The organism is Spiroplasma cantharicola (assembly GCF_001281045.1).
GTDB lineage: Bacteria > Bacillota_I > Bacilli_A > Mycoplasmatales > Mycoplasmataceae > Spiroplasma_A > Spiroplasma_A cantharicola.
Genome location: NZ_CP012622.1, coordinates 519,045 through 576,715, shown reverse-complemented (window position 1 = coordinate 576,715; position 57,671 = coordinate 519,045). Strand labels below are relative to the sequence as shown.

Sequence of the window (57,671 nt, the reverse complement as noted above, 5' to 3'; positions counted from 1 at the left end):
ATAAGCTTAATTCCACTGTTTTTTAATGAATCTAAATTTATCTTTTCATAACTTTCAAGATAAATTGAGGGTTTAAAATAATTAAGCAATAATAAATTTCTAGACTTTTTATTTGACATTCAAACACCCCACATTATTACTTTAATTATACCAATTTTATTGTTTTATCAAGATTAATATTTTTTAATATATGTATTTTTAGCATATGGAACGTTTGTAAATTCATATACAAAAGATAAAAACTCTAGTACTTTTAAAACGTCGTTATAACAATGATCAATTACTCTTTTTATGTTTTTATTCATTGTTTTGTATTCTTCATAGTCCATTTTCTTATTAGTTGATCTTGAAAAAAATGAATATGCACTACAACACATTGTATAAATATCATCTTTTTCATCTTTGAAAATATTTTGATTAATATCTTCAAATCAATCAAAAAACTTTTTAGTACCAGTTAAGGCAATCATTTCATCACTTTGTTTACCTGCAGGTAAATTTTCACGTTTTCAAAATTCTTCACCTAATTTATTAGTATTTGAAAATGAAAAAGTATTTTCTAAAATATCATATATATCAAAATAATTAGCATTCAACTCTTTACTTTCCTTATTATAAAAAGCCATTTTTAATGTCTTTCTTGCAAATAATCGTTTATTGTCATTAATTCATTTATTAATAATTTTGACATCATTGCTAGCTCCAGCACAAACAATTGTTCTAATTTCCTTATTTCGACACATGTTTAAAAATGAGATAATCATTTTTGAATATTGATCAAAAAAGTTATATGCGTTATCATTAAAGTTTCTTTTAATTGTAATTGATTTTATTGCCTTCTTGTTATCTCTATTTGAAATCTCTTTTAATGATTTTGCAAAAGAATACTGAATGACATATACTAAATCCTTATTATTGTCATCATATAATTTTTTATCATTTTCACCATTATCATGAGAATGATTAAAAAACTCAGTATCTAAAACCATTATTGGAAATTGGATATTTTCCAATATTTTTTTAGAACGTTCTCTGTCAAATCTAAAATTCTGATTTTCATTAAGTAAAAAGAAGCCCTCATCAATGATTTGGATTGAATTCCTTTTCATATTAATACCTACTTTAAAAAGATAATATCACATTTTTAGGTATATAATTTTGATAAATATAAGATATTATATCTATAAAGGTGAAAATAAATGCAAAATACAAATAGTTTTAAAACATATTTAGATGACATATCAGTCAAATGATTTAAGAATTTTATTGTTGAAAAAGTAGAAAATTTTAGAAATGGCTTCATAGAAGATAACGAACCAGGCTTTGGTGATTTTACTCCGGACTTAAACGTTACTTCTTACATCTTAAGCAAGGTAAAAACTGATATTGAAACTATTTCAAAGTATAGTGATATTAAAGATTTTATTGAAAAATATAGTTTAAATATTAAGAATAATGACGACCTTAAAAATATTGGTAGTGCTGCCCAATCAGAATTATTAGAAACAATAGAAAAAAACCCAAATAATATTCAAGAAAAAATAACTGAATTAATAATGAAAATGCAAATAAATAATATAACTAAAAATCTTAATAAGTCTTTAAAAATAATTGAAACTTTACTTAATAAATTAGGAGAAGATACTTTACTTAATGAAATTGAATATGAAGATTTAGAATATATTCTTCAAAAAAACTTAGAAAAGACATTAAAAAAACTAAAAGAATGAAGTGCTGAAAATCCAAAACAAAGTGAATTTTATAAAGAAGAAATGGATATAGTATCTAATGACCCTGATTTTCAAAAGAGAAAAGAAGCTAGTGAGATAATTGAACATTATTTTGGTAATATAATTGGTCAAGAAATTCAAGAAAATGAAATTGAAGAACTTTCAGTTGAAAATATTAATGAAAATTCTAAAATAATTGTTTTCAATAAGGGAATTATGATTAGTGAAGAATTAAGAGGAAAAATTGAACTAATCAATTGCATTTTTAAAAATAGTAAAGAGTTCAAAAAAAGCAATGTTTAGTTACATTGCTTTTTTAAATAAATTTATATTTAAAATTATCAATTATTAGAAATTCATCTGCACTATTTTCATCCATTTCAAAAGTAATTTTATTTGACAAATCTAATGATAATTTAGTTTTTGCCGAGAAAACTAGTTTATTAACAAATGCCTTTTTTTGATCATCATTTAATGAGCCTTCGATTTCATAATCTCAATTATCATCTTCATTTTGTTTTTCCAAAACTTTCAATCTAAAATTAATTCCTGAAATTATTTTATTTATAAAGTAAAATGTTTCTGTTTTATTTAAAGCATTTGAATTAGTTAAGGATGCTAAAATTTTCCCTTGATCTTTTCAACCCTTTTTAATTGTTAAAGCTAAATCAGATTCTACTTTTGTATTATAAAATCCATTTTCATTGTTAACAACTATTGAATTTAGAAAAATATTTTCTACAATAATTGTCATCCCTGTAAAATCATAAAAATTATCAATTACATTTGGATTATAGATTTCTGATAATGTTTGAATAAATTCTGCTTCTGTGGGATTGTTTATGTTTAATTCAACAATATTATTTTCAATTTTATTTGAAGATAAACTTGATTCAAATCCATTATGTTCTCATGAATCATTTATAAATTCTAAGTATTCTAAATTATATACTTTAATTGTTTCATTTTTTTTAAAGAAAATATTTAAATCATTGGTAAATCCAGTAAAACTTTTTGAAGCAATAGAAATTATTGGTTTACATGAAACACTCATAATTGAAGATGTTGGTATAATGAATAAACTAGATAATATATGAATTATTTTTTTCATTATTATCCTCCTTTATATTAATTTCTAAAATAATTTTACTGATTTTTTTATTGTCTATATTAAAACTTTCTAAATTTATTGTTTCATAGTTTTCATTATCATTTTCCAAATTATTTTTAATTGTATTATTAATTAATTTAAACTCAATATCTTGTTGATAAGAATAAAATAAACTTTTTACATTGTTTACTTTTTCTTTAGTTTTTAGTTTATCAATATTTTTAAAATAAATTTTTAAAATATTTTGTTTTTCCCCTTCTTTAGTTGAGCTTTCAGTAACTTCCTCTGTATTAATTTCTACTAAATCAGCTAAAACTAATTTTTTAATAATTTCTTGATCTAAAATAAAATTCTTATCAAAAAAATTAAACTCTGTATTAATTTTTTTATCTTTACTTTTATCTACTATTTCTAAACTATTTTGTTTTGACCAAAGTATTAGATCTTGCTCTTCTCTATATTTTTTAAAAAAATATATATTTTTTGAATAATCTAAAGTTAATTCTAAATTTGTATAATCATAAAAAAAATCTGGTTTTGTGTTTGGTTCTATATTAAACCATGAAGCTAAATCATCTAAAGCATACTGTGTTTTTATTCTTTCTTTTATATTTTTATCTTCTCCTAAATTTCCATATTCAATTGAAGTCAGTTTTTTGCCATAAAAAAAATTATCATTTTTACAAATAAACTCTTCACAATTTAATTTGAATTCATTCCCACTTAAAATAAGTTGTTCAATATATTTTTTTTCTTTAGATTCTGGTTCTGGAATTTTATTATTTTTTACTAATTCAGGAAACATTGAAAATTCCTTGATTTGAATATTTTTTTCATTTTTAAAAACAGTTTGAAAAGCTTTATTATAATTAGTTTCATAAAAACTATTATAATTTGGAGTCCCACCACAAGATATAACAGTTATAATTGTCGAATTTAATAATGTTGCAACACCAAAAAAGTTTATTATTTTTTTCAAATTTATCACCATATAAATTATAACAAATAAAAAAAGAATTAATATTCTCTTAATTTTATTCTTCTTCTTTATTTACTCTATCATCTCAAAAATTAATTGCTAATATATTTTTAATATATCTTATTGATAGTTCTAATTCATTTATTGGGATTTTTAAATGACCACTTGTATATTTAGTTGCAATGTGTACCAATATCAATTGAGAAATTTCAGGTTCTGAATTAAGAAATTCAATTGCTCCCATATTCTTTATTTCTTCTAAACCAGAATTTTCATATAATTCTTTTTTGAATGAAAGAATTCCATTTTCCATTCAGTTTTGTATTAGTCAATTTTTAATTTTATTATTAAATGTATCTATTTCTTTTATATTTAAAGAAATTATTTCAATTGATCATTTATGAAAATTTTTTATAAGCTCTTCAAGTGATTTAATAATTAAAATCTCTCTAAATTCTTCTCCATTATCATTTTTACCTGTAATCATGCAAAATGCTGTTCCATCTTCAAATGTTACTTTACCTAAACTTGATTTTTTTAAGTTGTAAACTTTTTTTTCCATATTAGCCCCTTTGAAATATAATCAAAAATATTATACACTAACTTTTTATTAAAATTATTTTATTCCTTAGATTTATTTTTATCCTCATAATTGTCTAAATAAGTTTTTGCAGATAATATACCAAATATTGAACCAGTTAACAAAAGTGAATTACTCAATCCCATTAATAAAAAGAATATTAATGATAAAAGAATCGATAATTCATCTCCATTTGCAAAGACTCCAAATGTCATTGCAGGTAAAATTGAAATAAATAATCCTGCTCCCCCTGCACATAAACCAAAAATATATCCAAATCTTTGAGAAATTGATTTTCTTGAATTAATTCAAATTAAAATTAAAATTAAAATAATAAATGATAGAAATGAAGCTAATAAAATAATAATCCCCAAACTTTTTATTAAACTTAAACTTGCATCCAAATTTGATTGCAACCATTTTCCCAAATCTAAAAAATATTTATAACTCCCATCCATAAGTGGCTTTATTGATATTAATAAAATTGAAAATATCATTATATTTATTAATAATGTAAGAATCAAATAAATTCCAACATTTGTTAAAGTTCTTGCTAGTCTTAACATAGTATCTCCTTTACAATCAAATTATATTTTAACATTTAAGTTTTTATAAATAAAAAATAAATTTAAACTTAAATTAAATTTTCTTTTTCCAATCATAAAATTGCTTTTTCAGTTATTTTTCTTCCTTTAACTGTTTTTTCAATTAAAAAATTTCTAATTAATATCGGTTCAATTGTCTTAATAATTATTTGTTGTTGCAAACCCATAACTTGTTGAATGGTTTCAATCCCTAATGTTGAATGTTTATATAAAAGTTTTAAATACAATAATTCTTGATTACTTAGACCAAATTTATAAATTTCTAATTCCAAAAAAATATTTTTAATAATTTCTATATTAACATTTTTTAATTCTAAAATTATAATGTAATCATAAATTCTTTTTAACAGATTAATTGCAACTCTTGGAGTGTTTTGGCAAAACTTTGAAATATATTTTATTACCTCAATGTCTAAATTCATATTTAATTTTTTGCAATTTAATTTAATTATTTCTGTTATTTCATTGTCACTATAATGTTGAAAATGAAATAAAATTGAAAATCTATTCTTAAATGGCTCTACTAATTTATTTATTTCAGTTGTTGCTCCAATTAAAGTAAAGTTTGCCAATTTTATATTTACAACTTTTGAATTATATTCTTTACCTACTATTATATTTAACTTATTATCTTCTAAGACTGGATATAATACTTCAAAAATTTCTTTGGAAACAGAATGTATCTCATCAATAAATAAAATTTCATTTTCTTTTAAAGATGTTAACGGTGAAATTATATCACTTGGTTTTTGTAAGCTCTGTCCATTTAAAATATGAATTTTTTTATTTATTATTTTTGAAACCAAATAACCTAAACTTGTTTTCCCTAACCCTGAAGGACCATGAATAAGAATATGATCTAAATTTTTATTTCTTTTCTGAGCTGACATTACAAATACATTTAAATTATTAATTATATTTTTTTGACCAATAAACTCTTCTAAACTATTCGGTCTAAAAATATTAGTTTCCATAATTATTTAAATTTAAAATTGCTTTAGATAAAAGAATTTCCTCACTTAAATTTAAATCAATATTTTGAATTGACTTATAAATATCAGATAATTTATAACCAAGTTTATTTAATGAATTTATTACATTCATTTGCTTTAAATTATATTTTTCATTAAATAATTTAAACCTTATTTCATTGATAACTTTCTTACAAATACTTTCAGATAAATTTGAAATTTTATTTAAGGTATTTATATCTTGCTCTTTGCAAATTTTAATAAAATTTTCTTCGCTAACATTTTTAAATATTTTTTTAATGGTGCTTATTCCAATATTTTTGATATTTAAAATTAATTCTGATAAATCTCTCACCTTCTTACTTTCAAAAAATAGCAGATCATTTGAATATTCATTTTTATAATTTATAACATATAAAAGTTTTAATTTATTTAAAGCGAAATTTTCTTTAAAAATTTTAAAGCCTTTGTATCCAATTTGATTTACTTTTAATAATAAGCACTCTTCATCTTGTTCTAATATATATCCTTCTAAACAATACATTTAAGTATCACCCCTATTATATAATCGCTATAAAAAAATAAAAACAAAACATTTTCTTGTTTTGCTTTTATTTTTTTATTCTTCATATACTATTTTAATTTTTCTCTTCTTATTTAATTTTAATTTTTCAATATTTTCTTTGAAAAACATAATTCTTTCTTCTTTAATTTGACTTGCTCTTTTTTTATCAATTGGTTTTTTTTCCATTGCTAATTTTATTTTTAAATCTTCAACTGTATAATGTCTTCCATTATTTAAAATCTCATGAAGTTTAGCTTTTTTTTCAATTGATTTTTTTATTTCTTCAGGTAAGTCTCCTAATTGAGAAACGGCTTTCTTTTCTTTAGAAGAACCCATACTATTAGACTTTCTTAACAATTCAATCTTTGAAATTTGGTTATTAGTTAAATTTTCAGGTTTTCCAACAGTTCTACCACTTTCAAGCTTTTCTGATGAACCCAATGAATATAAATTATTAATTGAATATGCGCTTTTATCGTTCTTTTTCATCTCAGATGTTTCTCCTTCAAAGTTTTATTTATATCTATTATTATATCTTATTTGACAGTTTAAAACTAATAAAAAAATAAAATAAAGTAAAAAAAAATAAAAAATTTGTTTAACCAAATTTTTTATTTTGCTTTTGTTTGTAAATACGTTTTTCTTTTTTACTTAAATGATATTCACGTTTTCTTGCTTCTGATTTATTTGAAGCAGCTACTTTTTGAAAACGTTTTAGTGCCTTTTCAATTGGTTCACCTTCGCGTACAACAACACTTGCCATTTTTTCAACTCCTAGTCAAAAATAATTATAGATTGTAAATTGCTTTGTGTCTATAATTTTTACTAAAAAAATGAAAAAAATGGCAAAAAAGTAGATAATATTTAAAGAAATGGGTGAAAATTATGAAAAAACAAATTAATCTAATAGTTACAGGTGGAATTGCTGCTAGTAAATCCTTAAAGCTATATAAATTATTGTCAAAAAAATATGAAGTTAAGTTAATTACAACAAAAAATGCTAAAAAGTTCGTAAATTTTGCCAATATTGACTATTTAGAGGACATATTTGATAGAGAATTCTATGACTCACATCATTATGGTGATCATATAAAAATTGCCTTTCAAAGCACTCTAAATGTGGTTTACCCTGCCTCTTACAACTACATTGGTAAAATTGCCAATGGATTAGCTGATGATTTGGCTAGTTTAATTTTTTCAGTTTCCAACTATAAAACAATTTTATTTCCAAGTATGAATTCAAACATGTATTTAAATCCTATTTTAGAGAAAAATAAGACAATTTTAGAGGCGACTGGTAATGTCAAATGAATTGAACCCAAATATGGCAAATTAGCAAGTGGTCATGAAGGTATTGGAAGAGCTTTAGAACCCGAAGAAGTGTTAAAAATTATTGAATTGGAAGAAAATAACTATAAAAACTTAAAAGATAAATCAATTTTGCTTAATTTTGGAAAAACTAGAAGCTATATTGATAAAGTTAGATATATTACAAATGCAAGTAGTGGTAAAATGGGAAATGAATTAAAAAAAGTGTTAAAAAATAATTGTAAATCACTAAAAACTGTTTTTGGTGACACTTTATTACCTAATTTTACAGATAATGATAATGTTTATGTAAAAACAAATGATGAAATGTTAGAAGAAATGCTAAAAAACTATGAAAATTCCGATATTGTAATTTGCTCAGCTGCTTTATATGACTTTGAAGTTGCAAATTATACTGATAAAAAAATAGAAAAAAGATCACTTTCAGAAAATGATCTAAATCTCTCTTTATACCCTGCTGTTGATGTTTTAAAAGAGCTAGGAAAAGTAAAAACACATCAATTTTTAGTTGGGTTCTCATTAGCAAATGATTTTAATTTAGAAAAAGCTTGAAGTAAATCCCAAGAAAAAAATCTTGATATGTTAGTAGTTAATCTTGCAAGTGCTATGGAATCAGATACTAACGAAATAAAAATATTGTTAACAAAAAGTAAGCAAGTTATTGAATTTAATAATTCTAAAAAAAATGAAGTTGCTGTCAATATTTTAAAAACAATTAACGACCATATTTAAAAAAGAACTTATTTAAGTTCTTTTTTAAATTTTGTTTTATTATTTCTATTAGCAATAATAAAACTTAGCACTTCTACCTTCTCTTTATTACTTTCATTAATTGTAAAAATTGTGGACTCATTAGTTCTTTCAATTTTTTGAAAATGCTCAAATAAATTTGAAACATTATTATTATTTTTAAATTTAATTATTAATTCTTTTTGAGTTAATTGATATAAAGCAATATTTTTTAAACCTCCAAAATCGTCAATTAAAATATAAATAGAATCTCTTAATAACTTTGCCTCAATATTAATAATATTTTCTTCTTTATTAAATTTTTTAAATCAAAAGAAAGCAATTGTGAATATAAAAATGCTAGCAATTATTCCTATTATTGGAATAATCCATATTCTTGTATTAACTCCATTTGCAGTTGGTACAACACCACTTAATATAAAATCAAAAAGACCAGTTGAAAATGAAGTTCCTAGTTTTACTTTAAATAACGAAGTTAACATAGCTAAAAGACCATTTAAAGGACAATAAATGACAAAATAAAATAAAGGCATTGTATAACAAAATAGATATTCTACAGGCTCTGTTACTCCTACAAGCATTGCTGTTAAAGCTGCAGTAATATAAATGCCCATTTTTGATCTTTTTTCACCTTTTGGTGTCATTAATAGCAAAGTAAGTGACAAAGTTGGTAAAATAAAAATCGAATTAATATATCCACCAGAAATAAATCTACTTACTCGCAAACCAACATTCCAGCAATCATCAACAGTTATATATTTATTATTTGAAACAATATTTCAAATAATTTGATCACCACTGGGATTAGTTGCAAAAATGCTTTCTGTTTCTTTAAATCAAAAATTAATATTTTCTTCAATTTTTGCAAAATCAGCATTATTTAAATTATTTTGAAAAATCTTAGTAATTTCATCTTGACCAAAACCCTTTTGATTAATATTTAAAAGCTCATTTATAATACTTAGATTTTCACTTTCAGTCACTCTTAATAAATATTGAATCAACAAATCTTGTTGATAAGAATTTAAATCTCCCCCAACTTGGGTATATCACATTGGAGATTGTCAAAGCAAATTTGAACCGAAAGGAATTAACATTCTTTGTATTGTTCTAAATATAAAAGCATCAAGCCCTATTGGTGACTTAGCAACTATAGAACCAATCATTGACAGTAGAAAACCAAATATTGGTCATATTATAATAAAAAGACAAGCAGCAATTATTGAAAATAAAACACTTAAAATTATTACAAATCTTTCTTTTGCAAAAAACTCTAAACCTTTCGGTAAATTTATATCTTTAAATTTTTTATAAATAAATGTAACATAACTTCCAACTAAAATTCCACCAATAATACCAGAATTAAATGTTTCTAAGCCTCCAAAAAAAAGTTTTGATAGATAAAGATTTCTTTGCAAATCATGTCAAAATCAAATATTAAATAAATTCTTATTATCATTATTCTTTATTGAAGCTCAAATAAAAACATTAAAGACTAAGTAGGATAATATTCCACAATAAACAGCAACACCCTTATTTGATGTAAATCCTATAATAATAGCTAAGGCAAATCAAATACCAATATTTGAAAATAAAATACTGCCAATATTAGTTAATAAACTAAGTTTGGTAGCATTTCCTATTGACAAAATAATTCCAAATATAGGCATTAAAATAATTACAAATCCAAAACTAGTGCCTAATTTTTTTAAGAAACTTTTTGTTTTATTTTTTGTATATCATGATATATCAAAATCTCTAAATTGAGTTTGGTAATTTTCCATGACTTTTTCCACCTTTTATATGGTTATTTTAGCATAAAAAAAAGATATGTTAATCAACCTATCTTTTCACTAATTTATATTTACTTAAAACTATCTTAGATGAAGTATGATGATTTTGTCTTTTTTTAAGTTCTAATTCTTTTGCTTCTTCTTTAGTTATTATATTTAATTTTCTTCTACTTTCTAAATATAAAATTCTCTTTTCATCACCTTCATATTGATTTTGATTTTTAAATTCAGTTGATAAATTATTTTTATTTGCAAAAGAAATTTTTTGATCAACAATTATTTTTTGTGAACTATTTTTTTTTGAATTAGTTCTTCCCTTTTGATTTACTGTTGAAACTTTTTTTGTTATAACTTTAAGTTCTTTATTATTAGTTGTTACATTATTAACTTCATTTTCAATATTTTTTTCTGAACTATTATCTGTATTCAAAACTCTATTATTAATTGAATTATTTTCTATAATAAATTCTGATTCCTTATTATTAGTAACCAAATTGTTACTAATATTTTCAACAGTAATTTTTGAATTATTATCAACATTTAAAGTTTCATTACTACTAGAAGTATTTGTAACTATATTTTGACTTAAATTATCTTTAATATTTTTTTGATTAACATTTACGTTTGAACTACTATTTGTATTTGAAGTTTTATTTGTAAAGTTTTTCTGATTTCTATCCTTCTCTTTTTTTCAATTACTTTGTTTAATAATTACTTTTGAGTCATCATTAATTACAACATTTCTATCAATTGAACTATTTTCATTTCCAGAATTGCTTTCGTTCAAACTTATAGTGTTATTAAATTTATTATTTTCAACTATAACTTTTATTTCATTATTATTAGCTTTTAATTTATTACTATTGTCTTCAACAATCATTTCCAAATTATTAGCATTGGAATTTTGTAAAAGTTTTGATTTTTCTTTAATAGAATTTACTACTCTAAAAGCTTTTTGTTTAGAATTTAAAGATTTATTAATTGCTTCTGCTCTTCATTTTCTTTCAAGAATTTGATATGTAGTTTCAATTTTTCTTCTTTCTCTTTTAAGAGTATCTTCAAAATTTTCATTTAATCTTCTTTTTTTATTTTCAAGTTCTCTTAATTCAGCTATTTTCTTTTCTTCTCTTAACTTAATAAGTTCTTTATGAAGAAACTCATTTTCTTTTATCAATTTTTCAATTTGACGATCTTTTGCTCTTGCTTTCTTTTTAATTTTTTTAATAATTTTTTCATTAGTATTTTCTAAAACTAAAAAATTATTTTCTTTTTCAAAATTTTCAATATTGTCACTGACCTTATTTTTTGTTATAAGTTCTCTGGTATTGTCATTTTCAAATAAAAAATTATTAATTTCTTTAATAATAACTTTAGGTTCAACAACTTTAGAAATATCTTTAGTTCTTTCATTTGAATCAATTTTAGATTTCTCTGTTTCTGATTTATTTATTTCAATTTCTTGTAAAGTTTGTTCAATTGCAATTTTATTGTCAAATAAAGGATCTTGTTGATAAGTAGATTTATTAATTATCTCATTGTCAATATCTTGTTTACTTTCTTTTTCTTCTTTTTCAATAATTTTAGTTTCTTGTAAAATAGTTTTTAAATTTTGTTTATTTTGAATTTCATTGTTTAAAGAGCTATTTTGTTCATAAATAGCATTATTAATTATTTTACTATTATTATTTTTGATTTCTTCTTGTAACTCCTTCTCTATTTTAGTTTTTTCAAAATTAATTTCTTCATTTTGTAAGTTTTTAAGTTCTCTTTTTTCTGATTTATTTCTTAAAGCTTGAGTATATCTAGATCTACTCATATTAATCATTTCCTCTTCATAATTATCAAATCCAGGAACATCAAAAAATGTTTCAAGATTAATTTCAATTGTTTTTAAAATATCTGAGTTAAATTCTGTTTCATCTAAATTGCAAAGCTCATGAATAACTTCTTTGTAATCAAATTCATTTTCATCATTAGAAAAACTTTCATCAATAATTTTATCAGGAATTTGATCAATAGTTTTATAAGTAGTCATAGCATCTGATATTTTTTTTAATCTATTATTTGCAAATTTTGCAATATTTAACTTTAATTCTTGCGTAATTTGATCTTCTTCAAGTTTAGCTTTTTCATATTCAATTTGAGCTAATTTAATTTTTTGTTGCTCACCTTTAATAGCCATTTCAATTTTTGCTTTTTTATTTGCAATTTCTTGCATTTTATTTTGGTCGCTAAAATCACTATTATTGTCTGCTTTAATTTCTCTTAAAGAATGTAACTTTCTAGAAACGTTATTTATTGGTTGATATCTTTTATTTAACTGTTGTTGTACATTTAAAGCATTTTTTCTAATAAAAATTTGTTGAATTTTTTTAAGATTTGCCAATCTTTTTTTTGAATTTAATTCTTGTTTTATGTTTGCATTATTACCTTTTTTACTATTTTGATAAATGATAAATTCTTCTATTTCTAAAAGTTTTTGTATATAATTTCCTATATTTTCCTTAGTTTCTTCACTTGAAGAAGAAAATTCAGTTGTAATAAGATTTATAGTTGAGGGATTTATATTTAATTCCACTAAATCATCAATTCTCTTTCTGATTGAACTTGGTAAATTATAATCATCCATTTCAAATCCATACTTTTTCATTGATAAATCCTCCTAAAAATACAAATATTATTAATATTATATCAAAAAAAATTGCTTTTTTATAGCAACCTTTTGCTTGTTAAATTAATACTGCTGATTAGTCTAAAGCTTATTTTTTAATTTATACTTTTTATCAATTAATTTTAATTCTATTTCACAATTATTATAGTATTGCGAATCATTTTTTACTTTGATTATTGCTTTACCGCTGCATTTTGTAATAAAATCTTCTTTATCTTGTTCAAATAATTCCTCAGGATACTTTAGTACTGTGATTTCAAGTTCTTGAACTTTAACTCTACTATTTCCCTTTTGATATTTAATATCACAAAAATAATTTTGATCATCAAAAGTTTTAAAAATATTTGTTCTAACTGTTTTATTTGTTAAATGTTCATTTAAATCAAACTTGATTTTACTTACTTTTCTTTTTTTATTAATTATCCTGCTTACATCTCTATTTCATCTTCATCTATTTGGTCAAAAAAATACATAATAAACAGTTAAAAGAATTATTAGTATTAAGTCCGATATTATTCATATAATATTCATTGTTTTAACCTTTCAATATAATTATTTATTAATTTAATTAGGAGTAATTGTTATTTCTAATTTAGCTTGATTATAATATTTAGAATCTTCTTTAACATTTATTAATAATTTACCCTTAGTTATTACATCTTTCTCTAAATTATTTCTCGCTATAATTTTTTCTGGCAATTTTATTATTTCAGCATTCAATTCTTGAATTTGCAATTTCCTATTATATTTACTCATTTTTAGATTAAATAAATATTGATCTGCAGTTGTTTTTAAATAAGTTATTCTAATATTTGAATTTCATAAATGTTTTTCAAGATTTATTTTATTTTTTCTTTTTTTTCTTCTTTTATTAAGAAAGTATTCCGCATTGCGCTTTCCATAAATATTTAAAATAATATCTGATATAAAATTTAGTGATACTCACATTTTTTCCCCTTTTTTAAATTTATAAATATATCTAGTTTATTCTATAATGATAATTTTGAATATTCAAAATTATTAACATTAACATACTATATTAGAATATCAAAAAATACTATATTTTAAATAATTAATCTTCTACTTTAATCAATCTATTAAAAATACATGTTTTTAATATATATTTCAAATTTCTTTAAAATTCAAATCTAATAACCATTTTTATGTTCTTCACCTTTAACAATAGCAACTCCACCGCTTGTTCCTAAGCGATCAGCACCATTTTCAATCATTTTTATAGCATCTTGATAAGTTCTAACTCCTCCAGCTGCTTTAACTTTTGCTTGATCTTTGACAATTGATTTCATTAATGCTACATCTTCAAAAGTTGCTCCCCCAGTTGAAAAACCAGTTGAAGTTTTAACAAACTCTAAATTAGCTTTTAAAGCTAATTGACAACATTTAGTAATTTCTTCTTTTGTTAATAAACAATTCTCTAAAATTACTTTAACACAATTATTTAAAGCTGCTTTTTTTACAGCAATCATATCATTTAAAACAAGATCTCAATTAGCATCTTTAACTGCTCCAACATTTATTACCATATCAATTTCAGTTGCTCCATTTTCAATTGCTTGTTTTGTTTCGAACGCTTTTACTTCACTTGTTGTTGCTCCAAGTGGAAATCCTATAACTGTAGTTATTCCTACATTTGTTCCTTTTAACAATTCTTTTGCATAAATTATATGAGTTGGATTAATACAAACTGTTGCAAAATCATAATCCTTAGCTTCTAGACATAATTTTTCTATTTCAACTTTTTTAGCATCAGCTTTTAATAAAGTATGATCAATATATTTATTTAATTTCATTTTAAATTTCTCCTGGTTTTTCTTGATTACTCTCTACAAGATTTAGTACTCTAACTGTTTCACAACTAATATCTAATAGATAATCTCTTAAACTAAAATCATTTTCAGCTATCATTTTCAAAAAAACTGCAATTTCATATTCAAATAAATCTTTATCATTTTCAGTTTTATGAATTACTTCAACATCATTAGAATTTGTTTTATATAAATTAATTTCTTCTAATTGTATAACATTTTTGAAAGTTAAAGTTGCAATATCTGAAAGCAATTCATTTTCAATAACTCCCCTACTGGCTTTACTACAAACAATATTTGTTAATACATCACTGTCGTGTTTTAAAATAACACAATCATTCATTCCACTTCCATTTGCAAGCCTTTGACCCATTGATTTAACTTCAGTTACAGGTCCAAATAAGGCAATACTTAATTCAACTGGATAAATCAACATATCATATGTAGAACCCTTACCAAGTTTTGCATCAAAAACTGAATCATATTGCCCCATTTTTACTTGAGCCATTCTTGAAGAATAGCGATTCAAATTTAAATTAGCAATAAATGGTTGATAGCTTTTAACAAATTTAAATAGATGAGAAATTTGTGGGCAGTGAAATGTTTTGTAAGCTTCCATTAAAAAAACATTATTTCTCTTTGCAATTTGTGATATTTCAAGAGCTTGTTGAAATGATAAAGTTAATGGTTTTTCAAGTAAAACATGTTTTTGTTGTGTTAAAAAATACTTGGCTTGTTCATAGTGCAAACCATTTGGTGAAGCAATATAAACTGCATCAACTTCATCTAACATTTGATCAAAATTATCAACTGCTTTTGCATATAATTTGTGATCACGAATAAAATCTTTTGCCTTAGTTTTATCTCTAGAATAACAACATACAACTTTACAATTTGGATTTTTTACAGCAGCTGTTATAAATTGCTGTGTAATTTTTGAAGTCCCTATCGTTCCAAATTTAATCATGCTCTTCCTCCTGCATAAATGGATTAAAATCTCCATCTTTTTTTTCTATTACTTTTACTTTTTTATTATTTTCTTTAAGTTTTATTTCTTCTTCCTCTTCTTCAAATCATAATTTATTGGCAATTACTTGTTCTGATAATCTTGAAAAACTTTCTAAGATTGAAATAATAACTCCTAAAATTAATTGAATAATTAAAAATATTATAACCATTACATAAATATTTTTAAAAATAAAAAGAAAAGTTAGAATATCAATAATTGATAAGACAAAAATAATTGAAATAAAAATTAAACATAATAGTATTTGAATTTTTTCTCTTTTAATATATTTATAATTTAATTTTTTATGAACATTTTTTCTAACAAAAAAGAAAATTAATAAACTTGAAATTGATGATATCAATAATAAAATTTGAACTGCAATATATGTTTTTGACTCTATTATTAAACTTTGTCCATTACCTTTAAAAACATTAATAAATGATATCAGTGAAATTGAATAATTAAAAATTAATCCTAAAGTTAATAAGAATTTTATCAATGTAAAACTTCTTGGATTAACTTTATTTTTCATAAACCCTTTCACCTTCTACAAATGTTTTTAAAACTTCTAAATTTTTATTTAGAACAACTAAATCTGCAAATTTATTTTTTTCTATACTTCCACGTTTATCAAATATTTTTAATTGCTTTGCAATATTTATTGATGTCATTTTAATTAAATCTGTCATTTTAATTTCGGGATTTGCTTCTAACATAACTCTAACATTAAAATCATACGTTGCTCCAGCTCCTGCTAAAACACCACTCTCTTTTAAAAAGACTTTCATTCCCTTTTTAATAACTTCCAAATTTCCTAATTTATATTCACCATCATCTAATCCTTTGGCATTCATAGCATCAGTTATAATACAAATATTGTCTGCTCCTTTAATTTTATAAATTAACTTTAAAGTATCTTTTTCAATATGAATTCCATCAGTAATTACTTCACATAAAATATCATCTTTATATAAACTGAAAGTTGCTAATCCTGGTTCATATTGACTAACGCCACTCATTCCATTAAATAAATGTGTGACATGTCTAAAACCAATCTGATAATCTCTTTCACACTGTGCAAAGCTCATATTTGTATGACCAACACTTGGTAAAATATTATTTTCTAATAAATACTTTGTAAAACTACCATCTTGTAAATCTGCTGCATAGGTCACAATTCTAACATTATCTTTTGATGCTTTAACCAATTCTTTTAAATAAGCAATGTCTGGATTTGTTAATAAAGAAACTTCATGTGCACCTTTTTTTTCTTTTGAAATAAACGGTCCTTCCATATGTATTCCTAAACATTTTGAACCTGAATTTTGATTTTCAATAAATGTACTAAATTCTTTTAAATATTTAATGTTATTTTCTTTTGAATTAGTAACACTTGCTTGAACATAACTTGTTATACCCTCTTTTGAAACATTTTTTGAAAAGTTTTCAAAAGCACTAATAGTTCCATTTTCAAAATCATAACCATAACCACCATGAACGTGACAATCAATAAAACCCGGTAATAATCAATTTCCCTCTAAATCGATTCCTTCAAGATTAGTTTTACCCTCATTAATTGATTTAATAAATTTATTTTCTATTTCTAATCAACCATTTTCAATAATTTTATTTTCAACTACTATTTTTGCATTCTTTATAATCATATTTTAGCTCCTAACAATTATATTTTAAGTCAAAAATTGACAAGTTTATTAAAGAAATTAAACAATTCAAAATTCTATTGCTCTTTTAAGGTTAATATAGCTTCTTTTAAAGTAGTTAATCTTGGCTTAGGATTTCTATTACATGATTTTAAAAACAATATTTGATCTGAGATTATAAATAAATTTTGTTTAGCTCTAGTAATTGCAGTATATAACATTTTTTTATTAAGTATAAAATTAGAGTTTCTATTATTACCATCTAAAACAATAATTGTATTTTTATACTCACTTCCTTGAGTTTTGTGAATTGAGCAAGCATAACTTAATTTTATTTTTTGAAATGAACTTGAACCCATTTCAATTTCTCTTTCATTAAAAATAATTTTAGCTGTTTTTAATTTATCACCAATAAAATTTAACTCTTTAATATATCCAACATCTCCATTTGAAAGTTCATAAATAGGGTCATTTTCAATGTACATAACTTTATCATTTACTCTAAATTCTAAATCATATCTTTTATAAACTTTAGACTTTGTTGGATTAACTAAATTTTGAATAATACTGTTTAAATTATCAATTCCCAACTTTTCTTTATACATCGGAGCAATTATTTGTAGATCATTTAACTGTTCATCAATATTTGATGGATTTAAATTACTATAAGTTTCTTTTAAAAAGTTAATAACATTATCATAATCTTTAGAAAAATTAAAATTAACATTGGTAGAATTTTCAAAATTAAAATTATTAATGCTTTCATTTTTAATAGCATCTGAAAGTGCAATAATAGAATTAATTTCACCTTCACTATTTAATTGACGATTATTTTTTACAAGTCTTGTTGTTTTAAAATAATTGCTTACAATTAAATCTTCGTAAAGATTACCATAACTAACGCTTGGAAGTTGTTCAACATCTCCAACTAATAACAACTTTTTAATTCCCTTAACTCCCCTTAAAAGAGAAGCAAATAAATGATTATCTATCATTGAACATTCATCAATTACAACTAAATTTTTGAATATTGGTTTATTTTCATTTGCTTCAAAAATATCATTGCCTGAATATTGTAACAATCGATGAATAGTTGATGTTTTATAGCCTGAATCATCTTTTATTTTACCAGCTGCTCTACCTGTTGGAGCTGTTAATGCAAAATTACTATCGTTATATATCAGCTCATACATTTTTACTATTCCTGTAATAACTGTTGTTTTACCAGTACCAGGTCCACCTGTTATTATTGAAACATCATTTTCAATAAAATTTTTAATTGCTTCTACTTGTTCATTATTATATTTAAAATTTTTAATTCCACTTCTCAAAGAAATAAACTGTTCAACTTCTTTAAGTTTCTCTTCAAAATTAAATTCTCTTTTTAAATAATTTGATCTATTTAATAAATCAAATAATTCTTTTGCTATGAATTGTTCATCTTCATAACTTTCTTTTGTATATATTTTTTGATTTTTAAAATAAATGATTTTCTGATTTTTTGCATAAACTAATTTATTTATTATTTCATTTTCACTTAAATTAAAATGGGCTTTCATTTTTTTAAGTAGTTGGTCCATATCAGTAAACGTATTACCTTCTTGAAAAAGAATTTCTTTTACAAATTCATTTGCAAATCAAGAAACTCTTCTTTCATCATTTTCTTCCATTCCAAAAGTTATACATACTCTATCAACTTCATAAAATGGTTGCATTTTCTTTTCATTAGCATAACTATAAAAATCTTCTCTTAAAATTTGTTCAATAAAATTAATATCTTCCTCTTCCTTTTGTAATAAATTTAAAAATTCAATTTTTAAATTATTTTCTACAAATATATCTAAAATTTTTGTATCTCCAAACTTTGAAATAACTACATCATAAATAATTTCTGCTTTTGCTTGTGTCATATCTTTTATATTAAATAATTCATTTTTATTATTCATTATTTTGCTAAAAACATCTTCTTTAAAATATTCAACAATATTTTTTGCTAAATTTTTTCCTATTGTTGGAAAAACTGACGAGCTTAAATATTTTATTAAACCATCATTATCAAAATTTTTTACCTGACTAAAACTTTTTATAGCTAAACTTTTTTGATTTCTTTTTGGGTCATCGATTTCTTCACCACTAACTTCATAAATAATACCAATTTTCATCATACCAATCGGCCCTGTAATTACAATAGATTTTTTCTCATCAGTAAACAAAACAAAAACTGCTATTGCATAGCCATTATCTGATTTAAAAATAAATTTTGATACTTTACCTTTGTATTGCTTCATTTTTTTTCTTTCTAATAATTAAAATTCATTATTTTAATTAAATCACAATTAAAATAAAAAAAACACATAAAGTGCTTTTAAATTAAGTCATCTAGATCTATTTTAAGGTCACTAGTTTCTTCATCACTAATGCTCCCTTTTTTATTTTCATTAGATTCCATTGATTCCTTAATCATTTCTTCTTGAACTTCCTCAGAAATGACCTCATCTTCAACATCCCCAAGAATTACTTCCTCTTCAATTTCTTCAGGAATAATTTCTTGTTCAACTTCATCAAAGATTACTTCTTCTTGAACTTCCTCAGAAATGACCTCATCTTCAACATCTTCAACATCATCAACAATTACTTCCTCTTCAATTTCTTCAGGAATAATTTCTTGTTCAACTTCATCAAAGATTACTTCTTCTTCAACATCATCAGAAATGATCTCATCTTCAACATCATCAAGAATAATTTCTTGTTCAACATCATCAAAGATTACTTCTTCTTCAACTTCGTGAGGAGCAATTTCTTCTTGTATTTCTACTTTAATATCATTAGGTTTTTCAACTTTGGCTGCCGCTATTTTTTTAACGGGTGGTGACTTTTTTAAGCCAACAACTTTCTTTGGTTCTTCATCTTCTCCACCTTTTGGAGTTGGTGGAATGTCATTATTTTTAATAATAAATGATTTTTCCAAAGTAGTTGTAATTATTTCAGCCATGTCTAAATCTTCAGGCACGTCTTCTAAATCTGCAAATTTGAAGTTTTTAACATTTAATTGTATTAAATTATCTTCTTCATCCAAAATATTTAAAATATCATTTGTTTGAATATTATATAAGAATGTTGCAAACTCATCACGTTTTTTATTTCAAGGATATAATCTAACTCCTCGTTTTGGTCTTGCCATAATTGGTACATGATCTTGTTTAATTTTTTTAACATTACCTTTGTTAGTAATTATTAAAACATCTCCATTTGAAAATGCTTTTCCAGCAACAATATCTTCTTCTTTAACTACAGTTGATTTAACTCCTTTTGCATTAGGACCTGCTGAGGGAATTTCAGCAATATCATATCTAACAGCAAAACCAGTTCTTGTTAACATTGTTACTGTTTTTGTTTTTGAAGTTACAAGTGAAGCTGATACAAGTTCATCTTCATTTTGTAATTTAATAATTCTAAATGGTTTTGAAAACATTTTAGTTTCTAAATCTTCAACTGGAGTACGTTTAATCATTCCCTTTTTAGTTGCTAAAAGTATTTCTTGTTTTGCATTTTGAAATTGTTTAACTACAAATGCTGCTAAAATTCTTTCATTTCCAGAAATTGTTGCAACTTTATTTATATGCATTCCGATTTCTTTTCATTTACTTGGAATAATTTTATAAACAGGAATTGAGTAGTAAGTTCCTGCACTTGATACAAGTAAAATAAAATCTAAACTTGAAGCTGGAACTTGTGAAATTCAAATATCATTTGGTTTACGTTTAAAGTCATCCATTGAATTTTTACCAAGTTGTGAATCTTCAATTGCTTTTAAATAACCATCTTGTGAAATTCAAATTGTGTAATCCTTTTGTACAATTGTTTTTTTAATTTCAACTTCAATATTTTCAATTTCGCTTACAACTTCACTTCTTCTTGGAACCCCAAATTCTTTTTTAGTTGTAGTTAATTGCTCAATTATTTTTTCTTCAAGAACTTTTACATCACCTAAAATTGCTTTATAACCTTCAATTAAAGATGATAATTCTTTTTTCTCTTCTTCTAATTTAACAATATCTGTTGAAGTTAATCTGTAAAGTCTTAAATCAACAATTGCAATCGCTTGTGTTTCGCTAAATTCATATCTTGCAATTAAATTTGCAATCGCATCACTTCTATTTGAAGAATCTCTAATTATTTTAATAACTTCATCAAGAATCGAAATAGCTTTAATTAAACCTTGGATAATTTCTAATCTTTTTTCTGCTTTTTCTAAGTCAAATTTAGTTTTTCTTGAAAAAATTTCTTTGTAGTGTTTTATATAAGCAGTAATTATTGGAATAATTCCTAATTGTTTTGGTTGCTTTTCAACTATAACAACATTGTTATAGTTATATGAAATTTGTAAAGGTGTATTTTTTAATAAAAATTTTCTTGTAATTTCATAATCTGCTTTAGGAGAAAGTTCAATAACAATTCTTAAACCAGTTCTATCTGTTTCATCACGAACTTCTTTTACTTCTAAATGTGGATTTGCATCAACAACATCTCCAATTTTTTTAACAAGATCTTGTTTAATTATTTCATAAGGAATTTCATCAATAACAAGTGTATCGCCTTCTCTGTGAATTTTAGATTGAACAATTACTCTTCCCTTACCAGTTTCAAATGCTGAGTCAATTCCTTCTTGACCCATAACAATTCCCCCAGTTGGGAAATCTGGACCTTTAACTATTTTTGAAATATCACTTAATTTTATTTTGGGATTTTTAATTGTAGCAATAACTGCATCAATAATTTCAATACTATTATGAGGAGGCATATTTGTAGCATAACCTGCAGCAATTCCTGTTGCACCATTTACTAAAATATTTGGAAAGTATCCTGGTAAAACTGTCGGTTCTTTTTCAGAATCATCATAGTTTGGTGCAAAAAGAACTGTGTTTTTTTGCAAGTCAGCTAAGATAATACTTGATATTTTAGCAAGTCGAGTTTCAGTATAACGCATCGCAGCAGCACTATCACCATCAATAGAACCGTTATTACCATGCATATCAACTAAAGGAATATTTAATTTTCATGGTTGACTCATACGCACTAAAGCATCATAAACAGAAGTATCACCATGAGGGTGATATTTACCAATAACATCACCAACAACACGAGCTGATTTCTTATAAGCTCGATCATGTGTTAAATTAATTTCATTCATTGTAAATAAAATACGTCTTTGAACTGGTTTTAAACCATCTCTTACGTCTGGCAAAGCTCTCTCTTGGATAATATATTTAGCATATCTCCCAAATCGGTCACCCATTAAATCTTCAAGTGCGAAATTAATAATTCCCTTTTCTTCTTTATTATTTGACATTGTGCTTCCTCCTAGTTTATATCAAATTCCATTTCACTAATATCAGTATTAATGAAGTCGATAATATTTAAATTTTTGATTGTTTTTCTACCCTCATATGATAATTCTCAAAGTCCAGTAATTGAATTTTGAATATACAATTTTGGGTTATTTTTTGAAACTAAACTTCGACCAAGACTTGCCATTATTTTACTTACTTCTTCGTCTTTTCTAATTTGAACATAAATTTTTTCTAATTGCTCAATTTCATTAATATTAGCTTCTAAACTAACTTCATTAACTTTATTTTTATCTTCAGCTGCTAACCCAAAATCTATTGTAGCATAACCATTATAATACATTACTTTATCAACTATTTCAATTGAAGAAATATATCTTGGAATACCTTCTATTTTCATAATTTTTTTTGCAAGACCATTAATGGACTCTAATGCTTGTTGAATTTTTTCAATAACTTCTTCAAGATTAAGTCCAAATATTTCAACTGCTCGATCTTCTTCAACAGCAACCGAGCGCAAGTTAATAAAGATATTGAAAATATCTATTCTTGTTGAACTTATCTCTTTTAAAATTTCTTTTGATTTTAAAAGAATTGGACCTGTTGTTGGGTTTAAGTAATATGAATCAGTAAATTCGTCATAGACTAAAATACCTACATGTGGTTTAGATATTTCTCTAGCCTTTTGCATATCACTTTTAGATTTTTCAATAAATTTATTGATTGTTTTAATTAACCAGTTTACTTCTTTATCATTTTCAACATTTATTTCAATTCATTGTTCAGTTGCTAAGGATGTGACAGAAAAATCATTTTCATCATAATCTGTGCTTTTTAATTCAAAAAAAAGTTCAGGTTCTTTGAGTTCATAATAAAAAGAAAAAGTATTAAAGATATCACCATATCTTTTAATTTCCTTATTTATCTTATTGTATTCTTCAATTTTTTGAACAATAATTTTTGCCTTTTGTGTAAAAGAAAGTTTATTTTCCACATTTACCACATCCATCCTAGCAACTGTTTAACTAAATAAATTCTGTATTTTCTTCAAGTGTAAATTTAACATTTTCTTCAATTCATTCTTTTCTTTTTTCAGAATTATCTCCCATTAAAGTTCTAAATGAATTTTCAGCAGCTAGTGCATCGTTAATTGTTACTTGTATTAATTTTCTATGTTCTGGATCCATTGTTGTTTCTCAAAGTTGATCAGCATTCATTTCTCCCAAACCTTTATATCTTTGAATTTCAATTTTAGCTTTAGTTTTTTTCATATGACTTGCTAATTCTTCTTCAGTTCATAGATACATAAAGTCCTTTTTGTTTGACCCTGTTGTTATTTTAAACAATGGTGGCATTGCTATATAAATGTTTTTATTGACAATCAATTCTTTCATATAACGATAAAAGAAAGTTAATAATAAAGTTTGAATATGAGCACCATCAGTGTCGGCGTCTGTCATTAATATTATTTTTCCATAGTTTATATCGCTAATATCAAAATCACTTCCAATTCCAGCACCAATGGCATTGATAATTGTTGTAATCTCTTCATTTTTAAGTAAATCAATTAATTTTGTTTTTTCAGCATTTATTACCTTACCTCTTAAAGGCAAGATTGCTTGAAATTTTCTATCTCTTCCAGATTTAGCACTTCCACCAGCTGAATCCCCTTCGACTAAATATAATTCATTTTCTTGTTTATTTTTACCTTGCGCTGGAGTTAGTTTCCCAAGCATTGTTCGTGATTTTGATTTTGATTTTTGATCTCTAACTGCTTGACGTGCTTTTCTAGCTTCTTCTTTTGCTCTTCGAGCAAGTAGAGCTTTTTCAATAATTGAAATTGCAATTGTTTTATTTTCTTGTAATCAAAAACTAAAGTGTTCTTCAGTTACTTTTTCACAAGCATAACGAGCTTCACTTGTTCCCAATTTTCCCTTTGTTTGACCTTCATATTGAATTAAACTTTCAGGAATTTTTACAGTAACAATTGCTATTAAACCTTCTTTAATATCAGATGAATCTAATTTTTTATCTTTTTCTTTTAAAATACTTTGATTTTTTCCATATTCATTTAAAGCTTTAACTAACCCTGATCTAAAACCAGTTACATGAGTTCCCCCATCACTTGTTTTAACATTATTGGCAAATCCTAAAACTGTTTCTGAAAAATCACTTGTATAAGTTAAAGCAATTTCAACATCAATATTTTGTTCACTACCTTTTAACATTATTGGTGAACATAAAGCTTTTTGATCACCTCTAAGTTCATTAACAAATTCTGTTAATCCATTTTCGTAAAGATATTCAACGTACTTATCACTTCTATTATCTTTTAAAGTTAATTTAAGTCCTGAATTTAAAAGTGCTGATTCTTTTAATCTTTCACTAATTGTTGAAAATGAAAACTTTGTTGTTGAGAACATTGTTTCATCTGGTAAAAAGTTAACAGTTGTTCCTGTTTGTTTAGAAGTACCTGTTTGTTTTAATTGGTCTACTAATTTCCCACCATGGGCAAATTTAATTTGAGAAATAACTCCATCTCTGTGAATAATTACTTTAAATTTAGATGAAAGCGCATTAACAACTGATGAACCAACTCCGTGTAATCCCCCAGAAGTTTTATAACCATCACCACCAAATTTACCTCCAGCATGTAATACTGAAAAAATTATTTCTGGTGTTGATTGATTAGTTCCTTTATAACTTCCAATTGGAACTCCTCTACCATTATCTTTTACTGTTACTGAACCATCTTTTTCAATTGAAACATTAATTTCACTACATACTCCAGCTAAGGCCTCATCAATTGAGTTATCAACAATTTCTCAAACTAAATGATGTAAACCTCTTGAATCAGTTGAACCAATATACATACCAGGTCTTTTTCTAACTGCTTCTAGACCTTCAAGGATTTGAATACTATCTTCTGTATACGATAAATTCTTATTATTTTCAGCCATATTTTACCTCATTATTTCATAATAGAATTAATATATCACATTTACTTTAAAAATGTCAATCTTATCAAAAACCCTTTAAAATAGGCACTTCTCTAAAAAATAGTTCATTTTTAGTAAAAAAAACATTTAATGTGAGAAAAGTTTCAACAAAAAAATGAGTTTTTAAACTCATTTTTTTAAGATATTAATGGTTTTATTTTTTTAATAAACTACTAATTTTTGCAGCCACCAAATCAATTGCAATATTATTACCCTCATAGTAAGGAATTATTAAATCAGCATGATCAATTGAAGGTTCAACAAAAAATTTATACATTGGTCTTACTGTATTTAAATACTGATTTGTAATATCTTCTAACTTTCTGCCACGCTCATTGACATCGCGCATAAGTCTTCGAATGAAACGAATATCATCATCTGTTCTAATAAAAATTTTGATATCTCCTCTTTTGCGAATTTCTTCAATATGTAATGCTAAAATACCATCTAAAATAACAACATTTGAAGGTTCGACTTTAATCGTCTCACCACTTTGTGAATGAGTTTTAAAATCATAAACTGGTGTTTCAATTGCTTTAAACTCTTTTAAATCATCTAAATGTTGACAAAGTAATTCAATATCTAATGAACTTGGATGATCAAAATTCACTAATTGTTTTTCTTCAAAAGTTAAGTCACTAAAATCTTTATAGTAACTATCCATTGATAAATGAGTTACTGGTTTGTTCATAAAGATTTCATTGGCAATAGTTTGTGCCACTGTAGTTTTACCACTAGCACTTCCTCCCGCAACAATAATGATTGTGACTTTTTTCATGTGTACCTCTATATAATCAATTAATATTTTATATTTAATTATTAAAAAAATGAAGTAATTTTACAATTTAACTATAAAATTAAGTTGATAAAGGAGAAAATTATGGCAAAAAAAATTTTAGTAATCACAGGTACAGTAAGTCCTGCTGAAAAATCATTTTCATTAGCTTTAACAAATCGTTTTGTTAAAGAATATCAATCATTAAACCCCAACGATGAAATTATTCATTTAGATTTAAACAATGAGCAAATGGCTCATAAAACTCTTTCAAGAGAAAACTTTGGAACTTATTTTAATGAACAAGATGCATTAAAATATATTAATCAATTAAAAGAAGTTGATAAAGTAATTATTTCAAGTCCAATGAATAACTTTAATGTTTCTGGATTAATTAAAAATTACTTAGATCACGTTTTATTAGCAGATCAAACTTTTTCATATAAGTATGTTAAACAAGGCGATGCTAAAGGTCTATTAGAACATTTAACAGTACAAATCTTAACAACTCAAGGTGCGCCTTTTGGATGATACCCATGAGGAAACCACACAGAGTTTTTAAAAGGAACTTGAGAATTTGTTGGTGCAAAAGTAAATACCCCGATTCTTTTTGCAGGAACTAAAATAGCTCCAGTTTCAACAACAAATCCAGATGAAGCTATGAACTCTATTGCTGATAAAATTATTGAAGCAGCTAAAAAGTTCTAAAAAAAATTAACCTTCTTGGTTAATTTTTTTTATTACAACTCATTTCTATTTTTATTTTTTTATTGCTATAATTTCAAAAGAATAAGGAGAAATGTAGATGTACGCTTTTGATTATGAAGATATTCAACTAATACCAAGTATGTGTGTTGTTAAGTCACGCAGTGAATGTAACACTGAAGTTAAACTTGGAAAACATACTTTTAAAATGCCTGTGATGCCTGCCAATATGGCATCAGTTATTAATGAAAAATTGTGTGAGATGCTAGCTAAAAATGGTTATTTTTATGTTATGCATCGTTTCAATGTTGATTCATATGCTTTTGTTAAAAAAATGCTTAAAGCTAATTTAGTAGCTTCAATTAGTGTTGGAGTAAAACAAGAAGATTACGCTTTAATTGAAAAAATGGCCAAAGATAATATTATCCCTGACTATATTACAATTGATATTGCTCACGGTCATTCAGTTAGTGTTAAAAATATGATTGAACATATTAGAAAATATATGAAAAATAAAACTTTTATTATTGCAGGAAATGTTGGTACACCTTATGCTGTAAGAGACTTAGAATTTTGAGGAGCTGATGCAACTAAAGTTGGTGTTGGTCCTGGAAAAGTTTGTATTACAAAATTAAAAACTGGTTTTGGAACTGGTGGATGACAATTGGGTGCTATCAAATGATGTAGTAAAGCTGCTCACAAACCAATCATTGCTGATGGAGGTTTACGTGTCAATGGTGATATTGCCAAATCAATTAGATTTGGAGCAACAATGTGTATGATTGGAAGTTTATTTGCAGCCCATGAAGAGTCACCTGGAGCCAATGTTACTGTTGAAGGTGAAATGTTTAAAGAATATTATGGAAGTGCTAGTGAATATAATAAGGGTGAAAAAAGATATGTTGAAGGTAAAAAGGAATTAATTAAAGTAAGAGGAAAATTAATGGAAACTTACAAAGAAATGCACGAAGATTTACAATCATCAATATCATATTCTGGTGGAACTAAACTAAATGATATTAAAAAAGTAGATTATGTCATTTTAAAAACAAGTAATTTCTAATGAATAAGTTTTTATAAAAATGCACAAAATAGTGCATTTTATTGACTTTTAAACTACCCTATCGTAACCAATTCAACTCCCCTACTCACTATTTTCTAGCTTTTATAAGCTTTAATTAAAAATTTATTTGAATTAACTTTCTATTTTATAAATATCTAGTAAAATTAATTTAAGGAGTGATAAAGATGAAAGAAAAATGTCAAACCCCTACTTGCAATAACGATTTGAATTTTATGGATAAGAAAAGAATTTATCAATATGATGAAAATCTAGAAGATGAAATTGCAATTTACGTCTGTGATGAATGTTACAAAAAAAGTAAAGATGAAGAAAATAATATTGACTGAGAACATTCGTCATAAAAAAAATGCTAATTAAATTAGCATTTTTTTTATCATTAATTTTCAAATATTAAAAGAAATTATTGCCTTTATTAAACCCTGCAAAGAATTTCATTTTCAAATATTCTTGGCCCATATTTGGGTGCTGAAATCTAAATTTATTTAGAGCTGAATATAATAATTTCTCTTGCTCATCTAATTTATCAAATCATTGCTTTCTAAATAAAATATTGTCTGCCAATATCAATGAACAATTTGAAATAAAAGCAGCTTCGCTTTTTGATTTCAAATGAATAATTTTTAAGTACTGATCAAAAAAGGCATTTAAATTTTCTTTACTTTTGTCATAAACCATTGTAATAAAAGAATTTGTTTTATCTGAAAACATAACCAAACTTGCAAAATTTTCAGAGATAAAAAAGTTATTAATTGAATTAACAACTTTAAAATCATCAGGTGTTATTTGAGGTTGAAAGACATCTTTAATTCTAAAATTATTGGTTTTAGGTAAACTAAATTTTGCAATTGCAAAATTATTGGTTTTCCCACTTAATGATTCAACAAAGAAAGTATAAGTTTCTAGTAAAGAACTAACATGATTGGAAACCTTTTTTAAGTTATAAATAAACATTGGCTTAACAGCTTCTTCTTCAATGGAATTAAAGTAATTTCTAAATTCCTCTTTTAAAGCTTCAAGTTGAACTCTAGAGATAAATAATTTATTGACTATTGTTGGAAAATTAAATAAAAGAATTTCAGCATCATTGCTATTCTTATTCATTTTAATCTCTGAAATTTGATTCATATGATTTTGACAAAAGCCAAAATACTTAAATTGATTAGATTGAACTTCATTAAAAAAAGACTCACCCATTTTGTAATTATTATCAAAGATATTTCTCTTATTTGAAGTTAAATATTTTTCATTATCTAATTCAAAATCATATAAGCTATTTTCAACTGCTTTTTGTTCACAATTAACAAAATTACACTTTTCAGTTTTAGCCAATTTTGAATAATTGCTTTCAAATAACTGAGAAGAGAATTTTAAGTAATCTTCATACTTTTCTGTTGCAATTATAGCCTTAATAAAGGGCGTATAACTTGGATTTTTTGTCTTTGCTAAGTGTTTTTTGCAACAAGCTAAAAATTCTTCTCCACTAAGGCAAAAACACAGTTCTTGGTCTTCAAAAGCAAAAAAATTATAGCCATTTTTGACTAAAAAATTAATATTGTCATTATCTAAGAAATAATTGCTAAAAATAGATTCAATAAATCTTTGAGTATCTTCATTCGATAATTTTATGTTTTTGGCAGCTTTATATAAATCTTGTTTATTAACAAGATTCTTTAATAATTCATTTTTTATTATTTTTTCACCCATAGCAAACCTCCGGTAAAAAATAGTTCTTCTACATTTATATTATACATATCATTACTATTATAAGTTTTATCTTCTTTTTTTATTTCATTTAAACTTTGGTTCGACATGCTTAGGTTCAACTGCATCCTTTTCAAAGATTTTGTCATATTTAAGTTCATTTGTAAAAACTAAAGTTGGATCAGCTTTTGCATTAAATTTGCTCACTCCTGAATAATAGTTAAAGTTCTTTTTATTTAAAACTAACTTTGTTTTAAAAAATTCAATTAACTCTCTTGAGTAAACTGCTTTTTCACAATGATTTTCATAAGCAATTTTTCTAATTTCAACAATATCATTTGCTGTTTTGACAGAATAAATTCATTTTAGATCAACTAAATAAACATTAAATAATAAAGTTGCAAAATCTTCACGATACTTCTTATTTTCTCTTAATAAGGGAATTGTGTTTAAAAAGTTATCAAAGTGATTATTTCTTATAAAAAATTCTAGTTCATCAGCATAATTGATAATGTCACCATCATCAATACTATAAATTGCCTGACCCAATTTTTTTATGAACTCTTCATCATATCTAAAAGTTGATTTTAAAACTTCTAAATATCTTTTGTAATCTTCTTGTTCTTCTTCTTTTACTTTAACATCTTTGTATTTGAAGTAAATTTCTCTTAGCTGACCAACAGCATTAATTCCCATCGTTGTTAAAATATCTCTTTTGCTTAAATTAGCTTTAAAGAATTTTTCATAGTGACTACCGATCCCTATTACTTTATCAGTTTTAAACTCTGCAGGCACTAAACTAACAATTGGGAAAATATAAGGATAAACACATTTAATTGAATAATAAAAACTTCTTGATTTTCATTCTTTTACAACTCCTAAAGATTTTAGAATTTTATTTAATTGAGTTAATTCCTCTTCTTCAAGAAAAAATAAAGCATCAATTTGAAGATTCATTTCTTTATTTGCTAGTTTTCTTGCAAACTTTGGATAATACTTTTCAAAACTCATATTTGAATCTAATCAAGTTCCATTAAATATCTTGTTTAACTCTAATATGTCATTTGCATCATTATAAATTCCTTGTTTTAAAATATGATCTTCACTTAATGCAAAAGTTTGTTTTCCTGGATGCATAAAATTCTTAGCAATAATCTTTTTTATTTTCATGTCTATTTCTCCCATTAAGGTATTTTTAATATTATATCAAATTTTAAGGCATATTTAAATAGCTTAATTATAAGAAATATAAAACATAACTATGTAATTTTATAGAATTAATTTTTTTTATTACTTTTATCATTATTGCATCATAAATTAGTACCTTTAAAATTAGCTTTTCTATTATTTCCAAAAAACTTGTTATTATTTTTGCAATGAAACTATAATTAACTTTTTTTAATATCAAACTTTCAAGTTAATATATATTATAATTTCTACTATAATATAAATATATACTATTATAATAAAAACTCTTAAAAGATTCTATAATTATTTTAATATCTATTTTGAATTTTTATATTTATTCAAAAGTAAAAATATTTAATTTATTGTGTAAGATATTTACATATAAAATTTCACTTCTATAGATTTTTATTTTTTTTAACATTATGTGTATTCATTTAAATTGATTTTTTGTTTTTATAAGAAATAAAATATAAAATAAGCCTAAAAAAAATTTATTCAAAACAAGTTTCAATTATTCATTTTAGTTCTTTATCTGTTAATATTTCTATTAAGTCCTTATAAGAATTAATTTTTGATAAATGCAATGATATATTATTTATTTCTTTATCATTAATAATAATTTTGTTTATTAAATCAGAATCAATACCAATATTTGATAATTTATTTCTAATTTCCTCAAATTCATATTCAAAAAGTTTTTCCTCAAAGTTAACTTCATATATATGCGAAATATCAGAGATAAATGTTGTATATCCATATTCCAAATATCTCTTTCTAACATATGTTAAATAATCAACCAAAGTTGAATAACCCAAAGTACTATGTACATTATATTTTTGATATTTTTCATTATTATCATTAGGTGGAGAATTTGTATAAAATTCAAAGTCTTTACCTTTTCTATGTCAAAAAATTCCATTATCCATTTTTGAAATATAGTATTGAACTTCTTCTATTAATTTTCTTCCATAAAATTTATTTTTTAAAGTTTGTATAAAATAGGTAGCTTCTCCCTTTTTAAAATATCATCGTCCATAAAAATTTCAAATTTTTTCACAATAAATATTTAAAAAATTATTAAAAAAAGAATCATTTTTAATATCATTTGCATTAATAAGTTTCTTTATTAAAATATGTTCATCATTTATTCATTTTTTTGCATCTTTAATACTACTTGTTGGAACAGGACTTGAATCATATATAAATTCGTTATTTTTACAATCTTGAATATCAGAATTACTATAATTGTTTTCTTTTAAAATATCTTCATTTATTGGAAAACAAGAGAAATTTGTAGCCATTTTTAAAATTGATTGCTCTGAAATTAACTTATGATTTTTAATTTGTTCTTTAATCATATTAAGATTAGTATCAATATCAATATCAAGTTGTAAATCAAGAAATTCAACTTTTTTTGTCATTTTATGGTATTTATCTTCTTTAAATAAAAATATTTTCCCTCTATTATTATTAATTCTTCCTACTCTTCCAATTAAATTTTTATAAGTAAGTTCCTTTCTAGAATTGCTTTTATGTACTGATCCGCTCACATTTGCATCAAAAATAAAATTTGTAGCATTTAAATTTACTCCATGTGCTAATGTTTCAGTTGTAAATATACATTTTATAATTTTATTTTTATATAAAAATTCAATTTGTTTTTTTAAGTAAAAGTCTATATCAGAATGATGTATAGCAACTCCATTTTCCAAGGCTTTATATATATAATATCTCTCATCCGCTAAATTATTTTTTATATAATTTAAAACTAACAGAATCTTATTATTATTTTTGAAATTAGTACTATTTAAATTAAAAAAATCATAATTCTTTTTTTTAATTTTTGATTTTTGACTAAATACAATAGTTGTATTATTACTTTCCGTTTCAATTATTTTTTTGATAAGATGATCTTTTTTTAATTTTTCATTAATTTCTGCAACTTTAATATTATTATCATTTATTTTAATATTTCATTTTTCTGAAGTACTATTATTTTTTAATAAGTAAAAATCCTTTAAAGAATAATCAATTTTTGAAATTATTTCAACATAATTTCTTTCTTCAATATTTTGTAAAACTTTTTTAATTTTACTTAAAGGACTAGCAATTAAAGGCATAGCAAAAACATGCGGTGTATTAAAATTATTAAAAAATTCAATTACGGAGTACATTATTGAACCTCTAGAGTCAAATGGATTCATTATAAATTCCTGAAATTCATCAAAAACCACATAATCAATATTTAACATAGAGTTTTCATATTTTCTAATAAAAGATAACATTTTTTCTTGAGTTAAAATAAAAATATTTTTATTGAATGCATTAAAATCATGATCATTTACCACTTCAATTCCAATATATATTTTTTTTTCAAAATCTTTATTAAGTAACTTTTTATAAAATTCTGAAAAATATTCATTTTGAAGTGATATCGTCGGAACTATGAAAAAAAAATTTCCCATATTTTTTTTTAAAATTATCTCTCTCATCATAAACGATTTTCCAAAAGATGTTGGCGCAGATATTATAATATTTTTTCTTTTTAAAATAGCATAATCTAAATTCTGAAAAAATATTTTTTGATCATTAAATAAATTTATATTATCATTCAAAAGATAATTATTACTTTTTTTAGGATAGCCTAATTTGGCTTTTAAATCATTAATTTGTTTTAATATTTGTTTATTATCATCGGAATTTCCGAAGAATTTGTTTAAAACATCATCTAAGATATTTAAAATATCATTTATAGAATTTTTTTGCTCGTCTCTTTCAAAACCTTCTATACTAATATCTTTCCTTATTATATATTTTATAACTCCTAAAATAGTTCCTATCTCTTTCTCATCCAAATTTCCTATTTTAGTCAAAAGGTTTTTATCAAAAAGTGAATATAAGTTTGATAATGCTCCAAACATTTCAAAATAATTCAAAAATCCATTATAGTTTTCTTTATTCATTTCATCACTCTTTCTTTAAAGACATTTCTATGCCATTTTTAATAATTAGCATTGGGTCTTTTTCTAGAAATACTAAATTAATTTCTATACTTATTAATTTTTCATTATTTATTCTATCAAATAATATTTTATAAATTTTGGATATGTTAATTTTTGGGTTTTCTTGTCATTTTGCAAATTCCGCTTGTATCGAGTTTTGAAAATCAATAAAAATATCTTCTAAATTTTCATTTTCGTTATTAAATATAGTAATTCCAATAATTTGCCTTTTTATATCTAAAAATATATTTTCAGACTCAATTCTTGAAGCTTCTTGAGCAAATCTAGTAATTTCAGCAGCAACAATATCTTTATTAGCAATATTATATTTTTCTAAATCCTTAGTCATTCTATCAAACTCAATAACTCTATCTATTATTTTTTTTGCATCTAGCGGTTTTTGGTCTATAGGATTCATTACTTTACTAAATTTATCATCCCTAATTCCATATATTGTTTCCAAACCTTTTTTAAATAAACTTTTTATTTTTGATATTGTTTCCCCTTCACTAATTTTACATATTGATGATTTGGATTCAAAAAATAATATTTCACTTTTCTCGGGGTCCACTAATATACCATCATAACCATTTCTAGATACATTCTTTGAATTTCTAGAGTGTTTATTAATATTTTTATATTTTTTGTTTTCAATACTCATACCTATTTGACATATTTCTGAAAATTGACCAGTAATTTTTTTTTCTTGTACTTGAATTTTATTTTTTAAGGATTCATATTCTATCGATACTTTTGATAAATTTAAGATATCTTGTTTATTCTTATTATAATTAGTATATTGTTCAAGAAAATATTCTGGAAAATAAAACTCATTAGATTCACTAATGTTAAAAATATAATTTCTATTTTTTCTTGCAAATCCCCCAAAATCATATATTAAAAAATTAAATTTGGTACTAGTGATATTAAAGGTTGTTTTAAGTATAGTAAAAGTTTTCTTATTCATTAATATAATTCTCCATATTTAATATATTTAATTGTGCTAAATTTATTACTTTGAAAAAGTATACAAATACTTTTTCTTTTAATTTTTATTTAGTTTCAGATTGACTTGTTATTTTGTTTAAAATTTTCTCTTACTTTTTTGATATTGTTTTGCTTCTTAAGTTAATAATTAAATCCAAATATTTTTTCTATTTAAAGTTATTATTTACAATTTAAATGAGTCAATTAAATTTTTATTAAGTAATAACTTTATAATTTTAATTTAATTCATAAAGAGAAAAAAATTTCAATTGTTATTAAAATAACTTTTATCATTAAACTCTATCTAAATTTCTTTGTAGATTTTGATATTAACTTTCTTATATATTAATTAAAAAATTAATATATAATTTATTTTTTAATTTTAATATATAAAGTTTTGTTTGATTGTTTAAAATCATATGTATCTTTAAGAGTATCTTTAAAAAACAAACTTGGTTTATTATTTGAAAAACCATAATTTTTGGGATTAAAATCCGGTATTTTTTTATATAAATTTTCTATAATAACTGAAAATTGAATATATTCTTCATTGTCCTTTTCACTGTTTTTGAGAATTAAATTAACAATTTTAACTAATTCTTTTATAGATTCATTATTTCTATTATTTGCAATTTTACTCTTTTGATTTTGGTTATTATTTTTTGATTTTACTTCTTTTGTATCTTCAAGAGCCTCCTCAATTTTATCTACGCTTATAAATCTATGACAAAGCTTTTTATATTCTTCTTTTGTTGAAGACAAACCTGAACCAATAACAAATTTATTTCTTTGCTTCAATTTTTTTATTATTGGTGCAAAATCTAAATCTGTTGTAGCTAAACAAAAGCAGTCTATATATTCTTTATTCAATAATTCCATTATATCAAGTGCAATTCTAATATCTACAGCATTTTTTCCTTTTGAATAAGATGGTTCTACAATAAAATCATTTATTCCATATTTTATACCTTTATTTTTTACATCTTTATCAACTGTATTAGTATAAAAAGCTCCTTTATATATAACATTACCCATTTGTTCTAATTCATTGAAAAGTATTTGTAAATGAAGATCTTTATTAAAATTGTCAAAATCGATAATAACAGCTATAGTTTTATTATTTATTTCCATGTTTTACCCTGTCTAAAAGACTATAAATTATATTTTTTAAAACTAATCTATATTTATAACCTCAATTATATTGTATAAAATATTTCAGTAAATGTAAATTATTTTATGCAATTATCTTCTCAATTTTAAAATAGATCCCATAGTAACATATTCACTTTCATATCTTTCACCAATTCTTGTTGGTTCTTTTTCAAAAAATAAAATATGTACATGAGGATTATCTGTATTACTATGAAAACTAAAAAATCATTCCATGCTATCTGGATCAATTCTTTTTGATCAGAAAAGCATATTAATTCTATCCTTTAAAGTATTATAAATAGTTTCTGGATTATAGACATTGTACTTTTCACAAAATGGTTCAGAAAATGATATTACTGAATCTCAAACAAATTGTTTTTTACCATCTACTTTTAATAGATTTTCCTTAATTTCTTTTAATCTATTTTCAGCAACTATTCCTTCTTTACTTCATAAACCTAAATTTTGAGATTTTATTTTACTATAATATTCAATTTTTTTATTATATTCTTTAATATTTGTTTTTCTTAACTTATTTAATTCTAAAATTTCTTCTCTACTTAATTCAATTTTTCTATTGGCATTATTTCTTGTAATGTAATCCAAATAAGTTCTATTTTTTGTTTTTCCATCACGTTGAGCTCTTCCTGAATAATAATATTCGACTCTTTTAATTCTTTCTTCTCTATTTTTACTAAATTTATATAAAGGTTTTATTCTAAAAATTACTGGGGTTTTTAACTCTTTAACTTCTTCTGTTATTGTTTTCATTTTATTTTTCTCCTTAAGTTTTATATCTTTTTCTAAAGAAAAATTATTATTTAATTCATTACTAATATCATCATTTTTTTCAAATATTAGTTTTATTAAGACAACCATTAAACTATCAATTTTATTAATGGTTTTTTTCATAGAATATAAAAAGTTCTTATCAATTTCACCTGTAAATTCAATATTATTTTTGAAATTATTTCATGTATCTTTAATTAGATTAATTTGTTTTAAAATCTTTTCTTCCATAATCATTACCTAAAATTTCTATCTGTTCATGATATGTAAGAAAAATAAAAAAACAAGAGCCTTGCTAGTTTCCTAACATATCTCTTGTGAACTACTTATATTATATATTAATCTTTTCAATTTACTAAAATATCATTTATTTTTTCACTTAAATTTTGAATTTTATCAAATCTAACTTTTCAAAATTCAGTTAAATCCTCTATAAATTTCATATCTTTTTCTAAATCTTGAATATTTGCTGCTTCTGGGGGATTATCAATTTGAGATTGTTTTGCAGTTTTATATCTGTATAAAGCAGTTTGCATACCACCTGAATATATTCCTCATTTACTATCATCTTTAATTTCTTTTGCACTTCCTAAATAATAGCTAGTGTATTTTTTTAAACTAGTATTTCTTTCTTGAAATCAAATTCTTGAATAACTTTCTTGGGTTAATGAATTAATATCAATTTCATCATATTTATAATTTCCCTCAATTTCATCAATTCTTACTAAATCTCATTGCCCTTCATTTGCCTATCAAATTATACTTTGGAAATACATATCACCAAAAGAATATCAAATATCATTTTCAGATATTCCTTCTTTAACAAAACCGTCAATAAATTCATAAAAAATATTTGCTTGCTTTATATAATATTCACTAGCTTCAAGATATTGTTTTTAGTATCATAAACATAATCAAAACCATCATTATTTTGACTTAATTCTTTTATAATAGTTGGGGGTTCTGGCTTTATTGGACCCTGTTTATTTCCATTATCCCCCTGATCAAATCCACATGATATTACTACTAACACTACTTGATACAATTAATCCACTTATTGCTAAAAAACTCAACAATCATTTCATAATTTATCTTTCTCCTCTGTTTAAATCACTTTTAACTTTATCATACTCATTATTATATTTTTTATCGTAAAATTCTACTTTATTTTTTAATAATTTATTATCTTCTCTTAATTGATTAATTTCAGTTTTTAGTTCAAGTATTAGATATTTTACTTCAAGTTTAAAATCATTAAATTCTTTTTCCAGTTTATTATATTTTTGTTCTCATTTTTGAGATTCTTGTTTTCACTTTAAAGTTTCTTTTTTTCAATTAATTTTTTCTTTTTCAGAATCATCAATAATTGGAGGTTCTAAATTTATTTTTTCTTGTTTAGGAATAACCTTTAAATAGGAATTAATCTGTTTTCTGACATTTTTTTGAATCATATGTGCATCCTCTATAGATAATTTATCAATGTATTTTTTAAATTCAATTAATGGTGTTGAACCATCGAAATTAATAATATTATTATTAAAGTTTATTTGTATTTTTATATCTTGCATTTATTATAACACTTCCTATCTTCCCCTTTGTTCTTTTAGAAAATATGTTAAAAAATAAAAACAAGAGCCTTGCTAGTTTCCTAACATATCTCTTGTGAACTATTTATATTATATATTAAATATTTTGAATATCGATCAATTTTATTTTTATTGCTTTAATTATATCATGAAAATTTATAACAACTAATCTATTAAACTTGGTAGTATCATCCTTTATTATTAAAAAAAGTTCATTATCAATAGAATAAAATTTTAAAACTTTAACTTTTCTTATAATACAACCTTTGTCATCTTTTAATTCATAATTTCAAAAATGGGCTAATAAATCTCTTATTTTTTTAATACTATTAAAATAATTCTTAATTCTTAATTTTGAATTATTCATTTTTTTATAAAAATCAATGAACTCAGCTTCAGACAAAGAATCAATTTTTAAATCCCTTAATTCAAATATTTTATTTTTAAATTTTACGGTTTCCAATTTTATTTGCTGATTTATGGAATTACAAAAATTAATTATAAAAAATCAGTCTGTAAAGTTTTTGGGAATAGAAAAAATATCATTATTTATATAAATTGTATCAACTAAATTTAATTCTTTAAGTCTATCTCCATAAATTTTACTAAAAAAATTATTATTTGATTTTAATCTATAATTTTCTTTAACAAACAAATAATCTGCTTTATATAATCTATATCAATTTACTCTTCTATTAGTTTTTGGGTTAATTTTTTTAAATTTATCATCTGATATTTTAACAATTATTCAATTTGGGAATTTTTGATTAAATCTTGAAAAAAATTTTTGATCTACTTCAATTTGCAGTGCATAGAAATAATCATTTTCCTCCATTTTGGATTTATTTACAAAAAAATCTAGTTTATCTATAAGATTTTGATTAATTCAAATATCTTTAAATTTTCCACCGTGTGGAAGTATATTATTATTTTTATCCATAAAGTTATAATATCAAATTTATTTAGTTATTTTTAATTTGAATTTCTTTATTTATTTTTACTTCTTCTAACATTAAAATTTTATCTTCAAGTTTTTTTATCATATGCATCTCTATAACTGCATTTTCCCACTAAGGTCTCATAACTACCCAAAGTGTAAAAAATTACCTAATAAATATTCTTTTCATTATTTTCAATTACTTGAATATCATAGACTTAAACTCCAAAACCACTTACAGATGTTCAATTTCCATTTTTCCTCTTTATTTGGAATTCATATTTCACCTACTTTTCATAGATTATCTGCTAAATTATTTCTTGTATATGCTGGCATTTTTTTTACTTATCTTTATTCTTCTAAAGATATGTTAAAAAAATAAAAAACAAGAGAATTGCTAGCTTCCTAATATATCTTTTATTAACTATTTATATTCTCTATTACTAATTCTTTTTAATTTGAATTTCTTCATTTATTTTTAATTCTTCTTCTAACATTCAATTTTTATCTTTAACTTTTAAATTTATGTCATTAATTATAGGTTTTCCATCAATAATTCTTGCTTGTCCCATTTCATTTATTAAAAAATTTATTTTTCTATTTACAAGTTCAATTTTAATTAAATTATGCTCATTTGTAGTTTTAATAATTTTCGAAACTCTAGGAATAACAGTTTCATCTAAAGTATGATTCATAATTTCTTTAATAATATTTTGATTTTTACTTAATTCTTTAGCATATATTAAACTTTCTAATTGTTCAATTAAAACTTCTTTAATTATTTTATTAAAGCTATCTTTTTTGCCCTTACAAAGATTTTGAAATCTATTTATAAGTTCAATTTCATCTTTGTTATAAACTCTAATTAAAATTTGTTTATGTTTTTCATTCTTTCACCCCTTTTTAGATTTTTTTACTTTTATAATAGAGCTTTTATTCATATTCATATTTTTATAACCATAAATTTTAAATTTTCCAAAATTCTTTATAGTTAATGATTTTCCTTCTTTTAATTTACTTTTAATTTCATTAAATATTTCATCAAAAACGATTTCAATTTCTTTCATTCTAATATTAGTATTTTCAGCAATTACTCTACAAATTTCATTTTTACTAGCCTTTTGATTATTCATTTGAATCAACTTCTTGATTAATTTGTTCGTTGATCAACATCAACTTTTTAGTAATTTTGTCATAGAATTTGTACGCTATTTGATTATGTAAATCTTTAAATACAAAAGATAAAATATTATTTTCCAAATTTACAGCTTTAATTTCAATATTTTGCTTGAATAATTCAGCTTTTAAATTATGTTTTTCTTTTAGTTTTATTTGTAATGTTTTTTGATCGTTAATTTCTTTAATAGATACACATTCTTCTAATTTAGTATCAATATGTTTTAAACCATTTAAAATATTATAAAGCCTTGTTGTCAAGTAACCTAATACCCAAATTTTTAAAGTACTTTCATCTACTGCAATATTTCTAAAATCTTCTTGTTGTACATCCATATTTAGAGTAAATCTTCTTGATTTAGAAGTTATTAGTAAACAAAAACCCTGAGTTGCTGTAACTAAACTTTTCTTTTCATATTCAGTAAAACCATCACTATCTGAATAAAGTTTTTCAATTTTATTAATATTAGTTTCAGTTGCTTGCATAATAAAAGCATATTGACTATTATTTATGATTGCCTTAGTTTTTTTCGCAATTTCAGGAGTTGATAAAAAGTCCTCAGGATTTTGTGTAATTACTGTTATTCCACCATTTCTTTTTCTAATCATTTTTACCATTCTATAAATAAAATTTAAAGCTATTGGAAAATCTTTATCCATTAGTAAATGAGCTTCATCAAAAATAACTCTTTGTGGTGTGTTTGTATTTAAACCATAATTAACCTTTATTTGTCTTTCTAATAATTTAATAACTAAAAACATTTGCATTGCAAATAACCTTGTATCAATTCCATCTTTTAATGAACTCATATCAAAGATTGTTAAGTAATTATTTGCAATATCAATACTTGTATATCCATTATAAAACATTGAATATGTTCCTTTTTTATTTTCTCTTAAAGAATTCACAAATCCATCTTCTAATAATTCAATTAATTTTATATATAATTCACTCTTTTCTTTATTATTAATTAATCAGTTATAGAAATCTTGCAAAATAGGAAAAAGCTCATTTTTTCATTCTAATATTTTTTTATTATCTGTTTTATCTAATCAATAATTATAGAAAAATCAGAATTTTTTTTAAATATCTTGTAAATTCTTCGCTAATATTGTGAAAAAATGTTTTAAATAAAATTTCAATAATACTTTGATGATTTAAAATAAGGGATTCATTTAAATTAAAATTCTTATTTACTAAATTATCTTTGTCTATATTTCAAAAATTTTTATTATAATTAATTCTTTCAATTTCTTCTTCATTTTGAATATCTGATAAAGTTGGCATAATTTATAAGGGATTAATTTTATATAAACCATCACCTAAAAATATTTTAGATTCTCCAAAATAATCATCAAATTTTGAATATTTATTTTCTGAATCAATAAGATAGACTTTATTACCATTAAGTATTTCGTTTTTTAGCATTCTTTGCATTGTTGTTGATTTTCCTGCTCCACTTGTAGCATTAAAAAACATGTTAGCGTTTTTTCTTTATTCATTTCTTAAATGTGGATTTAAGAATAATTCGTCTCCCATTGTACTCATACCTATAAATCATCCTTTATCTTCATTTAATGCTGTACTAACATAAGGCATTCCTCACACTAAAGAATATAAAGGAGTTTCTCTTCCATTGACTTCCATTAAAGGATCGATTGGTTTTGGCAAAATTCCACTAAAAGCTTCAATTTGTTTATAAGGATTAGCAAATAATATTAATCTTTGTTCTTTTAAAATGTTTTTTGCATCCTTTATAGATTTTTTTAAGTCCTTACTACTAGTTGCTCGATTAACAACATAAATATTAAATTTATATAATTCATCATGTCCATAACCAATAACATCAACAAATTCTTCTAATTTTTCAATTTCTTGTTGACGTTTTCTTTGTGTTAAAATTTCTTTTTTACTAGTTGCATTAGCTGTTGCTATTGCAGTTCTTCTTGCCTTTGAAAGGGTTTCTTGAAATACTTTTTCATTTACTTTATTAAAATTTATTACTACGGGACCATCAATATTAAATATTTGTCCAATTCAACCACATTCTGGATTGTTTGCATACGCTTCAACTGTTCCAATTGATACTTTTAAATTATTATCAATTTTTAGATAACTTGATTTATTCTCTAATTTATTGTAAGCAAATACTCTTCAAGATTATCTCTATACTTATAAATATTATTTTCAATATCGTCCATAATATCTAAATCTAAGATTTTATTTAGAACATTTATTTTATTAATTGCATCTAATTTAATCGCTTTTAAATTTGCCCTATTATACTTAAGTATAATATCATTTTCATAAGTTCTTAATTGTTCAATACTGTCTGCATAAAATGCAATATATACTGATTTTTCAATTCATTCAAAGACCTTATTCATATCTGGATTTGAATATCGTTCAATTTCCATTTCGATTAATCTAATTCTTGAAAAATATTGTTTATCGTTAATTTCATTACTTTTCCTTTTTTGTTCTCATTCATGACGTTTTTCTTCTAAAAAAATAAGATATCTTTTCTAGATTTTAATTCATCTAATTTAAAAATAGATCCTACATTATTAGGTAAATTTCGATAAATTTCTCAAATTCTTTCTAAAATATCATTTCTTTTAATTTCTTCATAATCAAAGAAAGCATTTCCTTCAATTTTTACTATACTCATATAAGTTTTTTTATTTTTTAATTAAATATAGTTATCTTCAATCTTTAAATAAGGAATTAGATTAGTTGTACAATTTTTACTTTCTAATTTATATTTTCTATTTATAAATAAAAAGATAATTCCTTCAAAAATAACTACATATATTTTTTTATTATGAAATTGACTCTTTGAATTTAATAAAAATCCCATAATTATAAAAAAACTGGCCACAAGTATTCCTACAATTTTTAAACCAATACTAAGTTTTCACATTAATAAGCAAATTCCTATTCCTATTCCAGCAAATAAAATTAAAACTGCTAGATCAACAATAGTTAAATTCATTTGTTGTCAAATTAAAAATTTTCTCTTACTTGTATTTTCGGGAATAATTGGATTTCTTGTGATATTTTCATCTCCTAACATATTTCTATTTGTTCATGATATGTTAGAAAATAAAAACAAGAGACTTGCCATTTCTGACATATCTCTTGTGAACTATTTATATTATATATTAATATTCTATATTATCAATAAGATCCTTAATTTCCTTTTCTCATCCTTGATTTGGAATTTGTTGACAAATAATTCTAAATTGATAATCTGTTAGTAATGTTTTATATTTACAATTATATTCATTTAAATTTTCCAAATAAAAAGAATATAAAATTTTTGGATCTCCTAAAGATTGGTATTCCATTCCTTCAACATTAGTTAAAATAACTTTTTCGGAATTTGCATGTACTCCATTAAAACTATTACTCGTAATTATATCAAATAAATTATTATTTCTAAATTTTCCATAATATGAATTACCATGAATATCTATTGATGAAAATTGAAGTGCCAAAACTCTTTTATTTGATATATATAATATAAGAAATGGATGAAACATATTTTTATTATTGTCCCCTTTATGTCTTATCATTCATATTTCTTTTGAATTCATACTACAGCTCCTTTTTGGGCGTATAACGTAAAGGTAGGAAAACTACTTAATTAATATTATTATATAAAAAAATAGCAATAAATACTATTTAAATTTAAATTCCCAATAAGTTCCTCTTTTTCAACTCATATATTCAGTTTTAACATTATTAAATCCAAAAATGAAAGTATCTTGTTTTTTTCCAAAATCCGCTGCAACCTCTTCCAAAGTATACTCTCAATATTTTTGTATATCTATTGGTGTCTGAGATCCTAACCCTTTTCGTTCAATTCTAAAACTAAAATTTTCTTCCAAATATTGTGTAAACGTGTTATTTCTTTTATTATATATACTTATATTTTTTCCATAAGTAAACCCAACTTTTGTAAATCATTCATCTTCAATTCAATATGATACATAATTTTTATACAAAAAGCTTTCTGAATCATAAATATCAAATATTGATTTCACTTTTGTATTATTCATATTTTCGTCAACAAGATTCGAATGTCTTCATTTCTTTGATATATATTGACTGAAATTTTCATTCATATAATGTGGAAAAGTGTAGAATTCAATAATTTTTTTGCTAGAAGCGCAGGAAACTGTTAAAATCGAAGCTTGAATTGGAAAAATGACACTAGTTATTGCAATTAGTTTTTTCATTGTTAGTAGTTCCTTTTAATTATTTAAATTATACCATTTAAATAATTAGCTTTAACCGTGATTAAATTTATCAAAGTTTTGTAATTATAAATTTTTGATCCATACCCCATTGTCGATTTTAACAATCTAGAAATATCAGTTTCGGTAGATACTCCTATAAAATCATCAAGATTATAATTTTCAATTGCTTTTTATTAGATTTAAAAGAGGTGACTATTTCCATTGGTGCATATTTCTATTAATAATTGATATTTAAAAAATACTTGTCTTAATTTAATTCATTATTTAATATATTTTGAATAGATTCTTATTAAGATTATATTTTTTGGCTTTCCAATACTTGATCAAAAAATACTCTTATTTAATAAATAATGAGCTTTTAAACAATAGTTATATAGAAAGGTTAGAATTTCTAACATATCTTTTGAAAGCTATTTTTATTATATTTTTTATCAGTTTATAAAGTCTTAAAAGAGTATTATAATTAACATAAAAATTAAAACTTGGATATACTGGGATTATAAATATAATTTGCATTTATTTATGTATATTATGATATAAATTAGTTATTTGATTATTTTCAAGAAAAGCCGAATTTATCAATATAATGCGATTTCTTTTATTTTCTTATTAACTTTATTATTTGTTGTTGTTGTTTACCTAAGATTTTCTAAAATTGATAAGCAAAAAATTACTAATATCAAAAAAATTAAGACTAAATTTATTTTTTAATAAGTTTAGTCTTAATTCAAGTAACCTACTATTAATATAACTTTATTTAAGTAAGTCTTAATTTAATATAATTAAAAATAGATTATAATAAATATTTTTAAAATTTTATTCAGTAGTAAATTCAAATAATGCTAAACCAAGAACTTTATTATTACTTTTAGGTCCAACAATAAATCAATTAATTTTTTCTGTCCCATTATTTGATCATGCATAAAATTTAATATTTTCAATTGTTATATCTTCATTTTTTCTTAATTCAATAACCTTTTCAAGAGCTTCTTCTTCCTGTTTTTCTTCTTTTAAAACAACTTTAAAAGAACTAAACTGATCGCTGAATGCTTCCATTTTTTTGCCATCTAATCACCATTTACGAATATCTTTCAAATTATTCACCATCTCTTCTCCACCAATAACTTCATTTGGAAAGGTGCTACTTGAATTAATATTATCTTCTAGATAGTAAAAAAAGACATCTTCAGGTTCTGTTGAATATTCATTTATTGATGTTTCAATTTCTTCAACAATCATATTATCTTCATCAAATTCTCATATTTTAATTTTTGATTCCATACCTTCTAATTCTGCAATTTTAAAAATTGAAGCAAATAGAATTGCCTCATACTCATTAAATTTATTTTTAATAGTTAAGTTTAAAATTTCAGTTAAGTTATCAAATTCTTCTTCCTCTTCTTCTTCTAATTTAGTAATCTCTAACTCAGTAAGTGCATATGGTTTAGATAGATCTGATATAATTTTTTGTGCCTCTTCAACAGTTTCTGGAAAAGCTGGTATTATGAACTTTTCTTGTTTCGGATTACAAGCTGCAACTGTTACACTTGTTGATGCTAATAGTCCTATTGACCCTAATATTGCTAATAATTTTCTCATATATTTTCCCCTTTTATTTAATTATACATTTTTAATTTAAGTTTTTAATTTTTATTTAAATAAAAATTAAATAAAATGTGGTGCAATCCAGGAAATCTAATAGTATATAGAGTTATATCATATCTGTATATTTTACCCATTGAATGTCTAATAAATAGTAATATGATTATAAAAATAAAATAATATTTACCAAAATTTCTTTAAGCTTATTATTTTTAGATTTTAAATTTTAATTCATCTAAACTATCATTTCAAATATTAAATTTTTATTTGTATTTGAAATAGTGAAATTAATGAATAAAATATTTCTCAAAGAATCAGTAAAATTTCTATATTTATTAGGTTCTTCCATTATATTTTTAATTTTGTACCATTCTCTGATACATTTATTAATTAATTCACATTTTTCTAACTTATTTACTATATTTATTTTAATATCTTGCTCTTAAAACATTATATTTACATAAATATTTTTAACAATTCCTTTTCTATAATCTTTCACTAATGATCCAACCACCCTATTTTGTCTGCACTTATTTTAAATTCAGTTTTAAATTGTTTTTTTAGATTTAATTAAAATATTTTTTTGCAATTTTACAAGCAAAATATTTTAATTAAAATCTAATTTGTTTGAAGCATAACTCTTGACTCATTTTTACAAAATACTTTTAATATAAATTTATAACAAAATAAAAGAATCAAGAAACTTGTTAGTTCCTTGATAGGTCTCTTATCAACTATTCACATTATATAATTAATTTATTAAGTCAATTCAAAATTTCAATCATTGTCTGCAAGTCTTTTTCATTTTTTTCTTTAACTTCAATAATATATCTTTTTCTATTTTTTCATTCTTTATCATTTAAATAGTATGAAAAAAACTCATTTATTTTCCTTGCATCAATTACTGTTTTATAATCCTCCATGATAAAGTTTACAAATTTTGTTTTAAGAAGTTCTGTCTTAGGCTTTATTCAAGTAAATACTGGTTCGTTTAATAAATCATATAAATCTAGATGGTTAAAATTATTGTTTTTAATTCCAATAAAGTTATTAAATATTTCTAATTCAAGTTTAGAACCTAAAAAAATAAAATTTTTTTCTTTATATTTTTTAAATCATTTCCTTAGTTCATACTTTCAAAAATTTTCTGGATTTTTTATTTTATATGGTATAAAAATGCTTTTATACTCTTTCATAAAAAAAAATGATTTATTTTTATTAAATTCCAATTGAGAGTATCCAAATACTAAGGGAATGTTTTTAATTTCAGGACTTAAATTAAAAGATTCAAAATCCACAAGTATATTTTTTCCACTTTTAATTATTTCTAGAATTTCAGCCAATTTATTTAAATTAACTTCAAAATTAAACTCTTTTCAATTTTTATTCATATAATAATTATAAAACTTTTAAATATTTTTTCATACAATATTAATAGAATTATTTAAAAATATTATTTTTCATTCTTTTTTTGTTTATTGATTCCTTTCAAAATTTCTTTCTTTAAAGTCAAAATTTAAAATAAATTACAATAAATATGACGTTCTGATTGAAAGTTAAGGAAATTGATCATACCTATTCATGTAACTGTTACTAAAATAATTAAATTGAGTAAAAAATAAAATAGTTAGTTTTTTAAATAAATGATCAAACAAAAAAAATAGAATACAAGTTATACTAGTATTCTATTTAACTTAATTAAGTATAAAATGAATTTTAAAATTCACAATTTATATTATTATTTGAAATTTATTTAAATCAAATTTGCTATTTTGTTTCAAGTAGAACTAAGTCATCAATAGCTTTTTTAATTTAATGTAATTTGAGCTTATATTTTTATTCGTAATTCATGCGCTTGTAGCTTCTAAAAAAGCTAATCGCATATTTGAATAAGACTCTTTTGTATATTTTTTTCTATCTATTTTACTAGCTTCCATTAATAATTTATTTAAATCATCTCTTGTAAATGTTTCTCCACAAGAAACTGTAGTTAATGTAGCTTCAACAGAAGTATATTATTAATATAATTTTATTTAAGTAAGTCTTAATCTGAAATTTAAAAATAAATTTATATAACTTATAAATTACTAATTTAATATAATGATAAGTAGATTATAATAAATATCTTGAATATTTTTATTCAAGAATATATTCAAATAATGCTAAGCCAAGAAATTTATCATTATTTTTAGGTCTAACAGCAAATAACTCACTCCCTATTTCATTACTTGTTCATCACTGAAATTCAATATTTTCAATTGTTATATCTTCATTTTTTCTTAATTCAATAACCTTTTCAAGAGCTTCATCATCTTTTTGATTCTTTAAAGACACTTTAGAATAATTAAACTGATCACTAAATGCTTCTAAATTTTTTCCATCTAATCATCATTTACGAATATCTTTCAAGTTATTTATCATTTCTTCTCTACCAATAACATCATTTGGAAATATCATTTTTGAATTAATATTCTGTTCTAGATAATAAAAAAAAGTATCTTCGGAAGGTGTTAAATATTCATTTATTGGTGTTTCAATTTCTTCAACAATCATATTATCTTCATCTAATTCTCATATTTTAATTTTTGATTCCATACCTTCCAATTCTACAATTTTAAAAATTGAAGCAAATATAATTGATTCGTATTCATTAAATTTATTTTTAATAATTAAGTTTAAAATTTTACTTAAGTTATCAAATTCTTCTTCCTCTTCTTCATCCAATTTAGTAATCTCTAACTCAGTAAGTGCATATGGTTTAGATAAATCTGATATAATTTTTTGTGCCTCTTCAACAGTTTCTGGAAAAGCTGGTATTATGAACTTTTCTTGTTTCGGATTACAAGCTGTAACTGTTACACTTGTAGATGCTAATAGTCCTATTGACCCTAATATTGCTAATAATTTTCTCATATATTTTTCCCCTTTTATTTAATTATACATTTTTAATTTAAGTTTTTAATTTTTATTTAAATAAAATTTAAATAAAAATGTTGTGTAATCCAGGAAATCTAGTGTATAGAGATTTATCATATATATTATTACCCATTGAATGTCTAAAAATAGTAAATATCACTATAAAAATAAAATGATATCATCAATTTTAGTCATTAATAACCCTTATTCTATAATGCTTATCTGAGATACATTTTGCAAATTGATATAACTATTTGGGAAACCTAAAATTAGCTAATTCTGATTAAAAACTTAAAATTATTTAAAATTTTAAGTTTTCACATTTTTCAAATAACCTTTATATTCTTCAGTGTTTTTAAGTCTTCTTCATAAAGTTTGTAATAACTCTACTTTTTTTACTAGTGATTTTTGTGGGAAATAAATTAGAATGTTTATAGTATTTTTCCTTTACTTTTTAATCCTAAAATTGTGCTTTTCATTTTGGCTTCTCTCATTGCCTTTTTTATCAACAAATTTCTATTCATTTTCATAAAACATTGAGACTAAATTTTGATTATCTTTTTGATTTTTTATATGTTTATCAATATCATTCACTATTTCTTTCGAATTATTAGATCTAATAATTCGTTTTTATGCTGTAATAAACTAAGCTTTTATAATTAAAATTATGCTAATCTTCAATTAAATTCCGATTAAATTCAATATTGTACAAATTAACATAAGGAAAGTATTTCTAATTATATGACCAGTTTTATATATAGAAAATAATTAGAAAAGATACCAAAATCATCCAAATAAAACTGAGTTTGTGCATATAATGCATTCTTTATTTTGCAATTAATTTTATTATTTGCAATTTTTTATCCAAGTTTTTATAAAATTGATATGCAAAATATTTTACTAATAGATAAAAAAGAATTAAAACTAAATTTATTTTTTAATAATTCTATTCCTAATTCAATTAACCTATTACTAATATATTTGAAAAAATTAAATATAACTTCATTCAAACATTGCTAATCCAAGAAATTTATCATTATTTTTAGGTCTAACAGCAAATGAATTACTCTCTGTTTCATTGCTTGGTCATAATCATGAAACAAATTCAATAGTTTCAATTGTTATATGTTCATTTTTGCTTCATCTAATAACCTTTTCAAGAGCTTCATCTACTTCTTGATTCTTTAAAGACACTTCAGAAATACGAAACTGATCACTGAGTGCTTCTAAATTTTTTCCATCTAATCATCATTTGCGAATATCTTTCAAATTATTTATCATTTTTTCTCTACCAATAACTTCATTTGGAAATGTGGTTTTTGAATTAATGTTCTTTTCTAGAGAGTAAAAAAGGTCATTTTCAGAATCTTTTAAATATACATTTATTGATATTTCAATTTCTTCAACATTCATATTATCTTCATCAAATTCTCATATTTTAATTTCTGATTCATTACCTTCCAATTCTACAATTTTAAAAATTGAAGCATATATAATTGACTCGTACTCATTAAATTTATTTTTAATAATTAAGTTTAAAATTTCAGTTAAGTTATCAGAATTTTCTTTTGCTTTCAATTTATTAATCTCTAATTTAGTAAGTGCATATGGTTTAGATAAATCTGATATAATTTTTTGTGCCTCTTCAACGGTTGCTGGAAAAGCTGGTATTATAAGCTTTTCTTGTTTCGGATTGCAAGCTGTAACTGTTACACCTGTTGATGCTAATAGTCCTATTGACCCTAATATTGATAATAATTTTCTCATATATTTTCCCTTTTTTTACTTATAAAATGATTATACATTTTATAATTTAGATTTTTGATTTTAGTAAATAAAAGTTGCATAAAAAATGTAGTGTAATCCACAAAATCTAGTGTATAGAGATTTATATCATATCTCTATTTTTGACCCATTCAATGTCTAACAAATAGTAATATGATTATAAAAATAAAATAATATTTACCAAAATTTCTGTAAGCTTATTATTTTTAGATTTTAAATTCTAATTCATCAAAACTATCATTTGAAATATTATATTTACATAAATATTTTTAACAGTTCCTTCTCTATAATCTTTGATTAATGATCCACCTACCTTATTTTAATTTCATAATCTATATTTTCAAATTCAGTTTTAAATTGTTTTTTTATCTTTAATTAAAATATTTTTTTGCAATTTTACAAGATAAATATTTTAATTAAAATCCAATTTGTTTAAAGCATAAATCTTGACTCATTTTTTACAAAATTCTTTTAGTATAAATTTATAGCAAAATAAAAAAGTCAAGAAACTTGTTAGCTCCTTGATAGGTCTCTTATCAACTATTCACATTATATAATTAATTTATTAAGTCAATTTAAAATTTCAATCATTGTCTGCAAGTCTTTTTTATTTTTTTCTTTGACTTCAGTAATATATCTTTCTCTATTTTTTCATTCTTTATCATTTAAATAATATGAAAAAACTCATTTATTTTCCTTGCATCAATTACTGTTTTATAATCCTCCATAATAAAGTTTACAATTTTGTTTCAAGAAGTTCTGTCTTAGGTTTTATTCAAATAAATACTGGTTCTTTTAATAAATCATATAATTCTAGATGACTAAAATTATTGTTTTTAATTCCAATAAACTTATTAAATAGTTCTAATTCAAGTTTAGAACCTAAAAAAATAAATTTTTTTTCTTTATATTTTTTAAATCATTTCCTTAGTTCATACTTTCAAAAATTTTCTGGACTTTTTATTTTATATGGTATAAAAATGCTTTTATACTCTTTAATAAAAAAAATGACTTATTCTATTAAATTCTAATTGAGAGTATCCAAATACTAAGGGAAAGTTTTTAATTTCAGGACTTAAATTAAAAGATTCAAAATCCACAAGTATATTTTTTCCACTTTTAATTATTTCTAGAATTTCAACTAGTTTAGTTAAATTAACTTCAAAATTAAACTTTTTTCAATTTTTATTCATATAATAATTATAAAACTTTTTTTATATTTTTTCATCCAATATTAATAGAATTATTTAAAAATATTATTTTTCATTCTTTTTTTGTTTATAGATTCCTTTCAAAATTTCTTTCTTTAAAGTCAAAATTTAAAATAAATTACAATAAATATAACGTTTTGATTGAAAGTTAAGAGAATTGCTCATCCTATTCATGTGACTGTTACTAAAATAATTAAATTGAGTAAAAAAATAAAATAGCTAGTTTTTTAAATAAATGACCAAACAAAAAAATAGAATACAAGTTATTCTAGTATTCTATTTAACTTAATTAAGTATAAAATGAATTTTAAAATTCACAATTTATATTATTATTTGAAATTTATTTAAATCAAATTTGCTATTTTGTTTCAAGTAGAACTAAGTCATCAATAGCTTTTTTTAATTTAATGTAATTTGAACTTATATTTTTATTTGTAATTCATGCACTTGTAGCTTCTAAAAATGCTAATTGCATATTTGAATAAGACTCTTTTGTATATTTTGTTCTATCTATTTTACTAGCTTCCTTTAATAATTTATTTAAATCATCTCTTGTAAATGTTTCTCCACAAGAAACTGTAGCAAATGTTGCTTCAACAGAACTAGTCGATAGCATTGTTACGCTTAAAAATGTTAATAGTTTTTTCATATTTTTTACCCCCTTTTAAAGAATATTAATTCTATTTATGACTTAATTGAAAATTTATATTTGATTTTTATACTCCCAGATTTTACTTGAGCTTTTTCAATTTCACTAATTAAGTTTTTTGTAATTTCAAAATTTGTTTCATGTTCAATATCTAATTCTTTTTCCAAAGTTGATGTATTATCTTTAAATTCTTTCTCTATCATTTTTTTAACTCAAACTTTTGACTTATGTATTTCTTTTGCATTTGATTTCAAATTCAATTTCTTATAGCAGAATTGTCTTTTGTTCTGTTTTCATAGTCCAGTTGACTGTCAAAAACAATATTAAGTTTAATTGCATCACCTTCAAAAAGTGAATTATCAAACAAATCTTTCAATTTATATTCTTTTAATTCTCCATTTTCAGTTTCTTTTAATACTAAACTCTCAAAAGCCTTTTTTAACTTTGTATAATTTACATTAATATTTTTTCCTTCATTAACTTCTGATGTAGTTTCTTCTAAAATTTTAAAAAGATAAGCAATAGATTCCTCTGTATATTTACTTTCATCCAAATTAGATATTTCTTTAACAAGTTTTTCAAAGTCATCTTTTGTGTATTCTTTTTCACATGAAACAGTATTCATTGTAACAGTTGCACTACTTGTAGCAAATAAAGCTCCACCCAATATATTTAATAATTTTTTCATATTTAATTTCCCCTTAATTTCTTTCAATTTTATTCTATCAAATAAACTATAAATCTTTCTAATTTAATAAAAGAAAATATTATAATGAAATTTAATTTATTCAGCAAATTAATTAAATCCTTCTTTTTTAGGTTTTTTCATTACTCAATTTTTATTGAGATAGGTTACTTAAAATTACTAATTAATATTAATAGTTAAATCTTTCAACTGCTTAAAAATAAGAAACATAGCCTCTCCATATATTGCATTTTCTTCTTCTCGATAAATCCTTTGAAATTTTTGACTGATTGTAATATATTTACCATTTTCTTCTTTAACAACATAAAAGCAATAAAGTTCCTTGGATTTACCTATTTCTTCTGGTTTTAATAAAAATTCCTCTCATTCACTTCAACTTTCATAATAATTAAACTTATAAAAAATATCTTCATTAAAAATAAGATTTTCTTTATCAATATATTTTTTTAAAGCTTGATTTGATTGTAAAATTAATGCTTCTGAATTAGAAAAAGTTATATTCTTTATAGAATCTGTTAATTCAATCAAACCTTTTGATAAAGGTGTTGAATACCACTCATCCATTTGATATGGATCACGTGAAATTGATGGAGGAGTTGTCGTTCATCAACATGAAGAAGTCAATAACGTTGAACTTGTAATAAGTGAGATACCACAAAATAATGTTAATAATTTTTTCATTTTTTATATCTCCTTAATTGCTAATTAAAAGCCAATACCAAAATAGCTTCACATTTTATCTTTATCCATTATAACTTTAGAATATTGTTCACCACCTCAACCAAAATGTACAGCATATTCATTGTTTTTTTCAGCATAACCATAAATAACTACATTATGTGCAAAATTATTTATAACAAATGAAAATAGAACAGGAACTTTATATTTTAATAATCATCTTTCAGAAGATGAAGAATGCATTGTAGATGTGCTTGAACCAATTTTTATATTTTTTCAAGTATTTTTTGGTAATCACTTCCTTAAAATAGTTTTCATTTCTTCTCGAAATTTAATATCATATCTAAAATTACTATTTTCTCAAATTTTTCATGGAACTGCTTTTGTTCTTGCATTAAAAATAGAGTTTTTATGTTCAATGTTTTTACTGTTAAATGGTTTAAAATAAAATTCATCAATTTATTGATCTGTGAAATATTTTAATTTCTTAGTTGTATGAAAATAATTAAACAAACTACATATTGATATATATTCACCCAATCCTATAGTACTATCATCTGCACTAAAATCTAATTCATTTTTTGATTTTAGATCTGATTTTAAGCCTTCAGTATAACCTATATTATAACGAGTATGAAATTGGTCTATAAAAAAAATCAGCATTATTTGCAAGATTACTAAATTTTAAAATTTCCTCTCTACTACCATATCTTTTTATAACAGAGTTTGCACCTCTGCCACTGGCATATCACTCATTTTCTTGTCTTTTCAGCGTATTCATTGCTTCTAAAGTTTCTTTATGTTTTTTATATACAATATTATATTTTTCTAATTTATTATCATCGTTGATTTTCTTAATAATTTTAAAATCCCTTCTTTTTAAAAATTAAGTTTTAGTTTTTATTTATCTAATTTTTAATATTTTATCACATTTTTTAGTTATTAAATTATGATTATAGGTCCAAATTTCTCTGAAATATTTGAAACTATATTTTATCTTAACTATTTATATTAATTTACTAAGTTATACCAACTACTATATGTGCTAAATATTTACATCAATATTTTTATAATTATTTTAAAACATTTGATTATATAAAAAATAATTTGTTATATTAATTTTATTAAAATCTAAATCAAACCTATATTTACTAACTTTACTTAAGTTTATAATAAACTATAATTTCTTTACATTATTTGGAAAATAGAATATGTCTGATATTGTATATATAAAAATCCTTTATAACATCTTCAAAAGATTGATTTAATTTTATAGCTTAAAAATGATGCAAATAAAATTCTCATAATATCAAAAATAAATTTGAAGAGAATTTGCCCAATATAGTTAAAGTTATTTTTAAAACTTCCTGTGCTTTAGGTAAAACCTGTTTAAAATATTTAATTTATCAGAATGATAAGTAATTTGATGATCTTCCAGCTAATAATAATATTTAGAGTAATTAATATTTAAGTATTTTTTCTAAAATGGAAATATCATTTAGAATAATGGTTTTATAATGTTCTACATAATTAATTTTCTTATAGTTTTTTTGTAAATGTAATCCAAAAATAAGTGAATTTAAATATGCTCCATAGGAAATTAAATATTTATTTTTATAATTTTTGGAATATTTAATTAATTCTACTTCTAAACATAAATTAATAATACGTGTAATCTTTGTTGTTTTTAAAGTGTTCCTATCCACTATAATATTATTTTCCTTTCCTTTAAAAATTCTATTTATTTCAGAATTAGATAATTTTCTATTAAAGTATATTTTTTGAGTTAGTTGTACATATTTAAGCTCTTCATCCAATGATATTTTAGAAAAATTTATCCTAATTTCTTCATGATTTTTAATTATTGTTACTTCATTATTAATAATTAAGCTATTGATTGAATGAGTAATTAATAGTTTTTTTAATAAATTATATTCAATAAATTGCCTCTCTAATTTAATATTAATTATATTAAAATCATTTTCATTAAGTAGTTTATATAAACTTATTCAATTTATATTCTCTAATTGAGATATTTTCTTATTTATTCTATTTAATTTATATCTTTTGTGAAAAGATATAAAAAAACTAAAAATAAAAGCAATTAATAAAAAAATGGGAGCTATTAAAATTTCTGCAAGTAGCAAAAAAAGCTGACTTTCCATTGATAAAGATACAAAAATTATTATAAAAGAAATCGCTATGTATATACAAATTAAAATAATAAAATTAATAATAAAATATATTTTCTTATTACTTTTATCCAATTTTTCATTATTTTTTTTAAAAATTTTAATTTTATCTAACTCCTGTTTTATATCTTCATTTTTCATTTTAACTCCTCCATTTTAAATTAAATTTGGCCACATGTAATATTTTATGTAATATACTAGAATTTTTATTTAAAAATTACTTTTCCTTTTATATAAAACCTTTATTATACTTTCTCATATAAGGGTTTAATATGTTAAATGCTAAATCATTATTTTTTTATTTTGATTATATTTCATACTCATATAAAAATATAAGTTCTAATATATAAAATAAAAAATTGCTCATTTATAAATCACTTTAATTTAGTAAAGTTCTTAGTTCATTATTTTGTAAATGAAATTTAATCAAATCTATAGGTTTAATATTTCTGCATATACTGACTGCAGAAATAGTATTATATCTTTTTTCAATAGCTAAAATTTTTTTGCACTAATAAATTTCACGATTAAAGAAATTAAATTCCCTTACAAATGTTTTCTTAATTATAAATTCACTAAAAAATTTATAATTTTTTAGACAAATAGAAAATTAAACAATCTAATTTAATGCACTATTTTGTAAAATCAGCAAGTCCT

62 protein-coding genes (2 of these 62 cut by a window edge) are annotated in these 57,671 nt (G+C 22.8%); 5 read left to right on the top strand and 57 right to left on the bottom strand.

Annotation, left to right across the window (positions count from 1 at the left end):
• Positions 1–119, bottom strand: partial view of a YqeG family HAD IIIA-type phosphatase gene (locus tag SCANT_RS02585; RefSeq protein WP_235443301.1) — the beginning only. 466 nt of this gene lie to the left of the window's left edge; 119 of the gene's 585 nt are visible here — the first part of the coding sequence; its start codon is at positions 117–119; the stop codon falls past the left edge of the window.
• A 54-nt stretch (positions 120–173) separates the two neighbouring features.
• Positions 174–1,109, bottom strand: coding sequence for a hypothetical protein (locus SCANT_RS02580; protein ID WP_053946165.1), 936 nt, complete (start codon positions 1,107–1,109; stop codon positions 174–176).
• Positions 1,110–1,199: 90 nt separating this feature from the next.
• Between SCANT_RS02580 and SCANT_RS02575 the strand changes: the two genes are divergently transcribed.
• Positions 1,200–2,033 carry a hypothetical protein gene (locus SCANT_RS02575; protein ID WP_053946164.1) on the top strand — a complete coding sequence of 278 codons (834 nt, stop codon included), beginning with the start codon at positions 1,200–1,202 and terminating at the stop codon, positions 2,031–2,033.
• Between the two features lie 13 nt (positions 2,034–2,046).
• Here SCANT_RS02575 and SCANT_RS02570 read toward each other — a convergent pair whose 3' ends face one another.
• From SCANT_RS02570 to rpsU, 8 genes are all read right to left on the bottom strand, one after another.
• Positions 2,047–2,841 (bottom strand): hypothetical protein, encoded by a 795-nt coding sequence (locus SCANT_RS02570; RefSeq protein WP_053946163.1) that lies wholly within the window; start codon positions 2,839–2,841, stop codon positions 2,047–2,049.
• On the bottom strand, positions 2,813–3,820 hold the full coding sequence (locus SCANT_RS02565; protein ID WP_053946162.1) for a hypothetical protein: 1,008 nt from the start codon (positions 3,818–3,820) through the stop codon (positions 2,813–2,815). The genes SCANT_RS02570 and SCANT_RS02565 overlap by 29 nt, the downstream gene beginning before the upstream one ends.
• A 55-nt stretch (positions 3,821–3,875) precedes the next feature.
• On the bottom strand, positions 3,876–4,382 hold the full coding sequence (locus SCANT_RS02560; protein WP_053946161.1) for a hypothetical protein: 507 nt from the start codon (positions 4,380–4,382) through the stop codon (positions 3,876–3,878).
• 59 nt (positions 4,383–4,441) lie between these two features.
• Positions 4,442–4,966 carry a hypothetical protein gene (locus SCANT_RS02555; RefSeq protein ID WP_053946160.1) on the bottom strand — a complete coding sequence of 175 codons (525 nt, stop codon included), beginning with the start codon at positions 4,964–4,966 and terminating at the stop codon, positions 4,442–4,444.
• Between the two features lie 68 nt (positions 4,967–5,034).
• Positions 5,035–5,979, bottom strand: a complete 945-nt coding sequence (gene ruvB, locus SCANT_RS02550; protein ID WP_200902959.1) for a Holliday junction branch migration DNA helicase RuvB — start codon at positions 5,977–5,979, stop codon at positions 5,035–5,037.
• A complete protein-coding gene (locus SCANT_RS02545; protein WP_053946159.1) occupies positions 5,969–6,520 on the bottom strand; it encodes a hypothetical protein in 552 nt (183 codons plus the stop codon). Before SCANT_RS02545 ends, ruvB begins: the two co-directional genes overlap by 11 nt.
• Positions 6,521–6,595: 75 nt before the next feature.
• The gene (locus tag SCANT_RS02540; protein WP_053946158.1) at positions 6,596–7,030 is read right to left on the bottom strand and encodes a hypothetical protein; all 435 of its coding nucleotides are present in this window, start codon (positions 7,028–7,030) and stop codon (positions 6,596–6,598) included.
• 109 nt (positions 7,031–7,139) lie between these two features.
• Positions 7,140–7,304, bottom strand: coding sequence for a 30S ribosomal protein S21 (gene rpsU, locus SCANT_RS02535; protein WP_020834273.1), 165 nt, complete (start codon positions 7,302–7,304; stop codon positions 7,140–7,142).
• Positions 7,305–7,426: 122 nt separating this feature from the next.
• Here rpsU and coaBC point away from each other — a divergent pair, with 122 nt between their 5' ends.
• Positions 7,427–8,602, top strand: coding sequence for a bifunctional phosphopantothenoylcysteine decarboxylase/phosphopantothenate--cysteine ligase CoaBC (gene coaBC, locus SCANT_RS02530; RefSeq protein WP_053946157.1), 1,176 nt, complete (start codon positions 7,427–7,429; stop codon positions 8,600–8,602).
• Between the two features lie 8 nt (positions 8,603–8,610).
• Here the strand turns inward: coaBC and SCANT_RS02525 are convergent, their stop codons facing one another.
• The 13 genes from SCANT_RS02525 to udk all read right to left on the bottom strand — a co-directional run bounded on the left by SCANT_RS02525 (position 8,611) and on the right by udk (position 26,705).
• On the bottom strand, positions 8,611–10,404 hold the full coding sequence (locus tag SCANT_RS02525) for a PTS transporter subunit EIIC (RefSeq protein WP_053946156.1): 1,794 nt from the start codon (positions 10,402–10,404) through the stop codon (positions 8,611–8,613).
• A gap of 58 nt (positions 10,405–10,462) precedes the next feature.
• Positions 10,463–13,063, bottom strand: a complete 2,601-nt coding sequence (locus SCANT_RS02520; RefSeq protein ID WP_053946155.1) for a hypothetical protein — start codon at positions 13,061–13,063, stop codon at positions 10,463–10,465.
• A gap of 102 nt (positions 13,064–13,165) precedes the next feature.
• A complete protein-coding gene (locus SCANT_RS02515; protein ID WP_053946154.1) occupies positions 13,166–13,615 on the bottom strand; it encodes a hypothetical protein in 450 nt (149 codons plus the stop codon).
• Positions 13,616–13,648: 33 nt separating this feature from the next.
• Positions 13,649–14,032 (bottom strand): hypothetical protein, encoded by a 384-nt coding sequence (locus SCANT_RS02510; protein ID WP_053946153.1) that lies wholly within the window; start codon positions 14,030–14,032, stop codon positions 13,649–13,651.
• 200 nt (positions 14,033–14,232) lie between these two features.
• Entirely contained in the window at positions 14,233–14,895 is a 663-nt protein-coding gene (gene deoC / locus SCANT_RS02505; protein WP_053946152.1) for a deoxyribose-phosphate aldolase, read from the bottom strand.
• A gap of 1 nt (position 14,896) precedes the next feature.
• Positions 14,897–15,877, bottom strand: coding sequence for a Gfo/Idh/MocA family protein (locus tag SCANT_RS02500; RefSeq protein WP_053946151.1), 981 nt, complete (start codon positions 15,875–15,877; stop codon positions 14,897–14,899).
• Positions 15,870–16,451, bottom strand: a complete 582-nt coding sequence (locus SCANT_RS02495; protein ID WP_053946150.1) for a hypothetical protein — start codon at positions 16,449–16,451, stop codon at positions 15,870–15,872. The genes SCANT_RS02500 and SCANT_RS02495 overlap by 8 nt, the downstream gene beginning before the upstream one ends.
• Positions 16,441–17,583, bottom strand: coding sequence for an N-acetylglucosamine-6-phosphate deacetylase (nagA, locus tag SCANT_RS02490; RefSeq protein WP_053946149.1), 1,143 nt, complete (start codon positions 17,581–17,583; stop codon positions 16,441–16,443). Before nagA ends, SCANT_RS02495 begins: the two co-directional genes overlap by 11 nt.
• Positions 17,584–17,657: 74 nt before the next feature.
• Entirely contained in the window at positions 17,658–19,868 is a 2,211-nt protein-coding gene (gene recD2 / locus SCANT_RS02485; RefSeq protein ID WP_053946148.1) for an SF1B family DNA helicase RecD2, read from the bottom strand.
• A gap of 77 nt (positions 19,869–19,945) precedes the next feature.
• Entirely contained in the window at positions 19,946–22,930 is a 2,985-nt protein-coding gene (gene parC, locus SCANT_RS02480) for a DNA topoisomerase IV subunit A (protein WP_053946147.1), read from the bottom strand.
• A gap of 11 nt (positions 22,931–22,941) precedes the next feature.
• On the bottom strand, positions 22,942–23,922 hold the full coding sequence (locus SCANT_RS02475; RefSeq protein ID WP_053946146.1) for a hypothetical protein: 981 nt from the start codon (positions 23,920–23,922) through the stop codon (positions 22,942–22,944).
• A 31-nt stretch (positions 23,923–23,953) separates the two neighbouring features.
• Positions 23,954–25,888 (bottom strand): DNA topoisomerase IV subunit B, encoded by a 1,935-nt coding sequence (gene parE, locus SCANT_RS02470; protein WP_053946145.1) that lies wholly within the window; start codon positions 25,886–25,888, stop codon positions 23,954–23,956.
• 193 nt (positions 25,889–26,081) lie between these two features.
• Positions 26,082–26,705, bottom strand: a complete 624-nt coding sequence (udk, locus tag SCANT_RS02465) for a uridine kinase (protein ID WP_053946144.1) — start codon at positions 26,703–26,705, stop codon at positions 26,082–26,084.
• A 102-nt stretch (positions 26,706–26,807) separates the two neighbouring features.
• Here udk and SCANT_RS02460 point away from each other — a divergent pair, with 102 nt between their 5' ends.
• The 3 genes from SCANT_RS02460 to SCANT_RS05380 all read left to right on the top strand — a co-directional run bounded on the left by SCANT_RS02460 (position 26,808) and on the right by SCANT_RS05380 (position 28,832).
• Positions 26,808–27,410, top strand: coding sequence for an FMN-dependent NADH-azoreductase (locus SCANT_RS02460; RefSeq protein WP_053946143.1), 603 nt, complete (start codon positions 26,808–26,810; stop codon positions 27,408–27,410).
• Positions 27,411–27,507: 97 nt separating this feature from the next.
• Positions 27,508–28,470 carry a GMP reductase gene (locus tag SCANT_RS02455; RefSeq protein ID WP_053946142.1) on the top strand — a complete coding sequence of 321 codons (963 nt, stop codon included), beginning with the start codon at positions 27,508–27,510 and terminating at the stop codon, positions 28,468–28,470.
• A 185-nt stretch (positions 28,471–28,655) separates the two neighbouring features.
• Positions 28,656–28,832, top strand: coding sequence for a hypothetical protein (locus tag SCANT_RS05380; protein ID WP_158500858.1), 177 nt, complete (start codon positions 28,656–28,658; stop codon positions 28,830–28,832).
• 49 nt (positions 28,833–28,881) lie between these two features.
• On the opposite strand, the gene SCANT_RS02450 is transcribed toward SCANT_RS05380, so the two are convergent.
• The 34 genes from SCANT_RS02450 to SCANT_RS02290 all read right to left on the bottom strand — a co-directional run.
• Positions 28,882–30,195, bottom strand: a complete 1,314-nt coding sequence (locus tag SCANT_RS02450; RefSeq protein ID WP_053946141.1) for a hypothetical protein — start codon at positions 30,193–30,195, stop codon at positions 28,882–28,884.
• A 66-nt stretch (positions 30,196–30,261) separates the two neighbouring features.
• Positions 30,262–31,362: a hypothetical protein gene (locus SCANT_RS02445; protein WP_053946140.1), complete on the bottom strand. Its 1,101-nt coding sequence runs from the start codon at positions 31,360–31,362 to the stop codon at positions 30,262–30,264.
• A 509-nt stretch (positions 31,363–31,871) separates the two neighbouring features.
• Positions 31,872–34,343, bottom strand: coding sequence for a DEAD/DEAH box helicase (locus SCANT_RS02440; RefSeq protein WP_053946139.1), 2,472 nt, complete (start codon positions 34,341–34,343; stop codon positions 31,872–31,874).
• Positions 34,336–35,349, bottom strand: a complete 1,014-nt coding sequence (locus SCANT_RS02435) for a hypothetical protein (protein ID WP_053946138.1) — start codon at positions 35,347–35,349, stop codon at positions 34,336–34,338. Before SCANT_RS02435 ends, SCANT_RS02440 begins: the two co-directional genes overlap by 8 nt.
• A 389-nt stretch (positions 35,350–35,738) precedes the next feature.
• Positions 35,739–36,500 carry an NYN domain-containing protein gene (locus SCANT_RS02430; RefSeq protein ID WP_083434202.1) on the bottom strand — a complete coding sequence of 254 codons (762 nt, stop codon included), beginning with the start codon at positions 36,498–36,500 and terminating at the stop codon, positions 35,739–35,741.
• Positions 36,501–36,611: 111 nt separating this feature from the next.
• Entirely contained in the window at positions 36,612–37,541 is a 930-nt protein-coding gene (gene mobL / locus SCANT_RS02425; protein WP_053946137.1) for a relaxase MobL, read from the bottom strand.
• Between the two features lie 107 nt (positions 37,542–37,648).
• Entirely contained in the window at positions 37,649–37,846 is a 198-nt protein-coding gene (locus SCANT_RS02420; RefSeq protein WP_053946136.1) for a hypothetical protein, read from the bottom strand.
• A 326-nt stretch (positions 37,847–38,172) separates the two neighbouring features.
• Positions 38,173–38,343: a hypothetical protein gene (locus tag SCANT_RS02415; RefSeq protein ID WP_235443300.1), complete on the bottom strand. Its 171-nt coding sequence runs from the start codon at positions 38,341–38,343 to the stop codon at positions 38,173–38,175.
• Positions 38,344–38,398: 55 nt separating this feature from the next.
• The gene (locus SCANT_RS02410; protein WP_053946134.1) at positions 38,399–38,878 is read right to left on the bottom strand and encodes a hypothetical protein; all 480 of its coding nucleotides are present in this window, start codon (positions 38,876–38,878) and stop codon (positions 38,399–38,401) included.
• Between the two features lie 115 nt (positions 38,879–38,993).
• Entirely contained in the window at positions 38,994–39,836 is an 843-nt protein-coding gene (locus tag SCANT_RS02405; protein WP_053946133.1) for a hypothetical protein, read from the bottom strand.
• A 440-nt stretch (positions 39,837–40,276) separates the two neighbouring features.
• Entirely contained in the window at positions 40,277–40,966 is a 690-nt protein-coding gene (locus SCANT_RS02400; protein WP_053946132.1) for an HU family DNA-binding protein, read from the bottom strand.
• Positions 40,959–42,005, bottom strand: coding sequence for a helicase HerA-like domain-containing protein (locus SCANT_RS02395; RefSeq protein ID WP_053946131.1), 1,047 nt, complete (start codon positions 42,003–42,005; stop codon positions 40,959–40,961). Before SCANT_RS02395 ends, SCANT_RS02400 begins: the two co-directional genes overlap by 8 nt.
• Before the next feature lie 64 nt (positions 42,006–42,069).
• Positions 42,070–42,297 carry a hypothetical protein gene (locus SCANT_RS05520; RefSeq protein WP_053946130.1) on the bottom strand — a complete coding sequence of 76 codons (228 nt, stop codon included), beginning with the start codon at positions 42,295–42,297 and terminating at the stop codon, positions 42,070–42,072.
• 3 nt (positions 42,298–42,300) lie between these two features.
• A complete protein-coding gene (locus SCANT_RS02385) occupies positions 42,301–42,489 on the bottom strand; it encodes a hypothetical protein (RefSeq protein ID WP_053946129.1) in 189 nt (62 codons plus the stop codon).
• 15 nt (positions 42,490–42,504) lie between these two features.
• Complete coding sequence (locus tag SCANT_RS05375; RefSeq protein WP_235443299.1) at positions 42,505–42,657, bottom strand: hypothetical protein; 153 nt, start codon at positions 42,655–42,657, stop codon at positions 42,505–42,507.
• Positions 42,658–43,139: 482 nt separating this feature from the next.
• Positions 43,140–43,427 carry a hypothetical protein gene (locus SCANT_RS02380; protein WP_053946128.1) on the bottom strand — a complete coding sequence of 96 codons (288 nt, stop codon included), beginning with the start codon at positions 43,425–43,427 and terminating at the stop codon, positions 43,140–43,142.
• An 86-nt stretch (positions 43,428–43,513) separates the two neighbouring features.
• Entirely contained in the window at positions 43,514–43,681 is a 168-nt protein-coding gene (locus tag SCANT_RS05370) for a hypothetical protein (RefSeq protein WP_158500854.1), read from the bottom strand.
• Between the two features lie 21 nt (positions 43,682–43,702).
• Positions 43,703–44,146 (bottom strand): hypothetical protein, encoded by a 444-nt coding sequence (locus tag SCANT_RS02375; RefSeq protein ID WP_144416875.1) that lies wholly within the window; start codon positions 44,144–44,146, stop codon positions 43,703–43,705.
• A gap of 28 nt (positions 44,147–44,174) precedes the next feature.
• Positions 44,175–44,609 (bottom strand): hypothetical protein, encoded by a 435-nt coding sequence (locus SCANT_RS02370; protein ID WP_053946126.1) that lies wholly within the window; start codon positions 44,607–44,609, stop codon positions 44,175–44,177.
• Between the two features lie 84 nt (positions 44,610–44,693).
• Positions 44,694–45,254, bottom strand: a complete 561-nt coding sequence (locus SCANT_RS02365) for a hypothetical protein (protein WP_053946125.1) — start codon at positions 45,252–45,254, stop codon at positions 44,694–44,696.
• Between the two features lie 837 nt (positions 45,255–46,091).
• Entirely contained in the window at positions 46,092–46,874 is a 783-nt protein-coding gene (locus SCANT_RS02360) for a lipoprotein (RefSeq protein WP_053946124.1), read from the bottom strand.
• A 746-nt stretch (positions 46,875–47,620) separates the two neighbouring features.
• Positions 47,621–48,268: a hypothetical protein gene (locus SCANT_RS02355; protein ID WP_053946123.1), complete on the bottom strand. Its 648-nt coding sequence runs from the start codon at positions 48,266–48,268 to the stop codon at positions 47,621–47,623.
• Positions 48,269–48,664: 396 nt separating this feature from the next.
• Entirely contained in the window at positions 48,665–48,814 is a 150-nt protein-coding gene (locus SCANT_RS05515) for a hypothetical protein (RefSeq protein WP_235443298.1), read from the bottom strand.
• A 199-nt stretch (positions 48,815–49,013) separates the two neighbouring features.
• On the bottom strand, positions 49,014–49,790 hold the full coding sequence (locus tag SCANT_RS02350; protein WP_053946122.1) for a lipoprotein: 777 nt from the start codon (positions 49,788–49,790) through the stop codon (positions 49,014–49,016).
• A gap of 993 nt (positions 49,791–50,783) precedes the next feature.
• A complete protein-coding gene (locus SCANT_RS02340; RefSeq protein ID WP_053946120.1) occupies positions 50,784–51,560 on the bottom strand; it encodes a lipoprotein in 777 nt (258 codons plus the stop codon).
• A gap of 1,013 nt (positions 51,561–52,573) precedes the next feature.
• Positions 52,574–52,771 carry a hypothetical protein gene (locus SCANT_RS05510; RefSeq protein WP_053946118.1) on the bottom strand — a complete coding sequence of 66 codons (198 nt, stop codon included), beginning with the start codon at positions 52,769–52,771 and terminating at the stop codon, positions 52,574–52,576.
• Between the two features lie 376 nt (positions 52,772–53,147).
• Positions 53,148–53,438, bottom strand: a complete 291-nt coding sequence (locus tag SCANT_RS02325; protein WP_053946117.1) for a hypothetical protein — start codon at positions 53,436–53,438, stop codon at positions 53,148–53,150.
• 35 nt (positions 53,439–53,473) lie between these two features.
• Positions 53,474–53,641: a hypothetical protein gene (locus tag SCANT_RS05365; RefSeq protein ID WP_158500852.1), complete on the bottom strand. Its 168-nt coding sequence runs from the start codon at positions 53,639–53,641 to the stop codon at positions 53,474–53,476.
• On the bottom strand, positions 53,635–54,126 hold the full coding sequence (locus SCANT_RS02315) for a hypothetical protein (protein ID WP_053946115.1): 492 nt from the start codon (positions 54,124–54,126) through the stop codon (positions 53,635–53,637). Before SCANT_RS02315 ends, SCANT_RS05365 begins: the two co-directional genes overlap by 7 nt.
• A 177-nt stretch (positions 54,127–54,303) precedes the next feature.
• Entirely contained in the window at positions 54,304–54,825 is a 522-nt protein-coding gene (locus tag SCANT_RS02310) for a hypothetical protein (RefSeq protein ID WP_053946114.1), read from the bottom strand.
• A 24-nt stretch (positions 54,826–54,849) separates the two neighbouring features.
• Positions 54,850–55,140 (bottom strand): putative cysteine peptidase, encoded by a 291-nt coding sequence (locus SCANT_RS02305; RefSeq protein WP_053946113.1) that lies wholly within the window; start codon positions 55,138–55,140, stop codon positions 54,850–54,852.
• 304 nt (positions 55,141–55,444) lie between these two features.
• Positions 55,445–55,603 (bottom strand): hypothetical protein, encoded by a 159-nt coding sequence (locus tag SCANT_RS05360; RefSeq protein ID WP_158500850.1) that lies wholly within the window; start codon positions 55,601–55,603, stop codon positions 55,445–55,447.
• A 679-nt stretch (positions 55,604–56,282) separates the two neighbouring features.
• A complete protein-coding gene (locus SCANT_RS02295) occupies positions 56,283–57,155 on the bottom strand; it encodes a hypothetical protein (protein WP_053946111.1) in 873 nt (290 codons plus the stop codon).
• Positions 57,156–57,633: 478 nt separating this feature from the next.
• On the bottom strand, positions 57,634–57,671 hold the 3' end of the coding sequence (locus SCANT_RS02290; RefSeq protein WP_053946110.1) for a hypothetical protein. The gene runs 841 nt beyond the window's last position; only the last 38 of its 879 coding nucleotides appear in the window; its start codon lies off the right edge, out of view; its stop codon occupies positions 57,634–57,636.